This window comes from Isoptericola sp. NPDC057653 (assembly GCF_042799955.1).
Lineage (GTDB): Bacteria > Actinomycetota > Actinomycetes > Actinomycetales > Cellulomonadaceae > Isoptericola.
In genome coordinates this window covers 1111943-1168340 of record NZ_JBHVHP010000002.1, presented here as the reverse complement: position 1 = coordinate 1168340, position 56398 = coordinate 1111943, and the positions used below count along the sequence as shown (strand labels likewise).

51 protein-coding genes (1 of these 51 only partly in view) are annotated in these 56398 nt (G+C 71.8%); 31 read left to right on the top strand and 20 right to left on the bottom strand.

The genetic code is table 11. From position 1 onward, the window contains the following. Positions 1–176, bottom strand: partial view of an SDR family oxidoreductase gene (locus ACFU9A_RS16550; RefSeq protein WP_430576369.1) — the 5' end (the start) only. 529 nt of this gene lie to the left of the window's left edge; the window shows 176 of its 705 coding nt (coding positions 1–176); it begins with the start codon at positions 174–176; its stop codon lies beyond the left edge, outside the window. A gap of 78 nt (positions 177–254) precedes the next feature. Between ACFU9A_RS16550 and ACFU9A_RS16545 the strand changes: the two genes are divergently transcribed. Next, positions 255–659, top strand: coding sequence for a winged helix-turn-helix transcriptional regulator (locus ACFU9A_RS16545; RefSeq protein WP_430576368.1), 405 nt, complete (start codon positions 255–257; stop codon positions 657–659). A 4-nt stretch (positions 660–663) separates the two neighbouring features. On the opposite strand, the gene ACFU9A_RS16540 is transcribed toward ACFU9A_RS16545, so the two are convergent. From ACFU9A_RS16540 to ACFU9A_RS16530, 3 genes are all read right to left on the bottom strand, one after another. Next, a complete protein-coding gene (locus ACFU9A_RS16540; protein WP_430576367.1) occupies positions 664–1086 on the bottom strand; it encodes a GntR family transcriptional regulator in 423 nt (140 codons plus the stop codon). Next, positions 1083–2024: a hypothetical protein gene (locus tag ACFU9A_RS16535; protein WP_430576366.1), complete on the bottom strand. Its 942-nt coding sequence runs from the start codon at positions 2022–2024 to the stop codon at positions 1083–1085. The genes ACFU9A_RS16540 and ACFU9A_RS16535 overlap by 4 nt, the downstream gene beginning before the upstream one ends. A gap of 92 nt (positions 2025–2116) precedes the next feature. Further along, the gene (locus ACFU9A_RS16530; RefSeq protein WP_430576365.1) at positions 2117–2989 is read right to left on the bottom strand and encodes an LLM class flavin-dependent oxidoreductase; all 873 of its coding nucleotides are present in this window, start codon (positions 2987–2989) and stop codon (positions 2117–2119) included. 139 nt (positions 2990–3128) lie between these two features. On the opposite strand from ACFU9A_RS16530, the gene rnhA reads away from it, so the two are divergent. The 6 genes from rnhA (at position 3129) to ACFU9A_RS16500 (ending at position 10282) form a co-directional block, all read left to right on the top strand. Further along, positions 3129–3548 (top strand): ribonuclease HI, encoded by a 420-nt coding sequence (gene rnhA, locus ACFU9A_RS16525; RefSeq protein WP_430576483.1) that lies wholly within the window; start codon positions 3129–3131, stop codon positions 3546–3548. 79 nt (positions 3549–3627) lie between these two features. Then, complete coding sequence (gene lpdA, locus ACFU9A_RS16520; protein WP_430576364.1) at positions 3628–5031, top strand: dihydrolipoyl dehydrogenase; 1404 nt, start codon at positions 3628–3630, stop codon at positions 5029–5031. Between the two features lie 115 nt (positions 5032–5146). Beyond that, entirely contained in the window at positions 5147–6217 is a 1071-nt protein-coding gene (locus ACFU9A_RS16515) for a LacI family DNA-binding transcriptional regulator (RefSeq protein ID WP_430576363.1), read from the top strand. Further along, positions 6204–7199, top strand: a complete 996-nt coding sequence (locus ACFU9A_RS16510; RefSeq protein ID WP_430576362.1) for a LacI family DNA-binding transcriptional regulator — start codon at positions 6204–6206, stop codon at positions 7197–7199. The genes ACFU9A_RS16515 and ACFU9A_RS16510 overlap by 14 nt, the downstream gene beginning before the upstream one ends. A 124-nt stretch (positions 7200–7323) precedes the next feature. Then, positions 7324–8646: an MFS transporter gene (locus ACFU9A_RS16505; RefSeq protein ID WP_430576361.1), complete on the top strand. Its 1323-nt coding sequence runs from the start codon at positions 7324–7326 to the stop codon at positions 8644–8646. A 61-nt stretch (positions 8647–8707) separates the two neighbouring features. Next, positions 8708–10282 carry a sulfatase-like hydrolase/transferase gene (locus ACFU9A_RS16500; protein ID WP_430576360.1) on the top strand — a complete coding sequence of 525 codons (1575 nt, stop codon included), beginning with the start codon at positions 8708–8710 and terminating at the stop codon, positions 10280–10282. Between the two features lie 87 nt (positions 10283–10369). Here ACFU9A_RS16500 and ACFU9A_RS16495 read toward each other — a convergent pair whose 3' ends face one another. Both ACFU9A_RS16495 and ACFU9A_RS16490 read right to left on the bottom strand, forming a co-directional pair. After that, positions 10370–10759 carry a MarR family winged helix-turn-helix transcriptional regulator gene (locus tag ACFU9A_RS16495; RefSeq protein ID WP_430576359.1) on the bottom strand — a complete coding sequence of 130 codons (390 nt, stop codon included), beginning with the start codon at positions 10757–10759 and terminating at the stop codon, positions 10370–10372. A 50-nt stretch (positions 10760–10809) separates the two neighbouring features. Further along, entirely contained in the window at positions 10810–11754 is a 945-nt protein-coding gene (locus ACFU9A_RS16490) for a serine aminopeptidase domain-containing protein (RefSeq protein WP_430576358.1), read from the bottom strand. Between the two features lie 81 nt (positions 11755–11835). On the opposite strand from ACFU9A_RS16490, the gene ACFU9A_RS16485 reads away from it, so the two are divergent. Beyond that, entirely contained in the window at positions 11836–12066 is a 231-nt protein-coding gene (locus ACFU9A_RS16485) for a hypothetical protein (protein WP_430576357.1), read from the top strand. Positions 12067–12175: 109 nt separating this feature from the next. Here the strand turns inward: ACFU9A_RS16485 and ACFU9A_RS16480 are convergent, their stop codons facing one another. The 6 genes from ACFU9A_RS16480 to ACFU9A_RS16455 all read right to left on the bottom strand — a co-directional run bounded on the left by ACFU9A_RS16480 (position 12176) and on the right by ACFU9A_RS16455 (position 21470). Beyond that, positions 12176–13858, bottom strand: a complete 1683-nt coding sequence (locus tag ACFU9A_RS16480; RefSeq protein ID WP_430576356.1) for a SpoIVB peptidase S55 domain-containing protein — start codon at positions 13856–13858, stop codon at positions 12176–12178. A 468-nt stretch (positions 13859–14326) separates the two neighbouring features. After that, the gene (locus tag ACFU9A_RS16475; protein WP_430576355.1) at positions 14327–15100 is read right to left on the bottom strand and encodes a DUF6339 family protein; all 774 of its coding nucleotides are present in this window, start codon (positions 15098–15100) and stop codon (positions 14327–14329) included. Beyond that, positions 15097–15996, bottom strand: coding sequence for a hypothetical protein (locus ACFU9A_RS16470; protein WP_430576354.1), 900 nt, complete (start codon positions 15994–15996; stop codon positions 15097–15099). Before ACFU9A_RS16470 ends, ACFU9A_RS16475 begins: the two co-directional genes overlap by 4 nt. After that, a complete protein-coding gene (locus tag ACFU9A_RS16465) occupies positions 15993–17903 on the bottom strand; it encodes a hypothetical protein (protein WP_430576353.1) in 1911 nt (636 codons plus the stop codon). The genes ACFU9A_RS16470 and ACFU9A_RS16465 overlap by 4 nt, the downstream gene beginning before the upstream one ends. Before the next feature lie 4 nt (positions 17904–17907). Further along, on the bottom strand, positions 17908–18921 hold the full coding sequence (locus ACFU9A_RS16460) for a PD-(D/E)XK motif protein (RefSeq protein ID WP_430576352.1): 1014 nt from the start codon (positions 18919–18921) through the stop codon (positions 17908–17910). After that, positions 18918–21470: a Z1 domain-containing protein gene (locus ACFU9A_RS16455; RefSeq protein ID WP_430576482.1), complete on the bottom strand. Its 2553-nt coding sequence runs from the start codon at positions 21468–21470 to the stop codon at positions 18918–18920. The genes ACFU9A_RS16460 and ACFU9A_RS16455 overlap by 4 nt, the downstream gene beginning before the upstream one ends. 346 nt (positions 21471–21816) lie before the next feature. Here ACFU9A_RS16455 and ACFU9A_RS16450 point away from each other — a divergent pair, with 346 nt between their 5' ends. Then, positions 21817–22371 (top strand): transposase, encoded by a 555-nt coding sequence (locus ACFU9A_RS16450; RefSeq protein WP_430576481.1) that lies wholly within the window; start codon positions 21817–21819, stop codon positions 22369–22371. On the opposite strand, the gene ACFU9A_RS16445 is transcribed toward ACFU9A_RS16450, so the two are convergent. Next, positions 22349–22729, bottom strand: a complete 381-nt coding sequence (locus ACFU9A_RS16445) for a very short patch repair endonuclease (protein ID WP_430576480.1) — start codon at positions 22727–22729, stop codon at positions 22349–22351. The two genes, ACFU9A_RS16450 and ACFU9A_RS16445, sit on opposite strands and share 23 nt — an antisense overlap. Before the next feature lie 181 nt (positions 22730–22910). Between ACFU9A_RS16445 and ACFU9A_RS16440 the strand changes: the two genes are divergently transcribed. From ACFU9A_RS16440 to ACFU9A_RS16405, 8 genes are all read left to right on the top strand, one after another. Then, positions 22911–24431 carry a DNA cytosine methyltransferase gene (locus ACFU9A_RS16440; protein ID WP_430576351.1) on the top strand — a complete coding sequence of 507 codons (1521 nt, stop codon included), beginning with the start codon at positions 22911–22913 and terminating at the stop codon, positions 24429–24431. A 114-nt stretch (positions 24432–24545) separates the two neighbouring features. Then, positions 24546–25532 carry an HNH endonuclease gene (locus ACFU9A_RS16435; protein WP_430576350.1) on the top strand — a complete coding sequence of 329 codons (987 nt, stop codon included), beginning with the start codon at positions 24546–24548 and terminating at the stop codon, positions 25530–25532. Between the two features lie 514 nt (positions 25533–26046). After that, positions 26047–27177 carry a 3-oxoacyl-[acyl-carrier-protein] synthase III C-terminal domain-containing protein gene (locus ACFU9A_RS16430; RefSeq protein ID WP_430576349.1) on the top strand — a complete coding sequence of 377 codons (1131 nt, stop codon included), beginning with the start codon at positions 26047–26049 and terminating at the stop codon, positions 27175–27177. Next, positions 27174–27905, top strand: a complete 732-nt coding sequence (locus ACFU9A_RS16425; RefSeq protein ID WP_430576348.1) for an iron-containing redox enzyme family protein — start codon at positions 27174–27176, stop codon at positions 27903–27905. Before ACFU9A_RS16430 ends, ACFU9A_RS16425 begins: the two co-directional genes overlap by 4 nt. Beyond that, positions 27905–28735, top strand: a complete 831-nt coding sequence (locus ACFU9A_RS16420) for a DUF6999 family protein (protein WP_430576347.1) — start codon at positions 27905–27907, stop codon at positions 28733–28735. The genes ACFU9A_RS16425 and ACFU9A_RS16420 overlap by 1 nt, the downstream gene beginning before the upstream one ends. A gap of 131 nt (positions 28736–28866) precedes the next feature. Continuing rightward, entirely contained in the window at positions 28867–32241 is a 3375-nt protein-coding gene (locus ACFU9A_RS16415) for a S8 family serine peptidase (RefSeq protein WP_430576346.1), read from the top strand. 41 nt (positions 32242–32282) lie between these two features. After that, positions 32283–33224 (top strand): transcriptional regulator TrmB, encoded by a 942-nt coding sequence (locus tag ACFU9A_RS16410; RefSeq protein WP_430576345.1) that lies wholly within the window; start codon positions 32283–32285, stop codon positions 33222–33224. A gap of 120 nt (positions 33225–33344) precedes the next feature. Next, positions 33345–33833, top strand: a complete 489-nt coding sequence (locus ACFU9A_RS16405) for a pyridoxamine 5'-phosphate oxidase family protein (protein WP_430576344.1) — start codon at positions 33345–33347, stop codon at positions 33831–33833. A 47-nt stretch (positions 33834–33880) separates the two neighbouring features. Here the strand turns inward: ACFU9A_RS16405 and ACFU9A_RS16400 are convergent, their stop codons facing one another. Continuing rightward, positions 33881–34882 (bottom strand): LacI family DNA-binding transcriptional regulator, encoded by a 1002-nt coding sequence (locus ACFU9A_RS16400; protein WP_430576343.1) that lies wholly within the window; start codon positions 34880–34882, stop codon positions 33881–33883. A gap of 193 nt (positions 34883–35075) precedes the next feature. Between ACFU9A_RS16400 and ACFU9A_RS16395 the strand changes: the two genes are divergently transcribed. The 9 genes from ACFU9A_RS16395 (at position 35076) to ACFU9A_RS16355 (ending at position 46582) form a co-directional block, all read left to right on the top strand. Further along, positions 35076–35750 carry a nucleoside/nucleotide kinase family protein gene (locus ACFU9A_RS16395; RefSeq protein WP_430576342.1) on the top strand — a complete coding sequence of 225 codons (675 nt, stop codon included), beginning with the start codon at positions 35076–35078 and terminating at the stop codon, positions 35748–35750. A gap of 47 nt (positions 35751–35797) precedes the next feature. Beyond that, positions 35798–37603, top strand: coding sequence for a hypothetical protein (locus ACFU9A_RS16390; protein WP_430576341.1), 1806 nt, complete (start codon positions 35798–35800; stop codon positions 37601–37603). Positions 37604–37681: 78 nt separating this feature from the next. Beyond that, positions 37682–39655: an ABC transporter substrate-binding protein gene (locus ACFU9A_RS16385; RefSeq protein WP_430576340.1), complete on the top strand. Its 1974-nt coding sequence runs from the start codon at positions 37682–37684 to the stop codon at positions 39653–39655. A 73-nt stretch (positions 39656–39728) separates the two neighbouring features. Beyond that, a complete protein-coding gene (locus ACFU9A_RS16380) occupies positions 39729–40730 on the top strand; it encodes an ABC transporter permease (RefSeq protein ID WP_430576339.1) in 1002 nt (333 codons plus the stop codon). Next, on the top strand, positions 40727–41971 hold the full coding sequence (locus tag ACFU9A_RS16375; RefSeq protein ID WP_430576338.1) for an ABC transporter permease: 1245 nt from the start codon (positions 40727–40729) through the stop codon (positions 41969–41971). The genes ACFU9A_RS16380 and ACFU9A_RS16375 overlap by 4 nt, the downstream gene beginning before the upstream one ends. Beyond that, complete coding sequence (locus ACFU9A_RS16370) at positions 41946–43037, top strand: ABC transporter ATP-binding protein (protein ID WP_430576337.1); 1092 nt, start codon at positions 41946–41948, stop codon at positions 43035–43037. Before ACFU9A_RS16375 ends, ACFU9A_RS16370 begins: the two co-directional genes overlap by 26 nt. After that, positions 43030–44097, top strand: coding sequence for an ABC transporter ATP-binding protein (locus ACFU9A_RS16365; protein WP_430576336.1), 1068 nt, complete (start codon positions 43030–43032; stop codon positions 44095–44097). Before ACFU9A_RS16370 ends, ACFU9A_RS16365 begins: the two co-directional genes overlap by 8 nt. Continuing rightward, positions 44094–45197: a glycoside hydrolase family 172 protein gene (locus ACFU9A_RS16360; protein ID WP_430576335.1), complete on the top strand. Its 1104-nt coding sequence runs from the start codon at positions 44094–44096 to the stop codon at positions 45195–45197. Before ACFU9A_RS16365 ends, ACFU9A_RS16360 begins: the two co-directional genes overlap by 4 nt. Beyond that, positions 45194–46582 carry a glycoside hydrolase family 32 protein gene (locus tag ACFU9A_RS16355; RefSeq protein ID WP_430576334.1) on the top strand — a complete coding sequence of 463 codons (1389 nt, stop codon included), beginning with the start codon at positions 45194–45196 and terminating at the stop codon, positions 46580–46582. The genes ACFU9A_RS16360 and ACFU9A_RS16355 overlap by 4 nt, the downstream gene beginning before the upstream one ends. Before the next feature lie 98 nt (positions 46583–46680). On the opposite strand, the gene ACFU9A_RS16350 is transcribed toward ACFU9A_RS16355, so the two are convergent. Continuing rightward, positions 46681–47136 carry an Lrp/AsnC family transcriptional regulator gene (locus ACFU9A_RS16350; RefSeq protein WP_430576333.1) on the bottom strand — a complete coding sequence of 152 codons (456 nt, stop codon included), beginning with the start codon at positions 47134–47136 and terminating at the stop codon, positions 46681–46683. Positions 47137–47237: 101 nt separating this feature from the next. On the opposite strand from ACFU9A_RS16350, the gene ACFU9A_RS16345 reads away from it, so the two are divergent. Beyond that, entirely contained in the window at positions 47238–47855 is a 618-nt protein-coding gene (locus ACFU9A_RS16345) for a LysE family translocator (RefSeq protein ID WP_430576332.1), read from the top strand. Between the two features lie 42 nt (positions 47856–47897). Here ACFU9A_RS16345 and ACFU9A_RS16340 read toward each other — a convergent pair whose 3' ends face one another. The 3 genes from ACFU9A_RS16340 to ACFU9A_RS16330 all read right to left on the bottom strand — a co-directional run bounded on the left by ACFU9A_RS16340 (position 47898) and on the right by ACFU9A_RS16330 (position 50106). Further along, positions 47898–48938, bottom strand: a complete 1041-nt coding sequence (locus tag ACFU9A_RS16340) for an NAD(P)-dependent alcohol dehydrogenase (RefSeq protein ID WP_430576331.1) — start codon at positions 48936–48938, stop codon at positions 47898–47900. A 92-nt stretch (positions 48939–49030) separates the two neighbouring features. Then, complete coding sequence (locus ACFU9A_RS16335) at positions 49031–49681, bottom strand: NUDIX domain-containing protein (RefSeq protein ID WP_430576330.1); 651 nt, start codon at positions 49679–49681, stop codon at positions 49031–49033. Further along, positions 49678–50106: a DUF4406 domain-containing protein gene (locus tag ACFU9A_RS16330; RefSeq protein WP_430576329.1), complete on the bottom strand. Its 429-nt coding sequence runs from the start codon at positions 50104–50106 to the stop codon at positions 49678–49680. Before ACFU9A_RS16330 ends, ACFU9A_RS16335 begins: the two co-directional genes overlap by 4 nt. 51 nt (positions 50107–50157) lie before the next feature. Between ACFU9A_RS16330 and ACFU9A_RS16325 the strand changes: the two genes are divergently transcribed. Next, the gene (locus ACFU9A_RS16325) at positions 50158–50916 is read left to right on the top strand and encodes a DeoR/GlpR family DNA-binding transcription regulator (protein WP_430576328.1); all 759 of its coding nucleotides are present in this window, start codon (positions 50158–50160) and stop codon (positions 50914–50916) included. Between the two features lie 36 nt (positions 50917–50952). On the opposite strand, the gene ACFU9A_RS16320 is transcribed toward ACFU9A_RS16325, so the two are convergent. Together ACFU9A_RS16320 and ACFU9A_RS16315 are read right to left on the bottom strand one after the other, a co-directional pair. After that, on the bottom strand, positions 50953–51420 hold the full coding sequence (locus ACFU9A_RS16320) for a hypothetical protein (RefSeq protein WP_430576327.1): 468 nt from the start codon (positions 51418–51420) through the stop codon (positions 50953–50955). 65 nt (positions 51421–51485) lie between these two features. Then, complete coding sequence (locus ACFU9A_RS16315; RefSeq protein ID WP_430576326.1) at positions 51486–54026, bottom strand: polysaccharide lyase family 8 super-sandwich domain-containing protein; 2541 nt, start codon at positions 54024–54026, stop codon at positions 51486–51488. Between the two features lie 135 nt (positions 54027–54161). On the opposite strand from ACFU9A_RS16315, the gene ACFU9A_RS16310 reads away from it, so the two are divergent. The 3 genes from ACFU9A_RS16310 (at position 54162) to ACFU9A_RS16300 (ending at position 56041) form a co-directional block, all read left to right on the top strand. Next, the gene (locus tag ACFU9A_RS16310) at positions 54162–54626 is read left to right on the top strand and encodes a MerR family transcriptional regulator (RefSeq protein WP_430576325.1); all 465 of its coding nucleotides are present in this window, start codon (positions 54162–54164) and stop codon (positions 54624–54626) included. Further along, positions 54623–55054, top strand: coding sequence for a carboxymuconolactone decarboxylase family protein (locus ACFU9A_RS16305; protein WP_430576324.1), 432 nt, complete (start codon positions 54623–54625; stop codon positions 55052–55054). Before ACFU9A_RS16310 ends, ACFU9A_RS16305 begins: the two co-directional genes overlap by 4 nt. Before the next feature lie 180 nt (positions 55055–55234). Continuing rightward, entirely contained in the window at positions 55235–56041 is an 807-nt protein-coding gene (locus ACFU9A_RS16300) for a hypothetical protein (RefSeq protein WP_430576323.1), read from the top strand. Positions 56042–56398 lie beyond the last annotated feature (357 nt).

The following is a 56398-nucleotide window of genomic DNA, read 5'->3' as shown; positions in this document are numbered from 1 at the left end:
GTCGCCTCGTCCTGCAGGTCGACGCGCACCGCCGTCGCGCCGATCTCGGTGGCCAGGGCCTGGGCGGCCGCCAGGTCTCGTGCGCCCACCACCACGTCGTACCCGTCCTTCGCCGCACGTCGCGCGACGGCCGCCCCCAGCGCCCGTGCCCCGCCGATGACCAGGATCCGTTCCATGTCGCCACTCCCTCTCGTAGGATCGGGACCGACGGTATGGATTTGATACCGGTATCTTCAACGGAACCGGGGGAGCCCGTGGGCAAGGCGTACAACGTGATGGCGGCGACCTGCCCGAGCCGCACCGTGCTGCACCGCATCGGCGCCCGCTGGACCGTGTTCGTCGTCAACGCCCTCGCCGACGGTCCCCGCCGCTTCACCGAGCTCAAGGCGCACATCCAGGGCATCACCCCGAAGGTCCTGACCGAGACGCTCCGTTCCCTCGAGACCGACGGGCTGATCAGCCGGCACGATCACGGCGGGAATCCGCCGCGCGTCGAGTACGACCTGACGCCGCTGGGGCGCTCGCTCCTGGTCCCGCTCCGCGCCGTGCGGCTCTGGGCCGAGCAGCACGTCCCCGACATCGAGGCCGCGCGCGCCCGGCACGAGGACGAGTCGCCGTCGACCGAGCGCGACGACCTGGTCCTCGACCGGCCCGCCTGAGGGGTCAGCCCGTTCGGTCCGGGTCCGGAGCGGGGTCGCGGGGCACGGCCAGCGCGCCGCGGACGACGTCGAGCACCGCGTCGTCCGCGAGGCCGGCGGCACGCGCCTCGGCGACGAGCGCGTGGGCCCGGGCGACGATGGCGGAGGGCGGGGGAGCCGCGGCCCCCGCCGTGACCTCTCCCGAGGCGGTGGGCGCGACGACCGTGCCCGTGCGGCGCCGCGAGACGACCACGCCGGTCGCCTCGAGCTCGCGGTACGCGCGCTGGACGGTGCCGACGGCGATCCCGAGGTCGCGGGCGAGGTCCCGCGACGCGGGCAGCCGGTCGCCGGGCGCCAGCGTGCCGACGGCGACCGCCGCGGCGACCTGCGCGCGGATCTGCTCGTACACGGGCACCGGCGACGCCAGCGAGACGACGATGTCGCTCACGCGGCGGCCGGGGTCGCGACCGCCGGTGCCGGGCGCGCCGTCCGGGGCCGTGCGGCGAGCAGCCCGACGACGACGGAGGCGGCGGCGACCGCGAGGCCGGCGACGGTCAGCACCGTGCCGACGGCGACCAGGCCGTGGGCGGGCGCGCCGTTCAGCAGCAGGCTCTCGCCACCGGAGCGGACGGCGTTGCCGCTCATCGCCAGGGTGGCGCCCAGCCCGACGCCGAGGCACAGCTGGACGCCGCCCAGGAGGCGGGCGGCGCTGGTCGCGCGCACGGCGTCGTCGTGCGCCGCGGGGACGCCGTGCAGCGGCGGGCGTCGCACGATCGCGCGGAGCGCCACCCCGGTGGCGGCGACCGTGGTGCCGAGGCCCAGCAGCATGGCGGCGCCGTAGGGCCAGCCGGGGTAGGGGCCCGACGTGCCGGTGAGGACGCCGCCGCCGGGGAGCGTGACGGGCCCGGTCGGGAACGCGCGGCCCGAGGTGTCCGCGGTGAGCCCGCAGATCACCAGGACGACGGCGAACGCCGCGGCGGTCGCCAGGATCCCGCGCAGGCGCGCGCCGCCGAGCGACCCGGCGGTGCGGCGGGCCAGCGGGGCCGAGCGGACCTCGCCGCGCGGCCGGGGCCACGTCCGCTCCCCGACGGCGCGCACCGCGCAGAACACCAGGGCGACCGAGAAGGGCGCGACGGCCTGCAGCAGCCCCGGCGCGGGCGCCCAGGTCGGCCAGACGACCGGCTGCGCCAGCAGCAGCGCCGCGCACACGACCGCGGCGATGACGGCGACCGACGAGACGAGCAGCTCGTGCCGCCGTGCCGCGCGGGCGGGGCCACCGCCGTCGTCGGGCGTGCGCCGCACGACGAGCCACACCAGCAGCGCCACCAGCGTCGGCGGCAGGACCACCACGACCAGCACCGCGAGGAGGACACCATCACCGAACATCCGAACCTCCGGGAGGACCACACCATCAATGAGTCAACGCATTGAACCATTGGTGGAGCGAGCCGTCCAGGGCGGCCCCGTGTGCCGGGCGGTCAGAGCTGTGGCGGCCCCTGCCGCACGCGCTCGAGCAGCCGCTCCGGCGTGGCGGTGTCCGGGTCCCACCAGGAGTCGATGAACCAGGTGGCGCCGGCGCCGGCCATCGCCCGCGCCTGCTCTCGCGCGGCGTCCTTGTCGTCGGGCAGCAGGCCGGAGGCGACGACGTCGAACGGCTCGGTGCGCTCGCCGTCGGCCGCGCGCTGCTCGGCGATCCAGGCGACGAGCTGGCGGATCGCGTCGGGCCCGGCCTCGGCCTCCTCGGGGGTGGTGCCGCGCGCCTGCGCGACGATCCCGTCCCAGCGCAGCGTGCGGCGCAGGTTCCTCAGCGGCGGGCGTCGCGCGTCCCACACCCCGACGGGCCACACGGGGATGTGGCCGCGGACCGGGGGAGCGCCGAACCGGAACGGCCCGGTGCGCACGTGCTCGCCGTCGGCCTCGAACTCCTCGCCGGACCACGACCGGCGCAGGAACTCGAGCGTCTCGTCGAGCTTCTCCGCCCGCTCCCGCAGGCTCGTCACCTGGCCGGGGACGGACGTGAAGCCGCGGTCGTCCAGCACGCCGACACCCACGGGCAGCACCAGGCGGCCGCCCGAGAGGTGGTCCACCGTGAGGGCGCGCTGCGCCAGCTCCCACGCGCGGTGCCGCGGGAGCGCGAAGACCATCGCGCCCAGCGTGATCCGTTCCGTGACGGCCGCGGCGCCCGCGAGGATCGTGAACGGGTCCCACGCCGTGAGCGACTCGCCGCCCCAGTCGGCCATGCTCAGGCCGTCCCAGCTGAAGAACCCGTCCCAGCCGTGCTCCTCGCACTCGCGCGCGAGCCTGACCATCTGCTCCGGGGAGCCGAAGCTCCCGACGAACCCGAACCTCATGCGCGTCTCCTTCGTCGTCACGGGAAGCCTGCGAGGGATCCTGCGGGCATGCCCGGCCGACGCTACGCGCGGCGTCCGACACCGCCGCGGAACGTAGGGTGGGCGCGTGCCTGACGAGAACTCCAAGCCCCTGGTCGAGATGTGGACCGACGGCGCCTGCAAGGGCAACCCCGGCCTCGGCGGCTGGGGCGCGCTGATGCGCTCGGGCGAGCACACCAAGGAGCTCTACGGCGGCGACCCGCTCACGACGAACAACCGCATGGAGCTCACCGCCGTCGTCGAGGGGCTGCGCGCCCTGAAGCGGCCCAGCTCGGTCACGATCCACGTCGACTCGTCGTACGTGATGAACGGCATGAAGTCCTGGATCGCCGGCTGGAAGCGCAACGGCTGGACCACGTCCGCGAAGAAGCCCGTGAAGAACGTGGACCTCTGGCAGGCGCTCGACGCCGAGGTCACCAAGCACGACGTGCGCTGGGTGTGGGTCAAGGGGCACGCCGGCGACCCCGGGAACGAGCGCGCGGACGAGCTCGCGAACCTGGGCGTCGACACGGTCCGCTGAACCCGTGCGCCGGCGCCCCTTCCGCAGGTGCGACGGACGTCACGCCGCAGGGGGTCGCGCGCGCGAATAGGCTGGGCCCATGGCTTCCCACTACGACGTCGTCCTCCTCGGGGCTGGCCCCGGCGGCTATGTCGCCGCGATCCGCGCGGCCCAGCTCGGCAAGTCCGTCGCCATCATCGAGGAGAAGTACTGGGGTGGTGTCTGCCTCAACGTGGGCTGCATCCCCTCCAAGGCCCTCCTGCGCAACGCGGAGCTGTCGCACATCTTCACGCACCAGGCCGACTTCTTCGGCATGTCGGGTGACGTGACGTTCGACTTCGGCAAGGCGTTCGACCGGTCCCGCGAGGTCGCGGACGGCCGGGTCAAGGGCGTCCACTTCCTCATGAAGAAGAACAAGATCACCGAGTTCGACGGCCGCGGCACCTTCCGCGACGCGAACACGATCGAGGTGGCGCTGAACAAGGGCGGCACCGAGACGGTGACGTTCGACAACGCCATCATCGCCACCGGCTCGCAGGTGCGCCTGCTGCCGGGCGTCGAGCTCTCCGAGAACGTCGTGACCTACGAGAAGCAGATCATGACGCGCGAGCTGCCGAAGTCGATCGCCATCGTCGGCGCCGGCGCCATCGGCATGGAGTTCGGCTACGTCCTCAAGAACTACGGCGTGGACGTCACGATCATCGAGTTCCTCGACCGTGCGCTGCCGAACGAGGACGCGGACGTCTCCAAGGAGATCGCGAAGCAGTACAAGAAGATGGGCGTCAAGATCCTGACGTCCACCGCCGTGCAGACGATCAAGGACAACGGCTCGTCCGTGACCGTCTCCTACAAGGGCGTCAAGGACGACAAGCCCGGCGAGATCGTCGTCGACAAGGTCCTCTCCGCCGTCGGCTTCGCGCCGAACGTCGAGGGCTTCGGCCTCGAGAACACCGGCGTGCAGCTCACCGAGCGCGGCGCCATCGCCATCGACGACCACATGCGCACCAACGTGCCGCACATCTTCGCCATCGGCGACGTCACCGCCAAGCTCATGCTGGCGCACGTCGCGGAGGCGCAGGGCGTCGTCGCGGCCGAGACCATCGGTGGCGCCGAGACCATGACGCTGGGCGACTACCGCATGATGCCGCGCGCCACGTTCTGCTCCCCGCAGGTGGCGTCGTTCGGCCTCACCGAGCAGCAGGCCAAGGACGAGGGCTACGACGTCAAGGTCGCGTCCTTCCCGTTCATGGCCAACGGCAAGGCCCACGGCCTCGGCGACCCCACCGGGTTCGTCAAGATCGTCGCCGACGCCAAGTACAACGAGCTGCTCGGCGCCCACATGATCGGCCCGGACGTCTCCGAGATGCTGCCCGAGCTCACCCTCGCGCAGAAGTGGGACCTCACGGCCGACGAGGTCGCGCGGAACGTGCACACGCACCCGACGCTCACCGAGGCCGTCCAGGAGTCCATCCACGGCATCGTGGGGCACATGATCAACTTCTGATCGTCCGTCGTCGCCCGACGGCGAGAACGAGGGGCTCGGACCCGCGGGAGACCGCCGGGTCCGGGCCCCTCGTGCTGTCTGCTGGTGGTGCGTGCCCGGCGGGTAGTCTGCGTGCGTGAGTGCCGATCGAGATCGCGTCGGTCGACGACCCACGTCCGGCAGCCAGCCCTCCGGCTCGCCCACCGCACGCGACGTCGCCGCGGCCGCGGGCGTCTCCCCCCGGACGGTGTCCAACGTCGTCACGGGCGCCGTCGCCGTCCGCGCCGAGACCCGCCGGAGGGTCGAGGACGCGATCGCCGCGCTCGGCTATCGGCCCAACCTCGCCGCACGGCGCTTGCGGTCCGGCCGGTCCCAGGTCATCGGCCTCGTGCTCCCCGACGTGACCGTGCCCTACTTCCGCGACCTCGCGGACGCCGTGCTCGTGGCCGCCGCGCGGGCGGGATTCTCCGTCGTGGTCGAGCAGACGCGGGGGGAGCTGGCCCGTGAGCGGGCGGTGTGGTCCAACCCGCGGCTGCGGCACGTCGACGGGATCGTGATGGCGTCCGTCGAGCTGGGGCCCGCGGAGCTCGCCACGATGGGCCCCGGGCGGCCGATGGTGGTGGCAGGCGTCCCCGTCCGGTCCGACGCGGTGGCGTCCGTCTCGCCGGACAACGCCGCTGCGGGCCGGAGCGTGGCCCGCCTGCTGTGGGACCGGGGGAGCCGACGCCCCGCGGTGATCGTGCCCGGCGACACGCGGTGGTCGGTGGAGTCGGACGACCGGTACCGCGGATTCGTGGACGAGATGTCGGACCGGGGGATCTCGGTGGGGCCCGACGACGTCGTCGTCACGACCACCGTGACGCTGCCGGCCGGTGCGGAGGCGGCCCGTGCGCTGCTGTCGCGGACGCCGTCGGCCGACGCGGTCTTCGCCATCGGCGACGCGCTGGCCCTGGGTGCCCTCCACGCGGCGCACGAGGCCGGCCGGAGCGTCCCGGACGACCTTTTGGTGGCCGGCTTCGGGAACGTCGGGAGCAGCGCGTACTCCAGCCCGACGCTGACCACGGTCGACACCGATCGGGAGGCGATCGCCCGGGAGAGCGTGGCGGTCATCGTCGAGGCGCTGGGCCGGGCGGGGACGGCTTCCCCGGAGCGCCGCACGGTCCGGCACCGACTCGTCGAGAGGGAGTCCACCCGTGCCCGGGCCTGAGCGGACGGGCGCGCGCCCGGTGCGTCTCCTCGACGTCGCGGAGCGGGCCGGGGTCTCCAAGAAGACCGTCTCGGCGGTCCTCAACAACGTCGGTCAGGTCCGCACCACGACGCGGGAACGTGTCCTGGAGGCGGTCCGCGACCTCGACTACCGGCCGAACCCCGCGGCCCTGCGCCTTTCCTCGAGCCGGACCGGGACCGTGACGCTGGCGCTGCCGCACCTGGGATCGGCCGAGCACGCGGCCCTGGCGTCGGCGGTGATCGACGCCGGCGAGCGTGCCGGTGTCGGCGTGCTCTGCGAGCCGACCGGCGGCTCTGCCGCGCGTGAGGCCGACGTGCTGCGGGCGGAGGTCGGGAGCTCCGACGGGGTGCTGCTGGTCCCGTCGTCGACGGAGGTCGACCTGCCGGACGGGTCCGTCGTGGTCGTGCTCGGCGACCACGACGTGGGGCTGCCGGTCGACCATGTGATCGCGTCGTCGTCGGCCGCCACGCGCCGCGCGGTCGCGCGTCTCGCCGCGGCCGGCCGGCGCAGGATCGCGGTGCTGCGCGCGCCCGGAGGCCCGGCGTCCGGCCCGCGGTGGGACGACACGTCGCGGGCGGACCCGGCCGTGGTGGACGTCGTCGTCGACGCCGACACGGGCGCGGCGGGCGACGCGGCCGTGCGCCGCCTCCTGGCGCAGGACGTGCGGTTCGACGCCCTGGTCGCCGGGGGAGAGGCGGTGGCCTTCGGTGCGCTCCACGCGCTGCGGACGCACGGCCTGTCGGTGCCCGCCGACGTCGCCGTGGTCGCCGTCGGCGGAGGACCGGAGGCGGAGTTCAGCCGGCCCTCGATCACCACGGTCGCGCCCGACTACGACGAGATGGCCGCGGTGGCGCTCGACTGGCTGCTGCAGAGGATCGCGGGTGACGACGCGCCGGCCCGGTATCACGAGGTCGCTCTCCGGACCGTCGAGCGCGGCTCGACACCGGGCCCGGAGCGGTGACCGTCGTCGCCGTCAGCGGGGACATTTTGGACCTGGGCAGGGGTGAGCGTACTTTTGCCTCGGTTACGGTAACCGTGGCATTGCGTGCGAACGATGGCGTCGACACCCCAAGGAGCTGACGGAGATGTCAGAGAGCAGCGAGCTGGCGGAGGCGCCAGGAAAGATCTCGCCCGCCGCCAGGCGGACGGTCATGGCGAGCTTCCTCGGCTCGACCTTCGAGTGGTACGACTTCGGGATCTACGGCACCACGTCGGCCATCGTCTTCAACCAGGTCTTCTTCCCGGAGATGAACGGCGCGGTCGGGACCCTGCTGGCGCTGACGACGGTCGCCATCGGCTACTTCACCCGGCCGATCGGCGGGATCATCTTCGGCCACTTCGGGGACCGGACGGGGCGCAAGAAGCTGCTGGTCGTCACCATGCTGCTCATGGGGATCCCGACGTTCGCCATCGGCCTGATCCCCAGCTACGCGAGCATCGGCGCGCTGGCCCCGATCCTGCTGCTGGTGTGCCGGCTGCTCCAGGGAGTCGGGCTCGGCGGCGAGTACGCGGGCGCCGCCCTGGCGGCCATCGAGTCCGTGCCGGAGAACCGGCGCGGCTTCTTCGGGGCCATCCCGCAGCTCGGCAACCCCGTCGGCGGCGTCCTCGGCAGCATCTTCGTGCTGCTGGCCACGACGCTCGCCGGCGACGAGGTCTACGCGGCCTGGCTCTGGCGGGTCCCCTTCCTGGTGAGCGTCGTGCTGCTCGCCTACGCGATGTTCGTCCGGCTCCGCCTCAGCGAGTCGGGAGACTTCACGCGGATGGTGAAGAGCGGCCGGGTCGAGAAGTCGCCGCTGAAGGCGGTCGTGACCGGGCACTGGCGCGGGCTGCTGCTCGGGCTCGGTGCCCGGGCGGCCGACGCGATCTCGGGTAACCTCGCCGGAGCCGTCGTCATCGCCTACGTCACCACCTACCTCCACATGTCCAACAGCATCAGCCTGCTGACCACGGTCATCCCGTCGATCCTGGCCATCCCCCTCATGCTGTGGGTGGGGAAGGTCGCCGACCTGATCGGCAAGAAGAGGATGTTCGTGTACGGGCTCGTCGCCCTGGCGCTGGCGACGTTCCCCATGTTCGCGCTGCTCGACACCAAGGTCTTCGCCCTGATGGTCCTCGGCGTCGTGATCTACCGGCTCTGCAACAGCAGCCAGTTCGCCGTGCAGAGCTCGTTCCTGGCCGACATGTTCCCCACCGAGGTCCGGTACACGGCGGTGTCGTTGGTGTACCAGACGGGCGCGATCATCGGCGGGCTGACCCCGCCGGCCGCCCTGGCGATCCTCATCGCGAGCGACGGCAGCCCCTGGCCGCTCGCCTTCGCCACGGCCGGCGCGGTCGGCGTGAGCGTGGTGTGCGCGATCGCGATCCGCCCCGCGGCGCGGACCGCGGCGCCCGTGCCGGCGTCGGTCTGAGACGCCGGACGAGCCCCACCGAACGACGAGCCGAACGACCCCCGAGGAACCCGAGGAACCCATGCCTACCGACGACCGCCCGGACATCGTCCTCATCCTGACCGACCAGCAGCGCGCCGACGTGAGCCGCCGGGAGGGCTTCGCGCTCGACACCACGCCCTTCATGGACTCGCTCGCCGACGAAGGAGTCTGGTTCGACCGCGCCTACACCACCTCGCCGCTGTGCAGCCCGGCGCGCACCAGCCTGCTGACCGGCCGGTTCCCGAGCGCGCACCACGTCGTGCAGAACCCCGGCGCCGACCTCGCCGTCTTCACGACGGACCTCTTCGGCGTCGCCAAGGAGGCGGGGTACGCGACCGCGCTCGTGGGGAAGAATCACACGTACCTCCAGCCCGAGGACGTCGACCACTTCGTCGACTTCATGCACGACGGGCGGATGGAGCCGTCGGGCGACGCGGTGGAGGACGGGTTCGACTCGTGGCTCGCCGCGCTCCGGCACCGCACCACCACGGCGCCGACGCCGTTCCCCGTCGAGGTGCAGAACCCGCCGCGGATCGTGGACGAGACGCTGGCCTGGGTCGAGCAGGTGCCCGCCGACCAGCCGATGCTCGTCCTGGTCTCGTTCCCCGAGCCGCACAATCCCTACCAGGTGCCCGAACCGTACTTCTCGATGTTCCCGCCGGAGTTGCTGCCCGACGTGCGGGTGGGGGCCGAGGCGCTCGCCGACCAGCCGTTCACCTGGCAGTACCTGCGCGAGCTCGGCGAGCAGGGCACGGACGACTACGCCGAGGCGATCCCGCGCTCGCGGTCCAACTACTTCGGCATGCTGCGACTGATCGACGACCAGGTCCGCCGCCTGCACGAGGGTCTCGAGGCGCGGCACGCCGGCCGCCGTCGCGTGATCGCCGCGACCGCCGACCACGGCGACTTCGTCGGCGAGTTCGGCCTGGTGCGCAAGGGGGCCGAGATCCCCGACGTGCTCGCGCGGGTCCCGTTGCTGGTCCACGGCGACGGGATCGCCCCGGTCGACCCGGTCCGGTCGGCGACGGACGGCGCGGCCCCGCACAGCGCGCACGTCTCGCTCGCCGACCTGATGCCCACGTTCTGCGAGGCGATGGGCCGCCCGGCCCCGGTCGGCGTCCAGGGCCGGAGCCTGTGGCCCCTGTTGACCGGAGCCCCCTATCCGGCCGGGGAGTTCGCCAGCGTCTACGTCGAGCAGGGCATGGGCGGGCTGCCGTACGAGGCTCACGACGTCCCCGACCCGATGCCCGGCCTCATCCATGACGGGCCGGGGGGCGCGCCCCGGTGGGACGAGCTCAACGCCGTCACCCAGAGCGGCAGGCGCCGCAAGGTCCGCAGCGGGGACTGGACGCTCCTGGCCGAGATGACCGGACGTTTCCGGATGTACAACCTCGTCGAGGATCCCGACGAGCTGCACGACCGGTGGGACGACCCCGACCTGCACCAGATTCGTTCGACCCTGCTGGAGGCGCTCGCGGTCTGGCAGATGCGCGCCGAGGATCCCCTGCCGGACGTCCCGAACGGTTACGTGCGCAAGGTCGACGAGCGCGGCTACCTCGCGCCCTACGGGACGCTCCCGGCCGTCCAGGAGCGGTCCGAGGCGGCGAGGTCGTAGCACGCGGGGCAGGGGGACCGCCCGATCTGGAGCCTGATCGTGGTGCGCGCGTCCGCGAGTCGGTTCCCTGAAGGCGCTGCGGCGCGGCTAGGCGAGCGTGTGCGTCACGTGCTCGAGCCAGCGGCTCACGGTGGCCAGCTCGTCGGTGGTGAAGCCGTCGGTGAGGCGGTCGTTGAGCTCGGCCAGCGCGGCGCGGACGTCGTCCAGCGCCGCGGTGCCTGCGGGCGTGAGGTCCAGGCGGACGGTGCGCCGGTCGTCGGGGTCGGCACGACGGCGCACGAGGTCGGCGCGCTCCATGCGGGCGAGCAGGCCGCTGGCGCCGGCGGGGGAGGCCTGCAGGGCGGCGGTCACCTCGCCGATCGTCGCGCCGGGGTGGTCGGCGAGGTGCAGCAGCACGCCGGCGGCGGGGGCGCCGAATCCCTGGCCGCCGTTCCCATCGCCGTGTGCGCTGCCGCGTCGCGCGATCCATCGGCGCATCTGGCGTTCCGCCGCGGTAGTCAGGAACGCCAGCCGTGGCGGGCGGCGCGTCATCGTCGTGGCTTCCTGGCGCGGAACCTGACGTTCCCGTCCTCCTGTGCCGGGGCGGCGCCGGCGCGTGCGTCGAGCCAGGCGAGGAGCTCGGGCCACAGCGTGTCGCGCAGGCCGCGGCGGAAGAAGCCCAGGTGTCCGATCTGTTCGACGCCGCCGTCGGCGGGGCTCCAGGTGCGTCGTTCGACGCGGGCGGCAGTGAGGTGGTTGGTGATCGCGTCGATCTGGGCGGGCGTGGCCCACGGGTCGTCGGTGAACCCGACGGCGAGGACGTCGCCGGTGACGCGCGCGGCGTCCGCGGTGGCGGTCATGGTCGGGTCGTCGAAGAAGTAGCCCGGCATGGTCGACCAGCGGCTCCACTCGAGCATCGCGGCGGCGGGCATGTCCTCCCCGAGGCCCGTGCGGCGGCCGGGGACGTAGCCCAGCACCCGGGCCGTCGCCGGCCCGAGCGCCCGCAGGATCAGCCGGACGCGTGCCCGCTCGGCGCGGTCAGGGATCGTGGACGTCGCGGCCACGTGCGACGCGATCGTGACGAACCCGGCCAGGCCCCGCGAGCCGTTCCCCAGCGCCAGTGCGTGCCCGCCGATGCTGTGCCCGACGGCCAGCTGGGGTACGTCGCCGAACCGCGGGCGAGCCCACGCCGCGACCGCGGGGACGTCGTCGGACATCCAGTCCCGCATGCGCAGGCCACGGTGCTCGCGCGGGCTGCCGGACCGGCCCGTGCCGCGGTAGTCGTACGTGACGGCCACGTACCCGCGGGCGGCGAGGAACTCCGCGAACCCCGTGTACAGGCGCTCGGGCACCGCCGTCGCCGGGTGGATCACCACGACGCCGCGCGGGGACTCCTCGGCGGACTTGCGCACCGTGCCGACGACCCAGCCGCCCGCCGGGATCTGGATCCGCAGCTCCTCGGACTCGACCGTCGTCGTGTCGTCACTTCGCATGCGAAATACCCTAGCGGGCTGTGTGACCGGACCCGCGGTCGAGCGGCCCCGAGAACCGGTCGCGTGTCGCACTCTGCGGTCGTGACCCTGCCGAACCGGCCGCGACGGGGCTTCTGGTATCAGGTGTGGCGACCGTTCCGAGCCCTCGGGCGCGGCCTGGCGAGAGTCCTGGAATTCTTAGACCACATCAGCGTCGTCGTGAACGTCGGACGCGGCATCGTCTGGCTCGTCCGCGGTGCCGGGTGCGTCGTGGCGCAGGAACCGCGGAATTGCAACGATCCTGGGACCTTGGACTACACGATCAACTTCTGACCCACCGGTCGGACCAGATCGCCCGGCCAGAGGCCCGGTACCGCGGAGCTCCGCGGTACCGGGCCTCGTGGCGTCCGGGGGGCCGTGCGCTCCTGAGGAGGCGGCGTCCTCAGGAGGTGACGCGGACCCGCAGCTGCTTCTGCCCGACCACGACGCGGGTCAGGACGTCGGACGTCCGGGTCCGCTCGTACGCGGTCTTGCCGCTGCCGATGACGAGGCCCAGCTCCATCTCGTCGTTGCGCAGGTTGCCCTTGAGCAGCTTCTGGACCGAGTCGAACGACGTCGGCTCGTAGAACTCGTCCTGGAAGGTGTTGCCGCCCACGACCGTGACCACGCCGCTCTTGCCCTTGAGCCGCTTCGGGATCGTGAAGTCCTCGCGGAAGACCGAGCGCGTGATGCCGTCCGACCCGAGGAGCCGGGTCCGCAGCACCAGCGTCTTGCCGGCCCGGACCTTCGCGGTCTTGCCGGTCACGTCGACCCAGCGGCCGCCCGTGCGCTGCTGGATCTTCACCACCCGGTGGCGCATCGTGTTGTCGCTGACCTTGACGTCGTTGGTCACGCCGGTGAGCTTGACGTTCGACACGGACGAGAGCGTGGCCACGACGGCCGGGAGGTCGAAGGCGCCCGTGGAGCCGATGTCGTCGGCCGACTGGTACCGGTCGGCGTACCGCAGCCGGAACGGGCTCCCGCCGCGGGTGCCGGTGATCGTCCAGGCCTGGGTCTCCGACCCGCCGATGGTCCCGTCCACCACGCGGTCGTGGTTGGCCACGCCGGCGAGGAGGGTGACGTCCGCGAGGGCGGCCGGGTCCAGAACCTGCGTCGTGCCGGTGCGGGACCTGCCGTCGTAGGACACCTTCGAGGTGACCGGCGTCGGCGCGGGTGCGGCGCCGAACGTGCCGGCGATCCCGGCGAGACGGTCGTCGGTGACGGTCCCCCCGACCTCGCCGAGGTTCGCCACCTTGAACGGCACGCCCAGCGGGTCCTCCTGGACGTAGACCGCGTCGGCGGCCGCCAGCCCCAGGCGCGTCCTGCCCGTGAACGCCAGCGGGTGCCCGAAGGCGACCACCCGGTCGCCGCACACCGAGGTCGCGGTGCCGATGCCGGCGACGGTGATGTCGCCGTGCGAGAGCACCGCGGCCACGTTGCCCCCGGCGACCACGGTGTCGATGCCGGCTGCCGCCACGCCGCTGGACCGGCCGATGCGGTAGGAGTCCGCCGTCACCAGCTCGCTGCCGCCGGCGGCCTTGACCGCCTTGCGGGCGCGGGCCAGGTCGATTCCGCCGACTCCCATCGGCATCGGCAGCTGCCGCAGCCCCTGGGCGGCCTCGGCCTTGGTCACGTCGGTCTCGGCCGCGATCCGCGTCGCCAGACGCGTCCCCACCGCCACCTCGGGGGCCGCCTTCGCGGCGCCGAGGTAGCCCTGCATGTCCTCGTACGGTGTGATGCCCGCGACGGGGGAGCTGCCGAAGGCGAGCCCGTACGCGACCGCGCCGATGAGGCGCCCGTCCTCCGCGTACACCGGCGACCCCGACATGCCTTGCCAGATGCCGCCCGCCGCGTCGATCGCCGGCGAGTGCAGCTCCGCGACGATCATGTCCAGGTCCGGGGCGATGCCGTCCGAGAGCACGCCCAGCACCTCGCCCGTGAACGCCTGTGGCGTGGTGCCCTTGCTCACCGTCAGCCCGGTGACCGGCGCCCCGTTCGCCACGTCGGCGACCGGGAACGGCGCGGCGCAGTCGGGGGTGGGTGCCGCCGTCGCCGCGGGGGCGACCGCCACCAGGCCGGTCAGCACCAGCGCCCCTGCCGCGCCGGACGCCGTCAGCCGGGCCGCGTGACGACCGCCTTCGGAGCCGGGCGACCGCCGAGGTCTGTGGGCCGTGGGTCGTCCTTCGATGGGGGGAGTGGGCGTCGTCGCCCGGCCGTCCCCGGCGGCAGAGTTCAGCATCCTCACAGCATCGGTGACCCGACGGTCTGCTGTTGCCGGGGACACGGGTGAAATCAGACCCCGAGCGGTGCTGCCGCGGTTAGGCGAGCGTGCGCGTCACGTGCTCGAGCCAGCGGGCGACGATGGCCAGCTCTTCGGGCAATACATTGTCCTGACCCATGATTTCGGCTTACCTCGATCTTCGCCCGCGTCACCGCCTCGTCGTACACTGCCTGAGCGCGACGGATCAGATTGCGCCCGCTGCTCGATCGTCCGCCAGCCAGCGCTATTCCCTCATCTGCGTTCAGCTGGTTTTGGGACCAACCACCATCATCGTCAGACGGGCCGACCGGCCTTAAGTGATGCGATCGCCTGCCGGGCCGTTCGCTCGAGCTCGGTGGTAAGGGCGGCGTCGTCAAGTGCATTGAGAGACAAGAACGGGACGACGCGTCGTAGGAGCACGAGCATCGAACGAAATGCATCCCTTTCGTTGATACCCTCGAGCTCGCGGCGCGACCGAAGTTCGCGCCATACCAGGAGCAGGTTCCGCACGATTTTGGGGCTTGCGCCGATCTGAGCACGGCGAGCGTAGACGTGGTCGAAGTCAGCTTCACCGAGGATCGCAAGGGCCTCGTAGGGATCCTCGAGCGTGGGGTCATGGACAAGGGCCGCGCGCCACCAAAGACGTCCGAACACGTGCCGTGTGATGTCGGTGTTCATGACTCGGTCTCCGGGCGGATGCGGGAAGCGCCAGTATGCGACATCGGGCAACAGGTCCAACGACAGGAATGCCCACATCTCCCGGGATGCCGCCTCTGCTGGCGCGAGGTCCATCGTCATGTGCAACAGGCGCGCGAGCGCGACATCGAACTCCGTCGTCCGTCGAGCGTCGTCGGGATACCCGTGCAGGCGGGCGAGGCTCCGGACCGAGTCAGCCAGGGTCGTGAGCCGCTCGGCGGGCGCTCTGGTACCCCCGGTTGCGACGTAAATGGCGGCGTCGTCGTGGGTGGTGGCTCGGGCGACCAGGTCGGCTGCTGACGATGCCTCGGAAAGCTCCGCGAAGAGGGCGCGGACACGGCTCCCCAGGAGGCGAGGGTAGAGCGTGCTCATCGTTCGCTCCCGAAGATGTTCACCGCGGCCTGGACCTCGGTGGCGACGAGCGAGGGACTGTCCTTCGCGCGGAGCCGGATGTCCTTGACTGTTCGGTCGCCGAAGACGCCGCGGAAAACGTCCATCAGCATGGCTCCCAGCGTCTCATCGTCGAACTCGGCGTCGTCATTGAACTCGTCGCAGGCAAGGGCGTGCTCGATCATCGTACGAGCGACGTCCGCGTAGGCGGCGGACAGTACGAGGCGGTCGGCTGCGCGGGGCCTTCCGGCGTTGCCGAACGCTTCGGCGACGGGCTTGTGCTGCTCGTTGACGAGCAGGAGCAGCGATCCCATTGCGGCGGAATCCATCGAACCGCTAATTTCCAGGTGCCAACCTGCCCCGTCAGGCAACGAGGTCGCGGCGAAGTCGACGACTGAAATCGGAAACTGTGAGGCGTCGCCCTGCAGGCGGATGGAGGAGCGCTGCTGCCAGAGCATCGACCCGGCACGCCACGGTGCGAGGACGTCGCTGCGTTCGCGGGACTCGGCCAGGACGAGGACGGTGTCGAGGTCGAGGACTCCGCCGACAGCGGTGCCAGGGATCGTGACGTCCAAGTCAAGTTCGGCGGGCTGGCGGCCGACGACACGGAGCGCCGTAGCCCGCCCAAACAGGCCGGACCCGCTTGACCGCCAGACGACGCACAGGTCGACTGCCACGTCCTCAGGCAGTCGGCACTGCTCGCGGACGAGGTCGACATCGACTCGGACCGTTCGTCGGACATGGAGGTCGAGGTTGTAGTCCCATTGGTCGAGGCTCTCCGGTAGGTCGACGGCAGCGTCGTCGAGCATGAAGAGCCACGGCCCGGCCTCCACGGTCTCGGCCGCTGGGCGGATGTACGGGTACGCGATCCGACTCACAGGTGAACCGCCTCGGCCTGGATTTCGACCACAGTCATCGTGTCCTCGGTCGGGCGGACAAGAAGTCGCCAGATACCGCGGTCGTCACTGATGGTGACGGGGTATGAGGCGTCGACGGAGTTCCCATCCGGTCCAGTCCAGCCCAGGACCTGAGGCGGGTTCAGGAGATCTCGATCGCGGCCCGCCGCGTCGATCGCGGTTGCGATCGACAGCTTGGCGTCGACGCGGGCGGTCTGCGCACCAGACAATCGGAACTCCTGGACAAGGGTCCTTGCTCCCTCGTGGATAGTGAGAAACGGGTCACCGACGTATTCGACCCGGACGCGTGCGGTAGGTGTGTAGTCGTCGCCGGCCCGGCTCCTCGCGCGGCTGGCCGTGCCAGGCGTGGCCGACGGGGACTGTCCGACGGGTGCTTGATTCACTGCTCCCTGGCCACCTGCCGCGGCGTGACGGCCTCCGAACCCGGCGGACCCACGGACGAGGGCGGAGAAGTAGTTGCTGGCAGCACCGAGAGCCATGCCGTTGTTGCTCGAGCCGACCGAGACCTGGAGCCCGTTGATCTCGGTTTGAGCCTCCCTCAATCGGCGGAAGACGCCGTTGACGTACCTCCGTTCGTCGGGGGAGAGACTGTCCGCGTTCCAGGCGTCGTGCGTGGGCGGCTCGGCCCGCGCGAAGACCTCGTCGAGCGTCTCGGCGACGCGGAAGACTCCGGCGTAGCCCTTCAGCTCCGCTGCTGGCTCGATCCCTGGACGGTACGTCACGACGAGCTCCGCCGACCGCATCAAGCACACGTGGTGGACCAGGTTCTTCGTAAACCCTGCTGTTTCGGCGGCGCGGGTCGGTGTCCAGGGCAGCACGAGGCTGGCGTGGAGCCCCAGGACACCGAGGCGTCGACGTGGGCGGCCGAGCTCGATGGAACGTGCCTCGGGGCTGTTCATCAGCCGGTACGCCTCGACAAACATCTGGATCGGGTGAGTCGTGACAGGGTCGGGGATCTCGTACTCCTGCCCGTCGACCGTCACGCGGAACGACATTGCTGGCAGCCGGTCATGGCGGGGCAACATCTTGGGCCAGAGCTGCCACATGATCGTCTCCGCCAGATAGGTGCCGACGTCACTCGCGGAGCCCAAGGTCTCGTCGATCTCCGGGTCGACGACCACCACGGTCGTCCCGGTCTCATCGTGGCCGAAAGGGCGTAACCCCAGGCGACCCGCGACGTCGTCGGCCTCGTCGTCGAGGAGGGGCTCGATGACGTTGTCTACGGGCCTGCCCCACCAGTGACGGCCCGTGTACCGGGCCTCGCCGCCAGCGAGGGTCTGCATTGTGTAGCTATGGGCAAGCGCTGATCCGACAAGCCTCGTCTGCAGGCGACCCTCGTGCAGGGTTCGTGTGTGGATCAGCACGGTGCGAGCCTGCGAGAGCATGAAGAAGATGCCCTTGCCGAACCCGTAGGTGCCGCCGCCGAGCCTGGTGTCCCGCGGTTCGCCGACGTTACGGACAAACGTGACGAAGTCCCGCGGGCCGTCGGTCACGACGTCCGCCCTGGTCGGTCCACCGAGACCCTTCGTTCCGCGGTCCGACACCGCCAGAACGCGAATTGATGTCTGCCCCAGCGCCTTGCGTAGCGGGAAGATGTCGGAGTTCCTTGGCCCGCCTTCAAGCAGCAGGCTCCGCCAGGTCGGAGCGTGCGCTGGGCTGACTGTGTAGAGGTCGAGGCCAAAGCTGACGTCGATGCCACCCGACCGGGCGTCCCAACTGTTCTGCGCCGCCTCGCGGACAAGCACCGTGAGGAGATCCAACGCTGGGCGGCCGAGCTGACTGCGTATGCCCTCCGCTGCGGCGGCGCCCTCTGGTGGGTACTGCTGGGACTCCCAGCGTGGTCCGGTGCCGGTGGAGACAACAGTCATCGGTTCAGGCCGCTCCTGTCTTGAGGATCGTCGCGACGTCAGCAATCGGAACGAGGGCGGGGATCTCAGCCGTGAGGTCGAGCGAATAGTCCACGTCGACGACGGTGTCGCTCACGCCCGCCGTGGAGAGTGCCGTTCGGGTCAGGCGCGGGAAGTCATCGTTGACGTCGTACCACCGTTCCTCTGTGACCGACCAGGCGCGCGTGTCGTTGGTCTCGACGACCCCGAGGACGTAGCCGACGGCTGCCAGCAAGGAACGCACTGCCGGCTCGTCGTCGCAAAGCGCGATTACTTCCTCGGCGAGCTGTAGGAGCGTGGTCCCGCCGCCCGATCGTCGGCTGTCTTCGAGACGGAGCACGACGAGCAGCAACCGTCCGAATTCTGGTGCCTCAAGCTGGTCCAGGCCGTGAATTCGGACGATGCGACCCTTGTTCGCGCCGGTCGCCTTCACCTCAACGGCGAGGTTATCGATCACGAAGTCGTGTCGGGCACCGTGTGGTCCGGTCCAGCACCGGTGCGCGCTGGCATCGTTCTTCAAGAGTCGTCGCAAGACGAGCAGCTCGCCGAACAGGCCCGCCGCGGCCTCGTCCGAGAGGAGCCCGCCCGGGCGATCGAAGAGCGAGCGCCATCGGTCCACGACCTGGTAGACCGCCTTCAAGGGCTGGTGTTCCAGACCGGAGAGCTCGACCATGATGTCGGAGCACAGGTCGTCGAACAGGTACCGCAGTTCCGGGCGAGGGCAGGAGAGGTCGACGAACGTCGTGCGGCTCTCGACGTCTTCCAGCACACGCTTGCGAAGCACGAGGCCGGGACCGTCGAGCCCGGAGCGCACCCTTGTGGACGAGAGAATCGGCACCAATAGATGGCGGATCTCATCGCGGTCGGTCGCGAGGCAAACGCTGCCCCACGGGGTCGTGTAGGGGAGCTCGTGGACCCGCATTTTCGTGTGTGTCGACGGCGGGATCGCGCGGAGGCTCGCCCACCGCTCCTCGAAAGTGATTCGATTCTTGATGCTCACTCGTCGTCCTCCACGGCGCTGAAATCCTCTTCCTCTAGCTCCTCGAACTCAACTCCCGAGAGGTCCGCCTGGACGTAGTGGGCCTCAGCGTCGCCGGACGGGACTGGTGGGAACACGATGCCCACGCCAATCACGTGCTCAGCCGCGCTAAGGTTCTCGCGTGTCTTCGCGGCACGGGTCGTGGCTGGCGCGGAGCCCTTGTCGATCGGGTAGAGGGTGATCAGGCCGGTCGCCGGCGCGAAGGTAGCGCGCGCTCTCTTCAAATCCTCCTCCGTGGCCTTCGTGTGGTCACCAGGCAAGTCGACGGCAGCGTCCTTGCGGCTCATAAGGGTCTTGATATCGGCAAAATCGACCCGCTCGGTGCGGAGTCTGGCACGGTTGACGAGACCGACGGTCACATGGTTACCGAAAGAGAATTCGCTTCTACCGGACGGATTGCCAATGACAGCCACGTTCCACTTACGGAGGGCGTTGGCGGTACGGACCCTGCGCTGGATGTACTCGGTTAGAAGCTCGCTCGTCGCGATGGCCCAGTCGTCGTGGAACGAGTATTCGGTGAGGAAGCCGAGCACGGACGTGTAAGAGACGGCGTGGAAGACGTACCGCCCATCGTTCGAGACGGGCTCCAACCCTTCGGCGATGGCAGCCTTCACCAGGCCCCGTGCTGCTTCGGTGTTCTGCTTGAGCCAGTCGGCGTCGGTGTGGAAGTAGTGGGTCTGGAGGCGCTGACCACCGTATGAGGCGGAGGCGTTGACGGCGCCCCTCATCTTGGCCCGTGCAGTCACCAGGAGCGCTGGGTGAGTTCGCAGTCGGACTGCAAATTCCAGGGGCGTGATGTCTTCGGTCATGTAGCGGTCGATGTCGGCGCGCATCTCATGCTCGACCATCGCAAGGTGTCGGAACCAGCCAGCCAACTCGTCGGTCATCCAGATGCGGGGGAGATCCGCGTAGCCGTTGCGGAAGCCGAACCAGCGGCCCATCTGGAGCAAGGTGTCGTACGCGGAAACGGCGCGAACGAAGTAGCTGACCGAGAGGCCCTCGAGCGTGAGACCGCGGGAGAGGGTGTTCCCACCCACCGCGACGGCCACCACAGGACCGTTCTCATAGTCGAGACGGTCGTCGCTGTTGGAGTTGTCCATTACGACCCGGCAGGCCTGGATCACACCTGGGAGCTCGACGAGGAGATCGTCGAAGTCTACCGGCGCCTCTCCGAACTCGTCTGCTGGGACGCGCTTCGTCTCGGATTCCCAAAGGGCGCGGAGTCGGTCGACGGCGTCGCCGGTCGCGACATCGGCGCGCAGACCATTGAGGAGCGCCTTTAGCGGGCCGCGATAGCTCAGGTGCACCGCGGTGTTCACACTGATGTGGATGAGCATCGTGCTGTGCGGGTTGCCGGTCTTTCGGACACGGCGCCCGGCCGTTACCAGGAGGAAGTATTCGAGCGCATCCCGAAGCGAGTCGACGATGGTGGGAGTGAACGTTCCGATGCTCTCCCTTTTCATTGGGCGCACGTGCTCGATGTCGTCGTCCGGGACGAATCGGACCATGTCGTAGCCGTCAGGAGCGTCCTCAGGTTCTTCGCCCTCGACCGGATCCCGTCCGAAGATGACCTCCGTGCCGAAGTGACCTGCCGGCTTCGGGAGATTCACAACGAAGTCGCGCGGGTACAGGTCCGCGGCAGCTGGGCTGATGAGGAGGTTGGCGAACGGAGTTGCCGTGTAGCCGAGGTATACGCTACGGGGCAGACCTTCCATGATCCGTAGTATCAGCGGATTAATCGTCTTCGTCGCGACGGTGGCCTGGTCGGACTCGTCGTCAATGATCAGCGTTGGTGTGTCGACGAGATGTTGGGATGCAGCCTCCAGCCATGCTGCGAGTTTGCGAAGAACCGCGCCGTTCTTCTTAACGACGCATAGGACCCGGGGGCCTGACGCCTTACCGAAGTACGCCGCGGGGTTCGGCATGGGGGAGAAGTCGCGATCGATGTTGGTCAGCTGGTGCCATTGGGATGGGTTGGGTTCGACGAGCTGCTTGATGAGTCGGCTCTGGGTCTGCCGGCGCAGCCCGTTGTGAATTCCGGAAAGCACGATTATGAACTTGTAGCCTTGGTCGGCAGCCTTCGCGATGACAGAGGTGAAGCTCGTCGTCTTTCCCGATTGCACGTAGCCAACGACGAGGCCTCGCGAGCGGAAGGTCTTCTCCTGCGGGTGGTCGAGTAGCGATACGATCCGTGTTGAGGAATTGTCGAGAGAGGTGATCGCGTCGTCGGCCCATCCGTCGGCGCGGAGGATCTTCTTCACGGCAGGCCAGTACCTGTCGTCGGGCTTCGGTCCTGCATACCAGGGCTGCCGACCCTTGTTCTCGACGACGGCGGGCTCGTCAAGCTCCTTGACCATCGCAACGCTTTCCTCAAAGCGGGTGCGGATCGCCTGGACGACCGGTTCCGGGACGGTGAGGGTCCGCAGGTCGTCGAGAGCCTGCGCGGGCGGCATCTTCTCGAGGAGTTTGAGGAAGATGCTGTACGGCCCATCGATCGGATCTGCGAACATCGGCACGAAACCCCCTGCGTCACTGTCAAGCCTATCTGCGGCCAGGCCAGGGTAGCTCCCGCCGGTATGCGTTGAGTCCCGATCGCAGAATGACTCCGGGTGAAGCGTTCGGGCAGGTCGGGGCCATGTCACTCCAGCATTCCAGAGCTGCGCCCTGACCTGACCACCTCTTGCCGCCTGGACGAGCTCGGGTTGGTCGTCGTCGGGCAAGACACGGAACCCGACCGGGCGGTGCTGGAGTGCAGGGCTGTCGCCCGCCAGGACGATCTGTTCTGCCATGCGTCCGCCCGCGTAAGGAACTGCGCAGACTCGCGGCAGACTCGCGGCCGTGAGCCGGTTCGAGGTCATGACGGATGAGCCGTGGGAGCGGATCGCGCGGGTGTTGCCGTCGAACACGGGCGAGTTCGGTCGCTCCTTCGGTGACCACTGCACTGTGGTTGAGAGTGTCGCCTACCGGTACCGGACGGATCTCGTGGCGAGACTGCCCAGCGAGGCGTTCGGACCGCGGCAGACGGTGTGGAAGCGGCAGAAGAAGTTCGCTGACGATGGCGCCGCGGCCGCGTCAAGGCCCAGCTTTCGGCGGATGCCGACGCAGCCGGGAAGCTCGGCTGGACGGTCTTGGTGGAGTCGACGATCGACCGAGCCCACCAGTACACGACGAATACGACACGTCCCGAGCGGGACAAAGGGGGCTAGTCAGCAATTTTCAGCACGCAGTCGATGGGGATGGACGTCAGCTCGCCGTGGTGGTTACCCGATGCAGTCGCACGGCGGACGAGCACTGGAGCTGGTCGCACCTCCGGATGCAGCATCTGAGGTGATTCGAGAGGTGGAGACGGACGGTTGGACCGGCGTGCCGACAGAAGCCGCAAAGAAACTCACCGCGCTCGGTGCGCGGTGACCGCTGCGGCGACCGCGCCCGCGACAGATTCCGCTCCCTCGTGCTCCCAGAATCTCAGGACAAGCCAACCCTGATTCTCGAGCAGCGTCGTGGTGTCCTGGTCGCGAGCCGCGTTCGCCCCGAGCTTGGCGACCCACCAAGCCCTGTTCGCCGTGGGGAGCGTGCCGTGATCAGGGCATCCGTGCCAGAAGCAACCGTCCAGGAACACGGCGATCTTGGTCCTGGTGAAGGCGATGTCGACCGTCCGTCGCGGCCGCCCCGGCACGGGGTAGGCAACCCTGTACCGCAGGCCGCGAGCATGGAGTATTCGGCGCACGTCGACCTCCGGCTTGGTGTCCCGACGTCGGGCGGCGCTCATGCGGCGGCTCACGCCGGGTGACGAGGCGCCAGGATGTGGCGGGAGGACGACCATTCACCCACGCTAGCGGGAGCCTGGTCCGGCTCGTCGGCGATGCGGCGTCCACGTCGTGGCGCAGGTCTCGCGACATTTCGTCCAGCCAGGTCAGAAGTGGGCCGGCAGCGGACCTACGATATTGCCCATGAACCGCTCGGCGCCGCGACCCGCACCGATCACGGTGCTCGACCTGTTCGCCGGGTGCGGAGGGCTCACCGAGGGATTCCACCAGTTCCGCCCGAGCAGGGGCGAGGATCGGCCTGTCTTCCGGACCGTCGGAGCAGTCGAATGGGATGCCGCTGCTGCGGCGTCGTACGAGATGAATTTCGGGGCACGTTCCCCGAGGCTCCCGGCCGGCGTCACGCCGGCCAAGGTCTACTGCGAAGACATCGTCGACTGGATCCCGTCGGGTCTCGGCGAGATCGACGTCGTCGTGGGCGGTCCCCCGTGCCAGGGGTTCTCGGGGCTGAACCGGGACAAGGTCAAGGCAGAGCGAAACCAGCTCTGGCAGGAGTTCATCCGCGTCGTCGAGCACGTTCAGCCAAAGGTCTTCGTAATCGAAAACGTCGACAGGTTCGTCAGGTCACCCGAGTTCGCAGACCTGCAGGACCGTGTGCGCAGCGGAGCGCTCAAGAACTACGTCCTCGTCGACCCGCCCGGCACGGGCGACGAGAGCAAGCCCTCGCGGGCCCGCGGGTACCTCCTCAACTCCGCCGATTACGGATCCCCTCAGGCGCGCCGTCGCGCGATCGTGATCGGTGTCCGGACGAACGCCGGTTTGGACCCGTTGCGATTCGCGTATCCCGCACCGACGCATGCCCGTGCCACCGCCAGCGGAAACGGCGATGCCCAGCAGAGCCTTGACGGCCGGCCACGGCTGATTCCGTGGGCCAACGTGGACGCCGTCTTCGAACGCTCAGCCCGCAACCCGCTCACGGCGGTCAACCTGCCTGACCGCCGTCCGGTCGTCGGGAAGGTCGTCGGGACGTACCGGACGACCGACCTGCATATCACCCGGTCACCCGAGCCGATCTCCCTGGCCAGGTATCGGGCGATCCCGCCCAAGGGGAATCGAAAGGACCTCCGCGGAACGTACCTTCTCACCACCGCAAGCGGTGCCACGGCGCTGCTCAGGAAGGTCTTGGAGTTCCGGGACGGGCAGGGCAATCTGGCGGTGGAGGGTGACTACGAGGTCCTCGACGGCGAGGGGGCTGGCACCACGCTCTCGGTCAAGCTGTCGGGCCAGCCCGGGCCACGCGACGTCGCCCGCTCCGGACGTCATCGTTCGGAGACCTTTGTCGTCCGGGTGGATCGCGGAGGCACTGAGACGGACGGCAGGCTCGAGTACCTTTCCACCGCATCTTGGGACTCGCACGATGCGGGTTCCGGTGACGTCATGGGCCGCTTACGCCTGGGGGACCCTTCAGTGACGGTCCGCACCGAGTTCTTCAAGCCGGAGAAGGGTCGCTACCTCCACCCGACGGAGGACCGGCCGATCACGCACTTCGAGGCGGCGAAGCTTCAGGGGTTTCCTGATGACTTCTTGTGGTGCGGGACGAAGACCGAGATCGCGAGACAGATCGGGAACGCCGTTCCGATACCCCTGGGACGTAGCATTGCTCGATCGATCTACGACTTTCTGAGGGTATCGACGGCCCAGGGCTGATGACGCATCGTGGTCGCCATGTCAAGCTGCACGCATGGCGACTGATGGCGCGCATCGAGCGTGGTTGCTCATGGCGGCCGGCGCGGACCGCGGCCATGCGGTCAAGCTGCACGCATGGCGACTGATGGCGCGCATCGAGCGTGGTTGCTCATGGCGGCCGGCGCGGACCGCGGCCATGCGGGGAACGCGGGGTACGACGACCAGGTCGATGCGTACTACTCCTGGGACAGCCTGGTCCCGAATCACAAGAATCTCCGGGTCGGTGACGTCGTCGCGCTATGGAACAAGCGGACCCTGCTCGGGGTCTCCGTGATCGAGGAGATCGAGGCTGGCCCCGGCACCAAAGAGCTGCAGCGGTGCCCGAACTGTGGCCTCACACGCATCCGGCGCCGAAGGGACGGCTCCTGGCGGTGCAGCCGATGCGGGAGCACGTTCCCGACTCCTGTCGCCGAGCTCGCCGACGTCACGGTCTACCGGGCGCGGTACGACGCGGCGTGGACGTCGCTCGAGGGCGTCCTCGGGGCAGCGGAGCTCCCGGCACTTACGGACAGGCCCAAGAGCTTCAACGCCATCCGCGAGCTGGATTGGCGACGGTTCAGCGCGGCGCTGATCGGGAAGGACGCGGAACGGGCGGTCGGGCGCCTGGCCCACCGGTCGCCGGACCTCTGGTGGCGACCCGACACCGACGTCCGGGTCGACTTCACCCACGGTCACCGGCACACCCTGGTCCGGGTCCGTCGCGGGCAGGCCGCGTTCCGTGAGCACCTCCTGGCCAGCCAGGGCGAGACGTGCGCGTTCACCGGCGGAGCGCCGGCTCGCGTTCTCGAGGCCGGGCACCTCTACAGCTATGCGCGGCTCGGTGAGCATCACCAGCATGGCGGCCTCATGCTGCGTAGAGACATCCACCGGTTGTTCGATGACGGCATGCTTGCTGTGGATCCGGACCTCCTTCGCGTCGACGTGGCAGCCGACCTCGAGCGGTACCCGCAGTACGCCCGGCTCCACGGCACGACGCTGTCGGTCCCGCTGCGCGACACGCAGCTGGGATGGCTCGGCCGGCACTGGGACGAGCATCGCGGTGGGATCCGCGTCGGTGTGTGATGCCTGCGCAGTCGGAACGCGAAGGGCTCCGGACGCGGCCTGATCGACTCATGCATGCTTCTCCCGTCACCGAGGTAGGGACGTGGCTGATAGCGAAGATTCCGGGGCGCTGAGTTGCGGCGTCTTGACGGGCGCCCGTCGGGGACGCAGGAAATCGCCCTGACCTGCACTGGTCGTACTCTTGACGGGACACATGTCACGGACGTGGCCGCACCCCGATATCGAGTGGCACGCGAGTTGCACGACCTCTCGGAACGGGTGCAGAAACTGCGGAATCTCAACGATTCTGGGTCCCCGGACTGCACGATCAACTTCTGATCGGCCCGCGAACGTCCGGTAGGCCCCCGGGATCATGGAGCCCGCTGCACAGGACATCTGGCCCGCCGGCGTGATGAAGCAGTCGGGGCCACGCGAGGCGGACGAGGTCGGCGCCTGACGATGCTCAGAGGTCCCGACATGTCGGGACGTTGTGAAACCAGCGACACGACCGGGTCGGATGTGGCTGAATGACCCCATGCCAGCGACCGCGTACGTGACCGGCCTGGGCCGGTATCTCCCCGGCGAACCGGTAGCCAACGACGACGTGGCCAAGCGCCTCGGCGGCGTCGACCGGCGCACCGACGGGCTGCGCGCCCGCATCCAGCGCGCCAACGGCATCCGGCAGCGGTACTACGCGCTGGACGACGAGGGCCGCACCACCGAGCTGAACGAGGAGCTCGCCGTCCACGCGCTCGAGGACGCGCTGGCCGACCGGGGGATCGCCGCCTCCGACCTGGGCATGCTCGCCTGCGCCACGACGCAGGGGGACCTACTGGTGCCGGGCTTCGCGTCGATGGTGCACGGGCGGCTGGGCGGCGGCCCGATGCAGGTGCTGACGGCGAGCGGCGTGTGCGCGTCGAGCATCGCCGCGCTCGACGCGGCGGTGAGCAAGGTGCGGCTCGGCGACCACCCGCGGGCCGCGGTGGTGGGCTCGGAGCTGTCCAGCCGCTGGCTGCACCAGCGTCGCTTCGAGGGCGTCGAGGACCACCTGGACGCGCACTTCCTGCGGTGGATGCTGTCCGACGGCGCGGGCGCCGCGATCGTCGAGTTCCAGCCGCGCCCGGACAAGCCGTCGCTGCGGGTGGACTGGGTGCGGCAGGTCTCGCTCGCGCACGAGCACGAGGTCTGCATGCGCGCCGGCCTCGACGGGCCCACCGCCGTCGCAGGGCGGACCTGGCAGGACTACGACGACGTGGCCACCGCCGAGAAGGCCGGGCTGCTGCAGATCCGGCAGGAGACGGCCGTGCTCGACGAGCTCGCCGCGGCCGGGCTCGCGCAGTTCGAGGAGCTCGTCGACCGCGGCCTGATCGACCTCAAGAAGCTCGACCACGTGCTCTGCCACTACAGCACCAACGCGTTCCGCGACGTGGTGTTCGACGCGCTGAGCGCACGCGTCCCCGGCATGGACACGAGCCGTTGGTTCTCCAACCTGGAGACCTGCGGCAACACCGGCGCCGCGAGCATCTTCATCGCGCTGGAGGAGGCGTGGCGCACCGGGCGCTTCGCGCCGGGCGACACGATCCTCCTCGCCGTCCCCGAGTCCGGACGGTTCTCGTTCGGCTTCGCCCACCTGACCGTCGTCGCACCGCGAAGGAGCACCAGATGACCAGCACCGGGACCAGCACCGGGATCAGCACCGAGACCGTCGAGGGCTACCGCCCGCCCCAGCCGGACCGGGCCGCCGGGCTGCTCGCCCGGCTCTCCGACGTCTGGACGGACTTCGAGTCCCGGCTGGCCGAGGTGCCGATCCTGCGGGCGCTCGACGCCGGCGACGTGACGGTGGCCGACTACCAGCGGCTGCTGCACAACCTGCGCCAGCAGGTGGTCGACGGGTCGCTGTGGATCGCGCGGGCCGCCTCGAACTTCGACATGGACCACTTCGACCTGCGCTCGGCCGCCATCTCGCACGCGCTGGAGGAGCACCGCGACCACCTGCTCCTCGAGCGGGATTACGTCGCCGTGGGCGGCTCCCTCGAGGCGCTGCGCGCGGGGCGGAAGAACCTCGGCTCGCAGGCGCTGTCGGGCTACATGTTCCACGAGGCGAGCAAGCCGAACCCGGTCGGGTGCCTCGGCGCGATGTTCATCATCGAGGGCCTCGGCGCGCAGAAGGCGGGCGTGTGGGCCCGGCGGTTCCAGGAGGTGCTCGGGCTGGCGGACAACCAGGTGCACTTCATGGCCTACCACCAGGACGCCGACGCCGAGCACACCGGCATGCTCGACGCGATCCTCACGTCCGACCGGATCGACGACGACGCGGCGGACGCCATCGTCACCTGCGCGCGCGTGGTGGCCCGGCTTTATGTCATGCAGCTCACCGAGCTGGACGAGATCTGATGCCTGTGACGTCCGACCCGAGCATGTGGGAGGCGATCTACGCCGACCCCTCGGTCCCGCTCGACAAGCCGCTGGTGCGGATGATCATCGAGGACCAGCAGCGGCCCTCCCGGCGGCTGCTGTACCCGGTGGCACGGATCGTCTCCCGCGTGCTGGTGGCCGTGCTCTCGGTCGTGAAGCGGGTGGCGCCGGGCCGGTGGATGACGCTCGGCACCATGGACGCGCTGTGCCTGTGGTTCCTGCGCCGCTTCGTGTCGCCGGACGCCGTCGAGCTGCTGATCCGCCACTTCGTGGTGGAGACCAACCTGGTGAACTTCATCATCCGCAACACCCCGGCCGCCATCGAGCCGGTCACCCTCCGGCCGACGACGCTGTCCGGGCTGGGCGACAACGCGGTCGTCGAGCACGACGTCAACGTCTACGACGTGCTCATCGCGCTCGACGGCGTGGCGATCGCGGCGCCCGAGCGCCTGAACTTCGCCCAGCTCGACGTGCCCGCCATCGATCCGGAACGACGTCGCCGCCGGCTGCTGCGCCTCGACATCCAGACGGCCCTGTGCCTGATGAACATCCCGTTCTGCATCGCGCTGAACCTGGAGGAGTTCCGCCGCGCGATCCACTCGCTGCGCTTCGACGACTCCTTCCTCAGCATCCTCGCCGTGCTGACCGACGACGAGACGTTCGAGCACTGGAAGATGGGCGCCCTGAGCCTCTGGATGGACACCAACGTGGACGTCCCCCAGCTGGTCTACCGGCACGCGCTGGTGTGCGAGTACGCCCACGCCCACCTGGTCTCGATCGCGCAGCGGCGGGGAGAGGGAGGGCAGTAGCCGCACGACGAGCCCCAAGGGCGATGGCGACAAGTCGCCATGACGACTTGTCGCCCGGCGCCGGAGCGGACAGGGGGCGCCGGCCGGTGTGAGGGTGTTCGGGACAACCATCCACCGGCAGGAAGTGCACGATGACCTCACCATCTCGGGCCTCACGGAGGCTCCTGGCCTCCGCCGCATCTTTCACCGTTGCCCTCGGGATCCTCGGCGGCACGGGCGCCGCCGCAGCGCCGCCCGACGACTCCCGCGACGCACTCCTCGGCAGCACCGACGCTCCCGGGTCCGCGACCGTCACCCTCATCACCGGCGACCGCGCGGTCGTCACCTTCGGCGCGAAGGGCGTCCCGTCGGCCGTGCTGCAGACCGACGAGCCCTACCTGACGTGGACGGACGGGGAGGCGCTGTACGTGGTCCCGCGCGCCGTCCAGCCGCTGGTCGACGACGGCACGCTGGACCGCGCGCTGTTCGACGTCGCCGGGCTGGTCGCGGCGGGGTACGACGACGCGGCGCGCGACGACATCCCGCTGATCGTCGAGGGCGCCGTGCCGCGCACGCGCGGGGTGGCCGACGGCCGGGAGCTCACCTCGATCGGCGCGACGGCCACGACCGTCGCCAAGGAGTCCGGCGACGACCTGGTGGCCCAGCTGCTCCGCGCCCGCGGCGGCGGCGACCGCCGCATCTGGCTCGACGCGCCGGTCGAGGGCTTCGGCCTGAACTCGGGCACGGGCGTCGAGCAGACCGGCGCGCCGGAGGCGTGGACCGCGGGGTTCACGGGCCAGGGCAGCACGGTGGCCGTCCTGGACACCGGCGCGGACCTGTCCCACCCCGACCTCGCCGACCAGGTCGTGCTGACGCGCGACTTCACCGGCGAGGGCGAGGACGCGACGGACGTGGTCGACCGGGAGGGCCACGGGACGCACGTGGCGTCCACGGTGGCGGGCACCGGCGCGGCCGACGGCGGCGCGAGCCGGGGCATGGCGCCCGACGCCGACCTGCTCGTCGGCAAGGTGCTCGGCCGGACGGGCGGCCAGTCGTCCTGGATCATCGCCGGCATGGAGTGGGCGGTCCAGCAGGACGCCGACGTGGTGAACATGAGCCTCGGCTCCTCCCAGCCCACCGACTGCACCGACCCCATCGCGCAGTCGCTGGAGAGCCTCAGCGACGAGGCCGTGTTCGTCGTGGCGGCCGGCAACGACGGCGCCCGCGAGTCGGTGTCGTCGCCCGGGTGCTCCGAGGGCGCGCTGACCGTCGGGGCCGTGGACGCGAGCTCGGAGCTGGCGTACTTCTCCAGCCGCGGCCCGACCTCCGTCGGCCACGCGATCAAGCCCGACCTCACCGCGCCGGGCGTCGACATCCGCGGCGCCGCCTACGACAGCTGGGGCGACATCTCCTACACGACGATGTCGGGCACCTCGATGGCCACGCCGCACGTCGCGGGCGCCGCCGCCCTGCTCCGGCAGGCGCACCCCGCGTGGAGCCCCGACCGCATCCGGTCGGCGCTCACGTCCGGCGTGAAGCCCGACGCCGACGGGACCGCGTACGAGTCGGGCGCCGGCGAGCTCGACGTCGCCGGCTCGATCGACGCTCCCGTGCTCGCCACGACGGGCCAGGAGCTGGCCGGCTTCGCCTGGCCGCACCACGGGCGCGAGCGCGCGACGGGGCACGTCAGCTACACCAACGTGACGAGCAAGCCGATCACGCTCAGCTTCAGCGTCGCCGAGCGGTACGGGGCCGACGGCCGGAAGGTGCCGGCGGACCTGTTCCGGCTGGGCGTCCGGCGCGCCACGGTCGCGCCGAAGCAGACCCTGCGGGTCCCGGTGACGGTGAGCGACCAGGACCGCGGCCTCGACCCGGCGTCGTACGGCGGGATCAGCGCCCGCATCACCGCGACGTCCCGGGGCGAGGTCGTCGCCACGAGCACGGTGGGCTACTGGCTCGAGCCGGAGAGCGCCGACCTGACCGTCAACGTCCTGGACCGGGACGGGAAGCCGGCGACCTGGGGGTCGGTGACGCTCTTCCAGCTCGACCGCTCCACGGCGGCGGCCCCGGCGGTCGACGGCCAGCCCATCACCGAGCGGCTGCTGACCGGGCGCGTGTCCGTCAACGCCCTGGTCAGGACCGACTCGACGAGCGAGTGGAGCTACCTGAGCATCCCCGAGCTCGTCCTCGACGGGGACCGCACGGTGACCCTGGACGCCCGCGACGCCGAGCCGGTCACGGTGCGCACGGACGCGCCCTCCGTCGCCGGCAGCGCGTCGATGTCCTACGCGCGGACGACGGCCGACTCCTGGTACGTCGGCGCGACGGCGTACGCGAGGACGAAGGGCGACGACCCGGTGCGGATGTCCGCACTGCCGACGTCGGGCCGCGTCACGAGCGGCGAGGCCGGCTTCGGCACCTACTGGCGCCTGTTCGAGCCGGGCGTGCCGCGCGCCGAGAGCGACTACGTCTACAACGTGGCCTTCGACGAGCAGGGCGGCGTCGCCGAGGACCAGCGGCACCGCGTCCGGGACCGCAGGCTCGCCGCGGTCGAGGAGACCTGGTGGGCGCAGCGCGTCGGCCACACCTTCCTCGACTCCGTCCACACGACCGACCCGCTGACCGGCGAGCTCCGGTACGCCGGGAGCGGCGGCGACGACGTCGCGGCCCCGGGCACCCGGACCGCCTGGTACCAGGCGGGGCGCCCCTGGCGGCAGTCGGCCTCCAGCCGCGTGTTCTTCTCGGAGGCGATCTACGGTGCCGAGCGGACCTACGCACCGGGGGAGCGCACCGCCACCGACTGGTACCGCGGCCTGTCCGCGACCGCGATGGCGCGCACCGTCGACGGCAGGCCGGGCCGCGTGGCCGAGCGCCAGGCGAACCTCGTCGGGATGGCGTTCCCGCACTGGAAGGACTCCGAGGGGCGGGTCGGCGACGGCGGCTTCGGCGACGTCGGCAACGCCGAGCTCTTCGTCGACGGGACCTCCCTGGGCCGCCGGGCGTTCCCGTCGGGCCAGTGGGAGGTGCCCGCCGAGGAGGGCCGCTTCGAGGCGGTCATCAACCAGTTCTCCTTCCAGTCGCCGGCCTTCTGGGAGCTGGGTCGGCAGTCGTGGACCAAGTTCGGCTTCCGGTCGGCGCGACCGGACGCCGCCGGCGAGCAGGTGGACGCGCTGCCGATCATGCTGCCGGTGTACGACGCCGAGGTGGACGGCCTCCAGCTGGCGCCCGCGACGGCCGGCTACCCGGTCGGGATCGACTTCCTCGGGCAGGAGGGCCACGACCTCGCCGACGTCACGGACGTCCGCGTGCAGGTGAGCTACGACGAGGCCATGACCAGCGCGGGCGCCTACCCGGGCGACCGTTACACCTGGACCGACGTCCCCGTCGAGCGGCGGGGCGGCCGGTGGGTCGCGACCGTCGACAACACCCCGGCGGCCGGCGGCCAGGTGTCGCTCCACGTGACCGCGACCGCGGAGGACGGGACGTCGGTGGAGCAGTACGCCATGCACGTGTACCTCGTCGAGTGAGACTGCCCCTCGCGGCCGCGGCTACGACATACTCGTGGACCGTGGAGCTCGAGGCGCTCGGCATCGGCCGCGACCAGGAGGCGGTCTACCGCACCCTGGTCGCGGCCGGCCCGGCGTCCGAGGCGGACCTGCGCACCCACGACGTCGTGGCCGGGACGCGGCTCGAGGCGGTGCTGGCCGACCTCCTCGACGCCGGGCTGCTCGTCCGCGAGGGAGGGCGGTTCCGCGCGTCGCCGCCGGAGCTCGCGCTCCGCTCCCTGGTGGTGCGCCGCCGCAGCGAGCTCGGCCGTGCCGAGAACGCCCTCGCCGAGCTCACGGAGCTGTTCCGGGTGTCCTCGGCCGGGTCGATGCGGGACATGGTCGAGGTGCTGACGGGGGCCGACGCCGTCCGCCAGCGGTTCGTCCAGCTCCAGCACGCCGCCACCACCTCGGTCCGCGCCTTCGTGCGCGCCGACCCGCTCGTGCTCACCGCGGAGGAGAACCCGGCCGAGGACGAGGCCGTGCGGCGGGGTGTCGCCTACCAGGTCATCCTCGAGCGCGGCGCGCTCGAGGGGCCGGGCGCCCTGGCCCTGATCGAGGAGAGCGTCGCCGCGGGCGAGGAGGTGCGGCGCGTCGACTCCCTTCCCCTGCGGATGCTGATCGTGGACGACGACCTCGCCCTCGTGCCGCTCGCGGCGAGCGGCGAGACCGGGGCCGTCGCCGTCCGGCGCAGCGGGCTGCTCGACGCCCTCGTCGCGCTGTTCGACCAGTACTGGGCGCGGGCCGTCCCGGTCGTGGGGGAGCGGGTGGCCGGCGAGGCCGAGCTCGACGGCAGGATCGTGTCGCTGCTGCTCCAGGGGTACGGCGACCGCTCGGTCGCGGCCCAGCTCGACGTCTCGCCGCGCACCGTCCAGCGGCGGATCCGTGCGCTGATGGACGAGGCCGGGGTGAACACGCGCATGCAGCTCGGCCACGCCATCGGCCGCCGGAGGGGCGAGGACTAGCCGTTCCTGCGGGCCGGCGCCCGGTGCGTCGTCCCCCCCGCGCGATGTCGAGGACGGGCACCCGGCTCCGTCCCCGGGGTGAGGGCGGCGACCGGCGCCGCCCGATGGGAGGATCGCCCGATGGACCAGCACGACATCGACGCCGAGCTCGCCGCGGCGGCAGACCTGCTCGGCTCGCCGTCGGCGGCGCACCTCGCGTACGTCGCGCAGGACGGGACGCCGCGCGTCGTCCCGGTCGGCTTCTTCTGGACGGGCCAGGAGCTCGTCGTCTCGACGGCGGAGACGGCGCCGAAGGTCGCGGCGCTCGTGGCGCGGCCGGACGTCGCGCTGACGCTGGACGCCGACGTGCCGGGCGCGGGCGCCCGGTCGCTGTCCGTGCGCGGGCGCGCGGAGATCCGCGTCGTCGACGGCGTGGTCGAGGAGTACCTGGCCGCCGCGCGCAAGGGGATGGCCGGCGAGGAGTACGAGCAGTTCGCGGCCGCCTGTCGCGGGCTGTACGACCGGATGGCGCGCATCGCGGTCCGGCCGCGCTGGGCGCGCTATTACGACTTCGGCGCGGGCCGGGTGCCGCGGTTCCTGCAGGAGCTCGCGGAGCGCAGCGCCATGTAGGTCCGGGCGGCCGGCACGCGGGACGGCGCGCCGGGTCAGTGCCCGACCTAGGCCCGAGGCGGTGCGACGGACGCGCGCTCGACCGGCGGGCAGGTGACGGTGACGCGCCCGCGGGGCTCGTCGTCGAGGAGCGCGTCGAGCGCGAGCGCCCCGATCTCGAAGTGGGGGAGCGCGACGGTGGTGAGGGGCGGGTGGAGCTCTGCCGCCAGCGCCTCCTGGTCGTCGTAGCCGACCAGGCTGACGTCGTCGGGCACGGCCAGGCCGCGCTCCCGGAGCAGGAGCAGGGCGCCGAGGGCCATGCGGTCGTTCCCGCACACCACCGCGGTGTAGCGGTGCCGGTCGAAGGCCTCGGCCGCGAGGTCGTAGCCGCGCCGGGTCGAGTAGTCGCCGTGGACCCGGTCGATCGACGCGGCGCCGATCCCCAGCTCGGCCGCGGCGTCGTCGAGCCCTCGCTCCCGCTCGATGGTGGCCCACTCCTCGGGGGTGCCGCCGAGGAAGAGGACGTCGCGGTGCCCGGCGTCGAGGACGGCGCGTGCGGCGCGGTAGCCCCCCGCCCGCTCGTCGGGGAGGACCTCGGCCCGCACGTCGCCCGCGGTCTCGGCGTCCACCGGCCAGCAGCTGGAGAAGGCGGTGCGCACGCTGCGGTCGATGGCGGGGGTGCGCACGCCCAGCGCGGCGGGCGACGCGAAGAGGAGTCCGGCGACGCCGCGGTCGAGGAGGCTCGCCACGGCGTCGGCGCCGTGGTCGGGCTCGTCGGCGACGTCGACGACCATGCACACGTGCCCGCGGGCGCGGGCCGCGTTCTGGATCCCGAGGAGGGTGCGCCCGGCGAACGGGTGCGACGCGATGCCGTACGAGACGACGCCGACGGTCGTGGACCGGGCGAGCTTGAGCTCCTGCGCCGCACGGTTGAGGCGATAGCCGAGCTCCCCGGCGGCGTCGAGGATGCGCTGCCGGGTGGCGGCGGCGACGGGGATGTCCGTCCGGTCGTTGAGGACGAACGACACGGTGGCCTGGGAGACGCCCGCGAGCCGGGCGACGTCGACCATGCGCGGCCGTCCGGTGCGTGTCGCCGCGCCGCTGTCCCGATCTGCCGCCTGATCTCGCATGTCAGCAGTGTACGGGCGACTCAATACGAATTGCCTTATACGTATTGACCCTCCGGAGCGCCCTGTGCTTCACTCGTCCGCGGCGCCGGTCAAAACGTATTGACCGCGACTCACGAAGGAGTGGTTCCGAGCGATGACCTCGATGACGGGTGAGGCGGGACACGTCGTCCTGCCGGACGACGCGGGCGCACGGCTGCGCGCGCTGCGCCGGGCGGACCGCACGCCGCTGCTCGGGCTCGCCGGCCCGCCCGGCGCGGGCAAGTCGACCGTCGCCGACGCCCTGGCGCGGCAGGCGGAGGCCGACGGGATGCGCGCGGTCGTCGTGCCCATGGACGGCTTCCACCTCGCGAACCCGGTGCTCGACGCGCTCGGCCGCCGCGGCCGCAAGGGCGCGCCCGACACGTTCGACGTCGCCGGGTACGTGGCGCTGCTGCGCCGGCTGCGGGCCCCGGGCCGTCCCGTCGTGTACGCGCCAGCGTTCGACCGCGGGCTCGACGCCGGCCTGGCCGGCGCGGTCGCGGTGGCGCCGGACGTCGCCCTCGTGATCACCGAGGGGAACTACCTGCTGCACGACGACGGCGGGTGGCGGGACGTCGCGCCCGAGCTCGACGCGGTGTGGTGGGTCGGCTGCGACGACACCGAGCGGCGCCGCCGCCTCGTCGACCGGCACCAGCACCTGGGCCGCAGCCCGCGGGACGCCGCCGCGTTCGTCGCGGAGAGCGACGAGGCGAACGCCCGGCTCGTGGGCCCGGGCGCCGCCCGAGCGTCGTACGTCGTGACCACAGGCCGCGCCGCCGGCCCGGCGTGACCGCTCCGCCGCCAGCACCCCTGAACGTCCTCCCCGGAAAGGCAGTCATGACGACCACCGCACACCCGCCCGCACCGAGCACCGCACCGAGCACGGCACCGAGCACCGCGCTCAGCACCGCGCCGAGCGCCGCACCGACGACTGCACGCAGCGGCGCCGCGCGGCCGGGCGCGGGCCTCTGGACGGAGCTGGACGACGCGTTCGAGCTCGCCGCCGACGGCACGACGGTCTCCAGCGCGGCCAAGGGGGCGGGGGCCCAAGGAACGGCGCGGTCGCGGCCGCTGCTCGTGTCGCGCCGGTACCTCGCCTACTCGATCGCCGGCACGGACTTCGAGCGGCACACGTGCCTCGACGTCGTCGTCGGCGACGAGGTGGTGCGCTCGGACACGGGGCGCGGCACCGACCACCCGCGGCCGGCCACGTTCGACCTCGGGCCGTGGCTCGGCCGCGAGGTGCGGCTCGTCGTGCGCGACGGGTCCGGCGAGCAGGGGTGGGTCACCGTCGGCGACGTGGCGTTCACCGACCGCCCCGCGGGCGCGGCGCCGGCCGAGCTCTACCGCGAGGCCCTGCGGCCGGCGTTCCACTTCACCGCCCGGCAGTGGACGATGGACCGCCCGGACCCGGTCGAGCGCCAGGAGGGCTGGCTCAACGACCTCAACGGCCTCGTGGTGGTCGACGGCGAGTACCACCTGTTCGCCCAGCGGTGGAACAAGTGCTGGATCCACGCCGTGAGCACGGACCTCGTGCACTGGACGGAGCTGCCGCCGGCCTTCTTCGAGGAGGACCTCGGCGCCGGGGTGCAGTCCGGCACCTGCGTGGTCGACGTCGACAACACCTCCGGGCTGGGCACCGCCGACGGCGCCGCGCCGATGGTGGCGTTCTGGTCGGGCGCCGACAACCTCTCCCAGTGCGTCTCGTACAGCCTGGACCGCGGCCGCACCTGGACGCACTACGACGGCAACCCGATCATGCTCCGCGGCGAGCGCGACCCGATGGTCTTCCGGGACCACCGGCGCGACCGGTGGTGCATGGTGCTCTACGCCGAGCAGCGCTACGAGCTGCTCGTCTCGGCGGACCTGCTGCGCTGGGAGCCGGTGGGCGACCTCGGCGAAGGCTTCGAGTGCCCCGACTTCTTCGAGCTGCCCCTCGAGGGCACCGACGAGACCCGCTGGGTGCTCGTCCGCGGCGACGGGCACTACTCGGTCGGGTCGTTCGACGGGACGTCGTTCGCCCCCGAGACGGACGAGCTCGTCGTCGACGGGAGCTTCAGCTTCTACGCCACGCAGAGCTGGGACGCCTCCACCGAGGGCGCGCCGCGCCGGGTCCAGGCCGCGTGGATGCGCGGCAGCGTGTTCCCGCGCATGCCGTTTAACCAGCAGGTCAGCGTCCCGTGCGACCTCACGCTGCGGCCCACCGCCCACGGCCCGCGCCTGCACCGCACGCCCGTGCCGGAGCTCGCCGCGCTGGAGCGCCGGCACCACGACGTGCCGGCGCGGACGCTGGCCCCGGGCGAGGCCTGGTCGGCGTCGTACGGCACCGGGGCGCTGCGCCTCCGGGCCGAGGTCGACGTGGCGGACGGCGGTCGCCTCGAGCTCGACCTGTGCGGCCGCCGGGTCGTCGTCGAGCGGGACCGGATCGTCGTCGACGGCGAGGAGCAACCCACCCTCACCCCGGTCCGCCGGCTCGACGTCCTGCTGGACGTCGCGTCGATCGAGGTGTTCGCGAACGACGGCGAGGCGTCCCTGACCGTGTACGGGCTCGCGGGGCCGCCGACGCTGCGCGCCACCGCGCGCGGCGCGGACGTCGTCGTCGCCTCCGCCCAGGTCGCCGAGCTCGACCCGATCTGGCACTGACCGCACCACCCGCATGAACCGGCCGGCACCGCTGCCGCCCCGGAACGACTCGTTCGCACCGATGGAGGTGGGAAGGACATGCACCGCACGCCGCAGGTCACCAGGCGGCAGTTCACCCTGGGATCTCTCGCCGCGATCATGCTGCCGCTCGCGGGCTGCAGCCTGACGTCCGAGATCCCGCAGGATCTCCCGAGCTACGACCCGAAGGAGAAGTCGCCCCGCGGCTTCGTCGAACCGCCGTTCCTGCGGGAGCGGGTCGCGGCGGGCGAGCTGCCGCCGATCGACGAACGCCTCCCCGAGGACTGCTTCGTCGTCGGGAGCGGCACCCTGCTGCAGCCCCGGTACGGGGAGTGGCGCGACGGCCGCTACGGCGGCACGATCCGCAACACCCCGACGTCCCCGACCGGGAACCTCAACCTCGCGACCGGCAGCACGATCCTGCGCTCGCCCAGCCAGACGACCGACCAGGCGATGCCGAACGTCGTCAGCGGGTTCCACGCCTCCGACGACATGCGGACCTTCGCCTTCACGCTGCGCAAGGGGCTGCGCTGGTCGGACGGCACCCCGGTCACCACCGAGGACGTGCGGTTCCTGTTCGAGGACCTCTACCGGCACCCGGACTCCAACACCCCTTTCCCCACCGACCTCTACACCCAGCGGGACACCCGGCTGGCCCCGGCCGAGCTGCGCGTCCTCGACGACCTGCGGTTCGAGCTCGGGTTCGAGGCCCCGTACGGCCAGTTCGTCGCGGCCCTGCACAGCTGGATCCCGACGGTCAGCATGCTCTTCGTCGCGTCGCACCACCTCAAGCGGTACCACGGCGACTACGCGGACCCCGCCGCGCTCCAGCAGGAGCTCGACGCCGCCGGAGCGTCGTCGTGGGGCGAGCTCATGACGATGAAGAACCTGCCGTCGTGGTCGTCGGGCGAGGCCGACGCGCTCGGCCTGCCGGTCCTCAACGCCTGGGTGCTCACCGAGGTCAAGGAGACGAGCCGCGTCTTCGAGCGCAACCCCTACTTCTGGCACGTCGACTCCAGCGGGCAGCAGCTGCCCTACGCGGACTCGGTCGTCAACTACATCGTGGTCGACGACGACGCCCTGCTGCGGGCCGTCATGGACGGGCAGGTGACGGTCGCCGCGGGGGACAACGTGACCCTCAACAACATGGCCGTGTACACGCAGAGCGGCGAGCACGCCGACACCCGCGTGTTCCTCACCCACTCGTTCAACTTCCCGCCGCTGCTCTTCCTCAACCACGACTTCCGGCACGACGCCCCGGACGACCCGTGGCAGCAGCTCGTGGCCGACCCGGACTCCCGGTTCGGGCGGGCGCTGTCGCTCGCCATCGACCCGGCGGCGATCAACAGCTCCGTCTACTTCGGCCTGCACGGCGAGCCGATGCTCAACAGCGCCGAGCACGACCCGGAGAAGGCGCGGACGATCCTCGACCAGGTCGGCATGGACGAGGTCGACGACAAGGGCTACCGCCTCGGGCCCGACGGCAAGGCCTTCACCTTCGCCATCACGTTCCCCACGATCGCCCTCGACTTCGCGCCCGTCGCGGAGCTGGTGCGGTCCCAGCTCGAGGACGTGGGGCTGCGCGTCACCATCAAGGGCGTCGACGACGGCCTGTTCGGCCAGCTCGTGTCGGACAACGCGGTGATGGCCTCCATCCACTGGAACGACGGCGCCGGCTGGTCCACGGGGATCTCCAACGACTACATGCCCAACGAGAAGGGCGCCTGGTCGCCCGAGACGTGGGCGTACGTGCAGTCGAAGGGCGACCAGGGGCGCAAGCCGCCGGCGTACATCCAGGAGTTCTACGACATCGCGAGCCGGCGCACCGAGCACCCGCCCGCGTCGCCCGCGGGCAAGGACGCGTACGAGCAGCTCATGGGCTGGCTCATGGACCACTACGCCTTCATCCCGACGACCGGCCTGCGGGTCAAGCCGAACGTGGCGAAGAACGGCATCGCGAACCTGCCCGGTGCCGGCGCCCCGTTCGAGCTCGACACCATCCTCAACCTGGAAGGGATCTGGTTCGAACGATGACGTCCACCGACTGCCCGCCGCCGCTGCCGACGGCGTCCCGCACCGCCCTCCGCGACCACGGGCGGTGGGTCACGTGCTGAGGTACGTCGGGCGGCGCCTGCTGCTCATGCTCCCGATGCTGGTGCTGATCTCGTTCCTGTCGTTCGTCATCATCCAGCTCCCGCCGGGCGACTACGTCGACACGTACGCGCGCAACCTCGCGAGCGAGGGCGGCTCCGTCAACGCCGACCAGCTCGCCGCGCTGCGCGCCCAGTACGGCCTCGACCAGCCGATGCTCGTCCAGTACCTCGTGTGGATGAAGAACATCCTGTTCCACTGGGACTTCGGCATGTCGTTCGCCTACAACCAGCCCGTCTCCGAGATCCTCGCGGAGCGGGTGCCGCGGACCATGCTCATCTCGCTGGTGTCCATCGCGCTGACCTGGGCCATCGCCGTGCCGGTCGGCATCTACTCGGCCGTCCGCAAGTACTCGGTCGGCGACTACGCCGTGACGTTCCTGAGCTTCGTCGGGCTCGCGGTGCCGGGCTTCCTCATCGCCCTCGTGCTGATGCTGCTGGTCTACGACCGGACCGGGTTCCTCATCACCGGGCTGTTCTCGCCCGCGTACCGCGAGGCGCCCTGGTCGGTCGACCGGCTGCTGGACCTGCTGCGCAACGTCTGGCTGCCGCTCCTGGTGCTCACCATCGCGGGCATCGGCGGCATCGTCCGCGTGCTGCGCGCGTCGCTGCTCGACGAGCTCGGCAAGCAGTACGTCGTCACGGCCCGCGCCAAGGGCCTCACCGAGGGGCAGGTGCTGCGCCGCTACCCGCTGCGGCTCGCGATGAACCCGCTGCTCAGCACCATCGGCTGGATGCTGCCGGCCACCGTCGGCGGCGAGATCGTCGTGTCCAAGGTGCTCAACCTGCCGACCACCGGGCCGGTGCTGCTCGAGTCGATCCAGTCGCAGGACATGTACCTCACGGGGGCGATCGTGCTGCTCCTCAGCGCGCTCACGATCATCGGCACGGTCATCTCGGACGTGGCGCTCGCCGTCGCCGACCCGCGCATCCGCTACGAGAGGAGCCAGGCCGCATGACCGACCTCGAGACCGCCCGGGACGACGACGTCCGGGCCGACGAACGCCGCCGGGCGGCGTCCGCGCCCCCCGACGCGGGCGCCGGGTACACCGCACGCCGCGGCGCGGCGCTGCTGCGGAGCCACCGTGCCGCGCGCAGCGCCCGGGCCGACGCGAAGGCGGACCTCTACGAGGCGTCCCAGCGGACCCTCGTCCTGCGGCGCTTCCGCCGCCACCGGCTCGCGCACGTGAGCCTCTACCTGCTCGTCGCGCTGTACCTGTGCGCGATCTTCGCGGAGTTCGTCGCGCCCTACGACAAGCTGCACGGCTTCGAGGACCAGAAGTACGCCGCGCCGAGCCAGATCCACGTCGTCGACGAGGACGGCGGCTGGCACCTGCCGTTCGTGTACTCCTCGAGCACGGAGATCGACCAGGAGACGTTCACCTACCGGACCGGCGTCGACACGTCCGACCGGCACCCCGTCGGGCTGTTCGTGCGCGGCGACGAGTACGAGCTGCTGGGCCTGATCCCCATGGACGTCCACCTGTTCGGCACCACGGACGGGCAGCCGGTGTTCCTCACGGGCGCCGACCACCTGGGCCGCGACTCGTTCTCCCGGATCATGGTGGGCTCCCGGATCTCCCTGCTCGTCGGCTTCGGCGGCGTGGTCGTGAGCTTCGTGCTCGGTCTGCTGATCGGCGGCCTGTCCGGCTACCTCGGCGGTCGGGTCGACGCGGTGTCCCAGCGGTTCATCGACCTCATCATCAGCATCCCGCTCATCCCGCTCTGGATGGCGTTGTCGGCGGCGGTGCCGCAGACGTGGTCCGGCGTGCAGACGTACCTCGCGATCACCCTGATCCTGTCGCTCGTGGGCTGGACCGGGCTGGCGCGCGTGGTGCGGGGGCGGATCATCGCGCTCCGCGAGGAGGACTACGTCACGGCGGCGCGGGTGTCGGCGATGCGGACCCCCGGCATCATCGGCCGGCACATGCTGCCGGCCCTCACCAGCTACCTCATCGTGCACATCACGATCGCGATCCCCGGGATGATCCTCGGCGAGACCACCCTCAGCTTCCTCGGTCTCGGGATCTCGGCACCGGACGTGTCCTGGGGGTCCCTGCTGCAGGGGGCCCAGGACGTGACGGTCGTGTCGAACTACCCGTGGCTCCTCGCCCCGGCGGTCGTCCTCGTGATCGCGGTGATCCTGTTCAACTTCGTCGGAGACGGGCTGAGAGATGCGTCTGACCCCTACCAGAACTGATCCGCGGCCCGGCGCGACCGGGACCGCCACGGCCGAGCGGCCGGACGACCCGCGGATGCGGGTCGAGGACCTGCGGACCTACTTCTTCACCGAGGAGGGGGTCGTCAAGGCGGTCGACGGCGTCTCCCTCGAGGTGCACGCGGGCGAGACGATCGGCGTCATCGGCGAGTCCGGCTGCGGCAAGAGCATCATGGCGCAGTCCCTCATGCGCCTCGTCCGGACCCCGGGCGAGATCGTGGACGGACGCGTGCTGCTGAGCCCCCGCGACGGGGCGCGCGTCGACCTCCTCGCCGTCGAGCCCGACTCGCCGGTGCTGCGCCGCACGCGCGGCGCCGAGGTCGCCATGGTGTTCCAGGAGCCGATGACGAGCTTCTCGCCCGTGCACACGGTCGGCCGGCAGATCGTCGAGGCGATCCGCGTGCACGAGGACGTCTCGAAGGACGAGGCGACCGAACGCGTCGTCGACCTGCTCACCCGGGTCGGCATCTCCAACCCGCGGCAGCGCTTCGGGGAGTACCCGCACCAGATGTCGGGCGGGATGCGGCAGCGCGCGATGATCGCGATGGCGCTCGCCTGCTCGCCGTCCCTCATCGTCGCGGACGAGCCGACCACGGCGCTCGACGTCACGATCCAGGCGCAGATCCTGGAGCTGCTCGACTCGCTGCAGGCGGAGCGCGGCACCGCGATGATCCTCATCTCGCACAACATGGGTGTCATCGCCGAGCACGCGGACCGGCTCTACGTCATGTACCTGGGCCGCGTGGTCGAGAGCGGCACCACGGAGCAGGTCTTCGCCGACCCCCGGCACCCGTACACGCGCAAGCTGCTCGCCGCGGTGCCGCGCACCGACCGGAGGGTCGAGCGCCTCGAGACCATCGAGGGCTCCGTCCCGACGCCGATCGGCCTCGGCCGCCGGTGCGGCTTCGCGTCCCGGTGCACGGTCGCCATCGAGGGCCGCTGCGACACGGTCGTCCCCGGCCTGGACGAGGTCGAGCCGGGCCATCACGTGAGGTGTTTCCAGGTCAGCGACGCGGAGGAGCCCGACCATGCCTGGTCCGATGTCTGAGCCGACGACCGGTCCGGTCGCCGCCCCCGCCGCGCCGCCGGGCGCCGCCCCCGACGACCGGGTGCTCGCCGTCCGGTCCCTGCGCAAGGAGTTCCCCGTGACCTCCGGCCTGCTGCGCCGGGTGCGGGGCAGCCTGCGCGCCGTCGACGACGTGAGCTTCGACCTCGGGACGGGCGAGACGCTCGCGCTGGTGGGGGAGTCGGGCTCCGGCAAGACGACGCTGGGCCGCGCCGTCGTGCGGGCGATCGACCCGTCGTCGGGGGAGATCCTGCTGCGCACGGACGACGGGGACGTCGACCTCGCCCGGCTGGGCGGCCGCGCGCTGCGCGAGCGGCGCCGTGACTTCCACATGATCTTCCAGGACCCGTACTCGTCGCTCGACCCGCGGATGACGGTGCTGGAGGCGGTCCGCGAGCCGCTCGCGCAGCACGGCGTGGGCACGCCGGCGGACCGCCGGGACCGGGTCGTGGACGTCCTGGAGCGGGTCGGCCTCTCGGCGCGCCACCTGCACCGCTACCCGCACGCCTTCAGCGGCGGGCAGCGCCAGCGCATCGGCATCGCGCGCTCGCTGGTGTGCGGGCCGCGCTTCGTCGTCGCGGACGAGGCGGTCTCCGCCCTGGACGTCTCGGTGCAGGCGCAGATCCTCAACCTGCTCAAGGACCTCCAGGGCGACCTGGGCCTGTCGTACCTGTTCATCGCGCACGACCTGGCGGTGGTCCAGTTCCTGGCGCACCGCGTCGCGGTGATGTACGCGGGTCGGATCGTCGAGCTGGCGGACACCGACGCGCTGTTCGACCGGCCCGCCCACCCGTACACGGAGGCGCTGCTGTCCGCGATGCCCGTCCCGGAGCCGAACCAGTCGCGCGAGCGCATCGTGCTGTCGGGCGAGCCCGCGAACGCGGCGGCCCTGCCGAGCGGCTGCGTCTTCCACCCGCGGTGCCGCTACGCGGTGCCCGACTGCGCCGTGCGCGTGCCGGAGCTGCGCGTCCTCCCGTCGGGGCACCAGGTGGCGTGCCACCGCGCCGACGAGCTCGTGCTCCAGGGGACGGGGGCCGCATGACCGTCGACTGGGGCGCCCTGTACGCGCCTCCCGGCGGGCGGCGGAGCCGCTCCATCAACGCCGAGAACCCCACCGGTGAGCCGGGCCGGGCCGCGTCGGCGGCGTCCGCCCTCGGGCCGTCGCGCAAGGGCCGGCCCGCGATCGGGCTGGACGCCGGCGAGACGGCGACGCTCGCGGACGTCGCGGGGCCCGGCGTGATCCAGCACGTCTGGATGACCGTGCCCGAGGGCACCGACCACGGCCCGTTCGTGCTGCGCGACCTGGTGCTGCGCATCTGGTGGGACGACGAGGCCGACCCTGCCGTGGAGGTGCCGCTCGGCGACTTCTTCTGCAACGGGTTCGGCCGCCGGGCGCTCGTCACCTCCGCGGCGGTCGTCGTCGCGCCGACGGGCGGCATGAACTGCTACTTCGCCATGCCGTTCCACCGACGCGCCCGCATCGAGCTGACCAACGAGCACGCCGGGCCGGTCCACGGGATCTACTACCAGGTCGACTACGTGCTCGACGGCGACCTGGCGCCCGACGCCGGCCACTTCCACGCGCACTGGCGGCGCAGCAACGGCACCACGCAGGCCGGGGAGGACCACGTGATCCTCGACGGCGTCACGGGCGCCGGGCGGTACGTGGGCACGTACGTCGCGCTCACCGCGCTCGAGCGGTACTGGTGGGGCGAGGGCGAGGTGAAGTTCTACCTCGACGGCGACGACGCGCTGCCGACGCAGTGCAGCACCGGGCTCGAGGACTACGTCGGCGGAGCCTGGGCGTTCCAGGACGACCTGCGCACCGTACCCCCACCCCGGCCGGTCACGTTCAGCGCCCCGTACTGCGGCTACCCGTACTACTCCGACACGGACACGACCGGCGCGTCGCCCTTCCTGCAGGCCACGCCCCAGAGCCACGGAATGTACCGCTGGCACCTGCCCGACCCCGTGGTCTTCCACGACCGGATCCGGGTGACCCTGCAGCAGATCGGCGCCTGGGACCACGGCCACTTCGAACGCCGCGACGACGTCTCGACCGTCGCCTACTGGTACCAGGCGCCCGGTGCCCACGACGACCTGCCCGCCCTGCCCTCCCGAGAGGACCGCCGACCCCGATGACCGCGACCACCGAGCTGTTCCCCTACCCCGCGACGGACCACCGCGAGCCGCGTCGCGGCCGCTTCCACTTCAGCCCCCAGGCGGGCTGGATGAACGACCCGAACGGCCTGGTGCACTACCGGGGCACGTACCACCTGTACTTCCAGCACAACCCGCACTCGCGCGAGTGGGACACGATGCACTGGGGGCACGCCACCAGCCCGGATCTCGTGCACTGGACGCAGCAGCCGATCGCGCTGCACCCCGACGTGCACCCGGGGGCCCTGTTCTCCGGGGGCGGGGTCGTCGACCTGGCGAACACCTCGGGCCTCGCGACGACCGAGCACGACCCGATCGTCGTCTTCACCGGCACGCAGGGCGTGCGCGGCATGGTCAGCCTGGACGGCGGGTACACGTTCGAGCCGCTCGACGGCGGGCGGGTGGTCGCCACGCCGCCCGGTGGCGAGAGCCGCGACCCCAAGGTGTTCCGCCACGAGGCCTCCGGGCAGTGGGTCATGGTCGTCTGGTCCGACGACGACGGGAACGGCGTGAACTTCTTCGGCTCGCGCGACCTGCGGGACTGGGCGTTCCTGAGCCGCTTCGCCGCCGACTGGATGTTCGAGTGCCCCGACGTCTCGGTCATGCCGCTCGACGGCGACCCCGACCGCCTGCGCCACGTGCTGATCTCCGCGAGCGGCGGGTACCTCGTCGGCGACTTCGACGGCCGGGAGTACGTCCCGGAGTCGGACGAGCCCCGCCACGTCACCCGCAACCCCGGCGTGGCCGGCTCCGACTACTACGCCGCGCAGACGTTCTCGAACGCGCCGGACGGCCGGGTCGTCTCGCTGGCGTGGCAGGGCGGCAACCGCGGGCCGACCTGGACGGGCAACATGTCCTTCCCCGTCGAGCAGCGCCTGGTGAGCTCCGCCGACGGCGTGCACGTGCACAGCGAGCCGGTCGCGGAGATCGCCCTGCTGCACCGCGAGACGCACACCGAGCACGACGTGGCCGTCACCCCGGACGGAGTGCCGCTCGGCGCCGACCCGTCCGCGCCCGACGCCGACGGGCTCGACGTCGAGGTCGTGGTCGACCGCGCGCGCTCGACCGCGCGCCGGCTGGTCCTCGAGGCCGTGGCCCCGGGCGGCGCCGAGCCGATGGCCACCTACGACCTGGAGGAGCACGCCCTCGACGGGCACCCGCTCCCCGCCGCGGGTGCCGCCACCCTGCGCGTCCTCGTCGACCGCGACCAGCTCGCCCTCTTCGCGGCCGGCGGCCGGCACTACCTCGCCGTCAACCGCGGGCTGGACGACCCGGAACGTGCGGCCGAGCTGCGACTGCGCGCCGACGGCGGCGACGCCGTGCTCGCGAGCCTGACGGTGCGTCGCCTCGACCCTGCGTGGCGCTGACCTGGCCCGGAGCTCCCAGGAAGCGGTCGGGGGGGCGAGCACGCGGGACACGTGTGCTCGCCCCCGAGGCGCGCGGCCTCGGCGCGGCGCGGACGGCGTCAGGGGATCGGCACCGCCCGGTCGGGGCCCAGCCGCTTCATGACCAGCGTGGACGTGAGCCGCTGGACGCCGGGCAGCGAGCCGAGGGCGGTGTCGAAGAGCTCCTGGTAGGCGGCGAGGTCGCGGGTGAGCACGCGCAGCAGGTAGTCGGGCTCGCCGAAGAGTCGCTGCGCGTCGACGATGTTCGGCACCGCGGCGACGGCGGCCTCGAACCCGGCGACGGCGTCGACGTCCGTGCGTCGCATGGTGACGAACACGAGCGCCTCGAACCTCAGGCCGACGGCGTCCGGGGCGACGACGGCGCGGTAGTGCGCGATCGCGCCGGACGTCTCCAGCGCCCGCAGTCGACGGTGGCACGTGGACAGGCTCAGGCCGACCCGGCCGGCCAGGTCGGTGGTGCTCATGCGCCCGTCGTCCTGCAGGAGTGAAAGGATCTCCCGGTCGATCTGGTCCATGATCGAAATGCTCCCACGATCGGCGCCGATCGTGCCGAAAGTTCGAAGCACCTTCCGCCCGATCCTGCCTAGCCTCTTCGCCAGTCGGAGGGGAGTGGCTGATGGACGTGTCGTCGGTGGTGCAGTTCTGGGTGGTGGCGGTGCTGCTCGCGCTCACGCCCGGCGCGGACTGGGCGTACGCGATCGCGGCCGGGCTGCGGGGCCGGTCGGTGGCGCCGTCGGTGCTGGGGATGGTCTGCGGCTACGTGGTGGTGGTCGGGGTCGTCGCGCTCGGCGTCGGCGCCGTCGTGACCCGGTACCCGGCGGTGCTGACCGTGCTCACCGTGGCGGGCGCCGCCTACCTCGTCCACCTCGGCGTGGTCACGCTGCGCAGCACGGTCGGCCGGCTGGACGCGAGCGAGCGGCCGGTCGGTGACCGGCCGCTGGCGCAGTTCCTGCGCGGCGCGGGCGTCAGCGGCATCAACCCCAAGGGGCTGCTCCTGCTGCTCGCGCTGCTGCCGCAGTTCACCTCGCCGACCGGCTGGCCGACGTCGACGCAGATGCTCGTCCTCGGCGGCCTGCACGTGGCGAACGTCGCCGTGATCTACTCCGTCGTCGCCGTCCTGGCCCGCCGCGTGCTGAGCTCGCGGCCCCGAGCACGGGTCGTCGTCACGAAGGTCTCCGGCGTGGCGATGGTCGTGCTCGGGGCGGCGCTGCTCGTCGAGAAACTGTGGCCCTGATGCGGCCCGGGCCCCCGTCTCCGGGCGGCCCGGGCGCAGGCGTCACAGGGTCGCGGCGTCGATGACGAACCGGTAGCGCACGTCGCTGGACAGCACGCGCTCGTAGGCGTCGTTGATCTGGTCGGCGCCGATGAGCTCGGTCTCCGGCGCGATGCCGTGCTCGGCGCAGAAGTCGAGCATCTCCTGGGTCTCGGCGATGGAGCCGATGCTGGAGCCGGCGAACGACCGGCGGTTGTTGAACAGCGAGAACACCTGGACGGGCAGGGGCTCCGGCGGGGCGCCGACGTTGACCATGGTGCCGTCGAGGCGCAGCAGCCGCAGGTACTGGTTCAGGTCGAGCGGCGCGCTGACGGTGTTGACGATGAGGTCGAACCGGTTCTTCAGCGCCTCGAACGTCGCGTCGTCCTCGGTCGCGTAGTAGCCGGTGGCGCCGAACGCGAGGCCGTCGTCCTTCTTCGAGAGCGTGCGCGAGAGCACGGTGACCTCGGCCCCCATCGCGGCGGCGATCTTCACGGCCATGTGGCCGAGGCCGCCCATGCCGACCACCGCGACGTGCTTGCCGGGGCCGGCGTTCCAGTGCGCGAGCGGGGAGTAGGTGGTGATGCCCGCGCACAGCAGGGGCGCGGCGGCCGCGTAGTCGATGGCGTCGGGCACGCGGAGGACGAAGTGCTCGTCGACGACGACGTGCGTCGAGTAGCCGCCGTGGGTGATGGTGCCGTCCCGGTCGGTGCTGGCGTACGTGCCGGTGTTGCCGTTGAGGCAGTAGTTCTCCAGGCCGGCGCGGCAGTTCTCGCACTCGCGGCACGAGTTCACCATGCAGCCCACGCCGACGCGGTCGCCCACGGCGTGCCGGGTGACGGCGGGGCCGACCTCGACGACCTCGCCGACGATCTCGTGGCCCACGACCTGCGGGTAGGCGATCGGGCCCCAGTCGCCGCGCACGGTGTGGATGTCGGAGTGGCAGATCCCCGCGTAGCGGATGGCGATCAGGACGTCCTTCGGGCCGACGTCGCGACGCTCGATGGTGGTGGGGACCAGGGGCTCGGTCGCGGACGGGGCGGCGTAGGCGTTCACGGTGCGCAAAGAGTTCTCCTTCGTCGGTGGTGCGGCGTCCACCGTACGTGTCGCACGCCGCGCCCGGGAGGTACTGCCAGGACCTCCCGCCGCGTCCCCCGTCAGCGGCGCAGCGCCCACCACTGGAGCAGCATGATGGTCTTGCCGTCGACGATGCGTCCGTCGCGGATCATCCCGAGCGCGTCGCCCAGCGGGAGCTCGACCGCCTCGATGTCCTCGCCCTCGGCGGCGACGCCCCCGCCCGCGCCGGTGCGGTCGCGCGGGGTGTAGGGCGCCGCGTAGAAGTGCACCTTCTCCGTGACGGAGCCGGGGCTCATGTACGCCGTGAAGACGTGCTCGACGGGGCCGACGGTGACGCCGAGCTCCTCGGCGACCTCCCGCCGGACGGCGGTCTCGGGGTCGTCGTCGTCCAGGAGGCCGGCGGCGGTCTCGATCAGCATCCCGTCGGGGTGGTCGTTGACGTAGGCGGGGTAGCGGAACTGGCGCGTGAGCAGCACCGTGGACCGGGCGTCGTCGTGCAGCAGGATCGTCGCGCCGTCCCCGCGGTCGTAGGTCTCGCGCTCCAACGTGCGCCAGGTCCCGTCGCGACGGCGGTGGTCGAGGGTCGTGCGGCGCAGCACGTGCCACCCGGACGAGGTGAGCTCGACGTCGCGGACGACGACGTCGGGGTTGCGGCGGAGCTCCCGTCCCGCCTGGTCGAGGTCGGTCCGGCCCCGGTGGTCGGGGACGTCGACGCCGGGACGCCCGCTCACCGGGCGACCTCGTCGAGCCGCGCGACCTCGTCGAGCCGCGCGACCTCGCCGAGCCGGGGGATCTCGGCGACGTCGCGGTAGACGGGCAGGCCGCGGCTCGTGGCGATGGCGACGTCCTGGTCGGCCCCGGCGGACGCGCCCGGCAGCCGCAGCACGGCGTCGCAGTGCTGGAGCAGGCGCTGGGCGGTGGGGTAGAGGACGTCGTCGGCGAGCGGGTCGTCCACGGTGGCGCCCGCGGAGCGCAGCACCGGCAGGGCCACCCACTCGCCGATCATCGGCACGTGGCCCGCGGCGAAGACGGGCCAGGCGGCCTCCTCGAGGCGCCGCAGGTTGGCCGCCGTCGCGGCGGGGTCGCCGTCGGTGCCGGAGCGGTAGGGGCCGGCGATGAGGATGAGCAACGGGCGGGGCGTGATCGTGGACGTCATGGCCGTAGACTAAGCACAAACGTGCACAACCAAGAAGAAACGAGAATGACCATGCTCGCTTCCGAGAGGCGCGACCACCTCCTGGAGACCCTCCGCCGCGACGGCAAGATCGTGGCCAAGACGGCCGCCGCGGAGCTCGGGCTCTCCGAGGACAGCATCCGGCGCGACCTGCGGGAACTGGCTGCCGAGGGGCTCTGCCAGCGCGTCTACGGCGGCGCGCTGCCGGTGTCGCCGGCGATGGCGGACTACGGCGCGCGCCGGCACGTCGCGGTCGCGGGCAAGCAGAGGGTCGCCGCGGCCGCGGTGCGCCTGATCGCGCCCGGCAGCACCGTCATCCTCGACGGGGGGACGACGGCGCTCGCGGTCGCGGCCGCGCTGCCGCCCACGCTGGCGTGCACCGTGGTCACGCACAGCCCGACCGTCGCCGCGGCCCTGGTGGAGCACCCCGCCGCCGACGTGTTCATCCTCGGCGGCCGGCTGTTCAAGCACTCCGCCGTGGCGTGCGGGGCGGCTGCGGTCGAGGCGGCGCAACGCGTCACCGCGGACCTCTTCCTCCTCGGCGTCACGGGCATCCACCCCGACGCCGGCCTCACCACCGGTGACGGGGACGAGGCGGCGATGAAGCGCGTCCTCGCCGGCCGCGCCGCCGAGACCTACGTGCTCGGCTCGGCCGAGAAGGTCGGTGCGGCCTCCCCGTACGGCGTGATCGGGCTCGACGACGTCGCGGGTGTCGTCACCGACGCGGACCCGGGCTCCGACGTCATGCGCAGGCTCGGCGAGCAGGTCCGGATCGTCCCGGCCGGCGCCTGAGCCCTCGCCGCACGGCGCGGCCAGGGGCGGGACGCCTCATCCGAGGGCCGCCGCCCAGAGCCCGTTGCTCGTGTAGAACGCGGCCACCTCGTCGAGGTCGACGGCGGGCACGTCCTCCGCCCCGACCGCCGCGGCCGCCCACCAGCCGGCGCCGGGCAGCCCGGCCGAGGCGTAGGCGCGCGTGCCCGGCTCCGGGTGCCGGTACGTGTCCCGAGGTCGCGCAAGGACCTCGCCGTGGGCCGGCTCCCACAGCCGCACCGACCCGTCGTGCTCCGCGCCGAGGACCACGGCGTCGAACCACCGCCACACGACGACGCCCGCCCCGTCGCCCGTCGTCGCGACCGCCGCGAGGTGGCCGGGGGAGACCCGCTCGGTCCGCGGACCCGGGACCGTCGCGGCGAACGGGACTGTGACCGGCGCGCCGTCGCGCCACACGTCGCAGTCGGCCTCGCGGACGCGCAGCACGCGTGCGACGTGGAGGTGGGGCGTCTCGTCGTCGGGCATGGGCGAGAGTCTTCCCCGGGACGGCGCTCGCGGTCGACGTGTTTCCCGGGCCGGGACGGACCGCGTCAGCGCCGCCGCAGCACCGCGGTGAGGCTCGCGCCGTACGCGTGCCGCGTGGTGGCACGGATCTCCGTGCCGCCGGGCACGCGCCGCACCCGGACGCCGTCGTCGGCCGCCTCGACGTCGAGGTGCCGGCCGCGGACCGTCAGGGTCACGGTGTCGCGCCCCGTCGTCGGGTCGGACAGCGCCACGGACGTGCGGCCGTCGCCGCCCTCGCGCACGAGCACGGACGCCGGGCCGTCGATCGTCAGGTTCCGCACGTGGGCGCGGCCGGAGAACACGGTCGCGGCGACGAGCCCGAGGCCGGAGTGGCGCACGGCCTGCACGCGCTCGTCGTTGGCGAGCACGGCGATCGGGCCGCCGCGCCCGTAGGCGGCGAGACGCTGCGCGGTCGCGCCGGGGACGATCGCGTAGGCGAGGGCGGAGCGGCGTCGGCCGTGCTCGACGGCGGCGGTGAACACCCGCTTCGTCGCCGCGGTGTCGGGGTTGGTCGTGCGGACCACGCGGCGGCTGCGCGTCACGTCCTCGAGGGTCACGGTGACGGGCTCGGCGTCGAGCAGCGCGTACCCCACGGCCACGCCCTGGCCCGGGTTGTCCCAGCGGAGCCAGTCGAGCCGCGCCGGGCGCCCGTCCGGCGTCCACGGGCGGCCGTCGCGGCGGCGGCCCGTCACGACGACGCCGTCGCCGGGCGCGGCGATGCGCGAGTCGAGCGTCGTGACGACGTCGCGACCGTGCTCGTCGTGGATGCCCGCGGCGAGGACGACGACCTCGTCGTCGAGCAGGAACCATGACTTCACCGCGCGGGCGTTCGCGTAGACGACGAAGTCGTCGGGCAGGACGCCGGCCTGCGCGTCGACGTAGGGCACGTCGTCGGAGAGGACCATGCCCGCCGCGCCGTACGTGCCGAGCGTCGCGCCGCCGGAGAACGCGTTCGTGCCGCGCGGGAAGTAGACGTACGTGTTCTGCGACTCCGACGACGAGGTGAAGCCCAGCGGGTGGCCGGGGTTGTCGTACCAGAGCTGCCCGTACAGCTCGGGGACGGTGCGCCGCTCCTCGACCGGCACGGTGGTGCCCGGCAGGCGGTACGGCGAGACCGTCGTGTAGAAGTCGACGCCGAACGCCTGCGTGTGGTCCTGGCCCGCGAGGTAGAGGGAGAAGGCGCCGTCGCCGTGGAACCACGACAGCAGGTTCTCGCCGCTCATGTACTCGTACCTGCTGATCCGCTCCGAGCTGCGCGCCAGCGCGAACGTGAACCCGGGGCGCCGGTGCACGGTGCGGTCCATCGCGTTGAAGGCCACCGAGCGCTCGGGCGGGTTGAGGTCCGCCGCGGGTGCGCCGGCGTCCGCGACGAGGTCGGCGTAGCGCACGGCGCTCACGGGCGAGACGAACCGCGAGGGGTCGGGCGGCGTCGGCGACGCCGTCGCCAGGTGGCGGACGTACGCGCCGAGGGCGGCCGCGTGGGCGCCGCTCGTGTAGTCGGTGAGGTCGACGGCGGCCTCGAGAACGGTGGCGGTGTCCGCGTACCCGGTGCCGGTGCGCGACACCGAGCGGCCCTTGACGATCTCCATCATCCAGCCGTCGACGATCACGGGCGCGAACCCGTCGCGGACCCAGCCGTGCACGACGTCGGCCAGCTCCGTGCCGGGGGCGGCGGCCGTGCCGTCGAGCAGCTTGATCGTCTGCACGACGCGGGTCAGCAGCGTGCGCCCGTACGAGCCCGTGTACGCCACCGAGTCGTGCTGGATGAACGAGCCGTCGGCGTAGTAGCCGTCGGTGTTGCCGTGCCGGATGTCGTACGGGTCGATGGTCGCGAACACGGTGGACTGGTCGGCGATCGCCTTGGCCACGCGGGCGTCGTCGCCGGTGAGCGCGCCCTGCAGCACGCGGTTGGTCGTGATGTCGGCGAGGTTGGCGCCCGTGTGGAAGCGGGAGTCGAGGTCGACGTCGCCGTCCTTCCCGTGGCGCAGGTACGCGTCCATGGACGCGACGTACGTGGGCAGGAGGCTCGGCCGCTCGGCCGCGACCAGGTCGGCCAGGAGGGCGAACGTCTTGCTGACGCTCGCGGGGATGCCGATCTCCCAGGTGAACCAGTTGCCGTAGTAGCCGGCGGCCTGGTCGCCGTAGTAGCGCGCGTGGAGCCACTCGAGCCCGTCGAGCACGCGCCGCTGCACGGCGGTGTCGCCCACGAGGTCGGACGCGTAGGCCGGGGTGCAGGTCGCCAGCGCGATCTCGTACAGCTTGACGAACGAGGTGTTGAGGTTCGGGTCGCTGGTGCCGAGCGGCACGCCGGCGAACAGCTCGCCCGCCCCGGCGGCGTCGAGGGCGGCGAGGTCCGCGCGCGCCGTCGTGTGGATCGCCCGGAGCCTCGTCGCGGCCTCGGGCCGCGCGTTCGACGCCGCCGTGCCCGCGAAGATCCCGCGGGCGTTCGCCAGCAGGCGCGCGTGGTCGGACGGCGAGTCCGCGCGGGCGCGCAGCGGCGCCGCGATCGCGAGGAAGGCGCCCGCGGGCACGATGGCGAGGACCTGACGACGGGACGGCTGCGGCATGGCGAACTCCCTTGTCCGACGGGTGGCAACGCGTGACGTTGGCAACATCCAACCAAGACGGAAGCGCTCGTGGCAACGCTTTCCCTCGCGCGCGGGCTTGTCTTCGAGCGCGCTCACACCTCTAGCGTCCCGGTCATGGACAACGACGAGGCGCTCCGAGAGGCGCTGCGACTGGCGGTCGACCCGGCCGGCGGGGTCTCGGTCGAGGCGCTGCGCGAGCTCGCCCGGGACGACGACGCGACGGACTGGGACATCGCCACGACGGCGGCCCGCCTCGGCGTCAACCCCCACACCCTCCGCTACTACGAGCGCATCGGCCTGGTGCGCGTCGACCGCGACGGCGCCGGCCACCGGCGGTACGACGCGGCGGCCGTGCGGCGCCTGGTCTTCCTGACCCGGATGCGCACCTCGGGCATGCCGATCAGCGACCTGCGCCGGTACGTCGAGCTCGTCGACGACGGGCAGGAGACCGTGCCCGAGCGCCTCGACATGCTCCTCGAGCACCGGGACACGCTGCGCGCGCAGATCGCGCAGCTCCAGCTCTCCCTCGCCGCCACCGAGTACAAGATCTCCACCTACCAGGAAGGCCCCCGGCCATGACCACGACCGCCCCCGCGCAGCACGACATCGACAGCCCCGACAACCTCGCCCGCCGCCGCCGGGGTCTCGACGTCCTGTCGCGGATCGACGGGCACCAGGGCGAGGCCGTCGTCGACTCCCTCGCCGACGTCAGCCCCGCCCTCGGCCACCACGTCGCCGCCTTCGCCTTCGGCGACATCTACGACCGCCCCGGTCTGGACCCGCGGAGCCGCCAGCTCGTGACCCTCGGCGTCCTCACGGCCCTCGGCGGGTGCGAGCCCCAGCTGCGGGTGCACATCGGCGCCGCCCTCAATGTCGGCCTGACGCGCGAGGAGATCACCGAGGCGATCCTGCACGCCGCCGTCTACTGCGGCTTCCCCCGCGCGCTCAACGCCACCTTCGTCGCCCGGGAGGTCTTCGCCGCGCGCGACGCCGAGCCGGTCGGCTGAGCCTCACCCGGTCGCCCGGGGAGGCCCTCTCGGCGCCGAGGAAACGACGTCGACGAGCCGCCGGAGCGACGAGCGGACCCTCGTCGAGCACGTCCTGCGGTCCGTCGCGCCGCCCGGGACCTGACGGTTTCACCCGTGGCGCCGCGCCGGCGACCGTGGCGGCACTGTGAGACTGCGCGGATGCGCGCTCCTCGGCCGGTGATCCTGGCGCTCGCCGCCACCCTCCTCCTCGGCGGGTGCGGCCTGCTCGGGCTCGGCCCGTCGCCGAAGAGCACCTCCGTCGACGCGGACGGCGCGACCGTCACCGTGGACTGGAAGGACTACCCGGCGACCGAGGGGACGGACGCGGAGCAGCTGCTCGAGGCTCCCGACCAGGCGGAGCTGGAGGCGCCCGCCCGGCAGCTCGTGCTCGACCTCCGCGCCGCGGTCCAGGAGGCGGGCGGCGTGGCACTCGCGGCGGAGCGGCCCGAGGCCTCGTGGTTCGACGACGAGGACTGGTTCACGGAGGAGGGCAACGGGTACGGCGGGGCGTCCATGCTCGCCACGGTGAACTGCTGCCGGCTCGCGAGCACGCAGGTCCCGGACCTTCAGCAGTGGCAGCGGATCGTCGACGCCGCGAGCGAGGTGACCGAGAAGGCCGGGCTGGGGCCGACGGAGCTGGAGACCGACTCCGAGTCGATGGCCGCCGACCCCGCCTGGCGCGAGGAGCACCACGACCGGTTCTGCACCGTCGAGGGCGGGGGGTGCTGGTGGTGGTCGGCCGTGGCGTCCGACGGCTACCGGTGGATCACGCTCGACATCCAGGACGCGTCGCTCGACCCGACGGGTCGCGGTGTCGACGAGGCCGAGGAGATCGACCTCCCGGTGGCGTCGATCAGGCTCGAGTACGGCGCCACCGTGGTGCGCGCCGGGATGAAGGCCGAGTTCGAGGGCGCGATCGCGCCGTTCCGGGGGCTCGAGCGGCCGGCGTCGACGCGGTCCGACTGACGGCGTCCGGTCCCGGGTGGGGCGGCCGCCTCCTGTCGTCGCGGGCAGGCCTGGGAAGAATGTACCTTTTTTGTGGTATAAACGTGACTCGACGGCCCTGTTGACCGGCGCGCTGCGCCGCGCCCGGAGGAACCCCGACGCCTCGTCTCGTCGGCGCGCACTCGCGAGAGTTCCCGCTGGTCCCGTCACCGACTCGCCGGCCCCTCCGTGCGCCGGCGCCCGCACGCCCTGACCGTGGCGCGACGCCATGCGCCCTGGTCAGGGCCGCTGACGACCGGAAGGAGCTCCGTGCTGTCGATCCAGCCGGCACGGTACGCGCTGCCCTGCGCGTGCCGCCCCGCCTGTCCCCGACGAGTC

Bases quoted from the DNA above. Each gene is read 5' to 3' on its own strand.
- ACFU9A_RS16455 (WP_430576482.1), bottom strand. From the start codon at position 21,470: ATGTTCGCAGATCCGATCGATGGGCCGTACAGCATCTTCCTCAAACTC.
- ACFU9A_RS16385 (WP_430576340.1), top strand. From the start codon at position 37,682: ATGCACCGCACGCCGCAGGTCACCAGGCGGCAGTTCACCCTGGGATCT.
- lpdA (WP_430576364.1), top strand. From the start codon at position 3,628: ATGGCTTCCCACTACGACGTCGTCCTCCTCGGGGCTGGCCCCGGCGGC.
- ACFU9A_RS16440 (WP_430576351.1), top strand. From the start codon at position 22,911: ATGAACCGCTCGGCGCCGCGACCCGCACCGATCACGGTGCTCGACCTG.
- ACFU9A_RS16395 (WP_430576342.1), top strand. From the start codon at position 35,076: ATGACCTCGATGACGGGTGAGGCGGGACACGTCGTCCTGCCGGACGAC.
- ACFU9A_RS16305 (WP_430576324.1), top strand. From the start codon at position 54,623: ATGACCACGACCGCCCCCGCGCAGCACGACATCGACAGCCCCGACAAC.
- ACFU9A_RS16325 (WP_430576328.1), top strand. From the start codon at position 50,158: ATGCTCGCTTCCGAGAGGCGCGACCACCTCCTGGAGACCCTCCGCCGC.
- ACFU9A_RS16390 (WP_430576341.1), top strand. From the start codon at position 35,798: ATGACGACCACCGCACACCCGCCCGCACCGAGCACCGCACCGAGCACG.
- ACFU9A_RS16315 (WP_430576326.1), bottom strand. From the start codon at position 54,026: ATGCCGCAGCCGTCCCGTCGTCAGGTCCTCGCCATCGTGCCCGCGGGC.
- ACFU9A_RS16435 (WP_430576350.1), top strand. From the start codon at position 24,546: ATGGCGACTGATGGCGCGCATCGAGCGTGGTTGCTCATGGCGGCCGGC.
- ACFU9A_RS16310 (WP_430576325.1), top strand. From the start codon at position 54,162: ATGGACAACGACGAGGCGCTCCGAGAGGCGCTGCGACTGGCGGTCGAC.
- ACFU9A_RS16500 (WP_430576360.1), top strand. From the start codon at position 8,708: ATGCCTACCGACGACCGCCCGGACATCGTCCTCATCCTGACCGACCAG.
- ACFU9A_RS16530 (WP_430576365.1), bottom strand. From the start codon at position 2,989: ATGAGGTTCGGGTTCGTCGGGAGCTTCGGCTCCCCGGAGCAGATGGTC.
- ACFU9A_RS16365 (WP_430576336.1), top strand. From the start codon at position 43,030: ATGTCTGAGCCGACGACCGGTCCGGTCGCCGCCCCCGCCGCGCCGCCG.
- ACFU9A_RS16495 (WP_430576359.1), bottom strand. From the start codon at position 10,759: ATGCGCCGATGGATCGCGCGACGCGGCAGCGCACACGGCGATGGGAAC.
- ACFU9A_RS16445 (WP_430576480.1), bottom strand. From the start codon at position 22,729: ATGAGCGCCGCCCGACGTCGGGACACCAAGCCGGAGGTCGACGTGCGC.
- ACFU9A_RS16505 (WP_430576361.1), top strand. From the start codon at position 7,324: ATGTCAGAGAGCAGCGAGCTGGCGGAGGCGCCAGGAAAGATCTCGCCC.
- ACFU9A_RS16370 (WP_430576337.1), top strand. From the start codon at position 41,946: ATGCGTCTGACCCCTACCAGAACTGATCCGCGGCCCGGCGCGACCGGG.
- ACFU9A_RS16400 (WP_430576343.1), bottom strand. From the start codon at position 34,882: ATGGTCGACGTCGCCCGGCTCGCGGGCGTCTCCCAGGCCACCGTGTCG.
- ACFU9A_RS16475 (WP_430576355.1), bottom strand. From the start codon at position 15,100: ATGAGCACGCTCTACCCTCGCCTCCTGGGGAGCCGTGTCCGCGCCCTC.
- rnhA (WP_430576483.1), top strand. From the start codon at position 3,129: ATGTGGACCGACGGCGCCTGCAAGGGCAACCCCGGCCTCGGCGGCTGG.
- ACFU9A_RS16430 (WP_430576349.1), top strand. From the start codon at position 26,047: ATGCCAGCGACCGCGTACGTGACCGGCCTGGGCCGGTATCTCCCCGGC.
- ACFU9A_RS16415 (WP_430576346.1), top strand. From the start codon at position 28,867: ATGACCTCACCATCTCGGGCCTCACGGAGGCTCCTGGCCTCCGCCGCA.
- ACFU9A_RS16425 (WP_430576348.1), top strand. From the start codon at position 27,174: ATGACCAGCACCGGGACCAGCACCGGGATCAGCACCGAGACCGTCGAG.
- ACFU9A_RS16420 (WP_430576347.1), top strand. From the start codon at position 27,905: ATGCCTGTGACGTCCGACCCGAGCATGTGGGAGGCGATCTACGCCGAC.
- ACFU9A_RS16535 (WP_430576366.1), bottom strand. From the start codon at position 2,024: ATGTTCGGTGATGGTGTCCTCCTCGCGGTGCTGGTCGTGGTGGTCCTG.
- ACFU9A_RS16320 (WP_430576327.1), bottom strand. From the start codon at position 51,420: ATGCCCGACGACGAGACGCCCCACCTCCACGTCGCACGCGTGCTGCGC.
- ACFU9A_RS16465 (WP_430576353.1), bottom strand. From the start codon at position 17,903: ATGACTGTTGTCTCCACCGGCACCGGACCACGCTGGGAGTCCCAGCAG.
- ACFU9A_RS16375 (WP_430576338.1), top strand. From the start codon at position 40,727: ATGACCGACCTCGAGACCGCCCGGGACGACGACGTCCGGGCCGACGAA.
- ACFU9A_RS16355 (WP_430576334.1), top strand. From the start codon at position 45,194: ATGACCGCGACCACCGAGCTGTTCCCCTACCCCGCGACGGACCACCGC.
- ACFU9A_RS16405 (WP_430576344.1), top strand. From the start codon at position 33,345: ATGGACCAGCACGACATCGACGCCGAGCTCGCCGCGGCGGCAGACCTG.
- ACFU9A_RS16350 (WP_430576333.1), bottom strand. From the start codon at position 47,136: ATGGACCAGATCGACCGGGAGATCCTTTCACTCCTGCAGGACGACGGG.
- ACFU9A_RS16360 (WP_430576335.1), top strand. From the start codon at position 44,094: ATGACCGTCGACTGGGGCGCCCTGTACGCGCCTCCCGGCGGGCGGCGG.
- ACFU9A_RS16490 (WP_430576358.1), bottom strand. From the start codon at position 11,754: ATGCGAAGTGACGACACGACGACGGTCGAGTCCGAGGAGCTGCGGATC.
- ACFU9A_RS16330 (WP_430576329.1), bottom strand. From the start codon at position 50,106: ATGACGTCCACGATCACGCCCCGCCCGTTGCTCATCCTCATCGCCGGC.
- ACFU9A_RS16450 (WP_430576481.1), top strand. From the start codon at position 21,817: ATGACGGATGAGCCGTGGGAGCGGATCGCGCGGGTGTTGCCGTCGAAC.
- ACFU9A_RS16300 (WP_430576323.1), top strand. From the start codon at position 55,235: ATGCGCGCTCCTCGGCCGGTGATCCTGGCGCTCGCCGCCACCCTCCTC.
- ACFU9A_RS16345 (WP_430576332.1), top strand. From the start codon at position 47,238: ATGGACGTGTCGTCGGTGGTGCAGTTCTGGGTGGTGGCGGTGCTGCTC.